The organism is Paenibacillus shirakamiensis, assembly GCF_017874255.1.
Classification (GTDB): Bacteria; Bacillota; Bacilli; order Paenibacillales; family Paenibacillaceae; genus Fontibacillus; species Fontibacillus shirakamiensis.
In genome coordinates this window covers 1,383,834-1,441,504 of sequence record NZ_JAGGLD010000001.1, presented here as the reverse complement: position 1 = coordinate 1,441,504, position 57,671 = coordinate 1,383,834, and the positions used below count along the sequence as shown (strand labels likewise).

The window sequence follows — 57,671 nt, the reverse complement described above, 5'->3', positions numbered from 1 at the left end:
CTGGATGTGTGCCTTTATATCTTTGTTTTTGGGCTTGATTTGGGCATTATTTCCTGTTTATGGGACAATGAAAAGAATGAATGAACCCTTTACAGTTTTCCTAGACCGCGCACTTACCCCCTGGGGAGCTTGGTTCATTAAGGGGCCTTTAATTCTCTTGCTCTTCTTTATAACCTGCAATACATTTTTTGATACGATCTCTTGGGCTACCTCTACCTATCTAGTGCATACCCCGTACTGGGCAATCACCATTGTGTTCATTCTGCTTGTCTTATATACCATCTTTTCGGGATTGCGGACCATTGCGTTTACCTCGGCCATCCTGCTTCCTTTTGTTATCGTCTTAGGTGATTTTGTCATGACTGCGAATCTACCACATAAGGATTACACCTACTTACTTCCAATGTTCGAAAATGGTGTTGAACCTGTCATTAAAGGAGGATTTCTCGCGGCCTGTTCAATGGGGGAACTCTATACGTTAGTGTTATTCCAGCATCATTTGAAGAGCCGATTCAAGCTTAAGCATGTGCTGATCATCGTGGTTCTGCTCGGACTGCTAACGCTTGGGCCACTGACTGGTGCAGTTACACAGTTCGGTCCTTTCGAGGCTGCTAAATTAAGGTACCCTGCCTTTTCCCAATGGAGACTCGTAGAGATTGGGAAATATATTGAACATGTCGATTTTTTTGCTATTTATCAATGGCTGAGTGGAGCCTTCATTCGGATAAGTCTATCGATGTATCTAATTATGGAGTTGCTGCCCTTCAAAAAGCCAGTGATAACCAAATCCACCATGGGTGGAATCGGTGTAATTATTGTTGTTTTGACGCAAATCGCTTGTGACCGTATGATCCTATATCGGCAATGGGTGAAACCCTTTTTCATATATTCTGGGGCACTTATACTGATTATTTCGCTTATTGTATGGATCGCTAGCATCATAATGCAAAGGAAGGAGGCGTTATCTCGTGCAGGTTCATAAGGTAGAGGATGAGGGAAATGAGATTCTTCACTTCAAACACATTTTAAAAGGCTGTCAAGATGTCGTCTTCTATGATCTGGAGATTCTAGACAAGGAAGGAGCGAAGATCCCCGTCAGCTTAATCTATTGCTTCGCTATGGTGGATACCGATAACCTTCGTCAGGCCTTTCTTCCTAAGCTCTTAAAAGAAGGAGCAGACTTACTTGAAAACGTAGAAGGAAACAGCAAAGAATGTGGCAATTTTATGCTAAAGGTTATTCCGCTTGAGAGCGAGAAAAGCCAAATCTTTCAGGCGTTGTTCTCAGGTAATGTCATCTTACTTATTAAGGGCTACAATTATGCCTATGTATGTGACCTTTCCAAACTTCCGATGCGTCAACCCGAAGAGTCGACCATGGAAGTTTCGTTGAAGGGCCCGCGAGATGGCTTTGTAGAAGACTTATGGACGAACATTACCTTAATTCGTAGAAGGTTGAAGACACCAGACCTTCAATGCGAAACGCTTGTATTAGGCAGGGAATCGCAGACGACGGTAACTTTTATGTACGTAGGGAGCATGGCAGATCACAATGTAATCGATAAAGCTAGGAAGAATCTTCAAGCTATCGATGTGGTCACCGTCGATTCAAGCACACAAATAGAATCGTTAATGTCAAGTCGTAAAGTGACCTTGGTTCCGCTGGTAGAACATACGGGACGCCCCGACTACGCAGCGGCTGCTCTAATGACAGGGAGGTTTGCAGTCGTAGTCGATGGGAATCCATCGGTTATAATGGGACCGGCAGATTTAGCTTTACTTATTAAATCTCCAGAAGATTTACATATGCCTTTCTTCTTCGTTACCTTAGAGCGACTGCTTAGATTTATTGGACTGTTCATTAGCGTATTTGCGCCAAGCTTTTGGGTGGCGCTCTGTGCCTTTCATCCCGATCAGATACCCTTTACCTTATTGGCGACGGTAACTATTTCGCGAATTGGTCTGCCTCTCTCAACGACGATGGAAATGTTCTTAATGCTGGGGATGTTTGAATTGTTTCGAGAGGCCGGGATCCGATTACCCAAAGCGGTAGGCCAGACGGTTACGGTCGTAGGCGGTCTGATTGTCGGAGATGCGGCAATTTCTGCGGGTCTCACTTCGCCAACCATGCTGGTAGTAGCAGCCGTCTCTGCCGTTGCGTCTTTTACACTGGTGAATCAGGTTTTGAATGGAAGCGTAAGTATACTTCGTATATATATGTTAGTATTTTCTGCCGTCCTAGGCATGCTGGGGTTCTTTTTGGGTCTGTTCTCAATTATCGTCTACCTTTGCTCCTTAGAATCCTATGGTCAATCTTATATGGCTCCCTTAAGTACGATGCAGTTCCGCCTATGGCCTAAATCCTTCATCCAGCTACCTTGGGGCAAGCGAAGAGGGAAGAAAGAGCGATACAATGAATAGACTCAAAAAAACGTGGCGGATCGTTATACTGATGATTACATTGACCGCGTTCCCTTTGTTATCCGGCTGCTGGGACTCTATTAATTTGCAGGATCAAGGGTACATCACAGCGCTAGGCATTGATTACCAACAAGGGAAGTATAAAATGTATGCTCAGATGGCTTCATTTGGTAGCGTAGCCAAGACCCAAAGCCCCACGAGCGAAGAGGATACAACATGGATCGGCACGGGAGAAGGTAGTACGGTTATCATGGCATACTCTGAGTTGATGCGAACTGCCCAATTTACGATCAGTCTGGATCATCTCAAAGCATTGGTGATCCATGAGCGAGCACTACCCAAAGTAAATGACATTCTGGATGGAGTGAACCGGCAGCGGGCTTCACGATATACTTCCTATGTATTTGGTACCAATACAGAATTGGAAAAGATATTAAATACCAGTACATTTTTTCAGCGATCCCCCTTACTCAGCGTCATTTATTTGCCGGATTTGCAATTTCGCCAGAATAGCTTTTTTCGTCCATTAAGTATGCAGCTTTTTGTTCAGGCTTTAGATGAACCAGGTTTTACAGCGCTGCTGCCTTCCTTAACCGTAGAGGACAAATCTTGGAAAAATTCCACTAAAAATTTAGTAGTTCAGAAGTTTGACGGGATTTATCTTTTTTCTGGTCGTAAGTTGCAGACCTATATGAACTACGATGAAGCCCAAGGTTTTCGCTGGATCGATCCCAAATTTGAACAATATATTATGGTCGTACAAGGCAGTAACAAGACTAAAGTAACTGTAGCGATTACTAAATCTCAAGCTAAGTATAAACTGCTTAGCGGAGGCGACCATCCCAGGTATGAACTGGTTATGAATTTGAAAGGACATACGGTTGAAGTGGATGGGTTAACAAATGCGGCAGCGATTGAGCGAGAAATGGAGAATAAAATACGTCAAGAGATGATGCGTACGTATAAGGCGGGGTGCGACAAAAAGACGGATATCTTCCTCATGAATGAACAACTGTATCGCTTTCATAACAAGCTTTGGAAGAAGCTGAAAAAGGAGAAATGGGTTCCTAACGAAGATTCTTTAGATCTTAAAGTTCATTTCCAATTAATTCATACGGGTAAATTCCAATTGAACTCCGTGAATCATGAGACAAATGCAACTGAATAAAATTATAAGTTATGTTATTAGAATTTCAATTAAGGAGAGATCCGTATACTGGGTATACGGATCTTATTCCGTGTATATATAGTAGGCGGAACAATATACGAAGTAAAGAGAAATCTAAAGAGGCAAGAGGCCTAAATCTAAGAGCTATTGATTACAATATAATAGGTCTCACGGGTAAGTAAGGACGAATAATAAGTACTATTTTCTTATTTTGAGTAGTAAATTGAAACGCTTGAAGGAATTTGCCCTTCTGTCCAGAATGTCTATTACTCGAGGAAGGAGGTATTGCACCCCAAAAGTTAAAGCGCTTAAACTTTTACACCAAAAAAGGAGGAATTCCATTGTATACTTCTCAAGCCCAAACCAAATCACCTGCTGTTCAATCAAAAAGGATTGTTGTTATCTGTAGTCTTCTTCTGGTGACCATGCTTAGTTCAGGGCTATCATCACAGAATAAAGCTTATGCCGCTTCTAACGTAGATTCGAGCAATACCTCTTCGTACTCTGATACTCAATTGCCGAACAACCAAGATTCCATTCAAGCTACCGCTACCTCAAGCCACGACGCTAATTTTTCGCCAGCTACCTTAGCATTCTTGAAAGCCCAGACCGGTCTTGATGGTGAGCAATGGGATAACATTATGATGCTTGTGAACAAACCCGAACAAGATTCATTGGACTGGACAAAATTCTATGGTTACTGCGAGAATATCGGCGATGATCGAGGATATACGATCGGTATTTTTGGAGCTACTACAGGAGGCTCTAATGATACAGGACCTGACGGGCCTGAACTCTTTAAAGAATATGATGCAGTAAGTGGGGCATCCAACCCTTCCGTTACCGGGGGACTCAAACGCATAGGCGTGAACGCTTCTATGAGTGGTTCGATTTTGAAGATTAAAGATAGTGATTCCGTATTCAAATCTAAAATTAAAGCCCTTCAAAATAATGCGAACTGGAGAGAAGCGATGTGGCATACATTCTACAATGTATACATTAAATACAGTGTAGATCAAGCCAAGAAGCGTGGATTCACTTCTGCCTTAACGATTGGATCTTTTGTGGATACAGCACTTAACCAAGGGGCAGATGGGGATTCGGGCAGCCTAGAAGGCGTATTGTCCAGATCAGGAAGCAGCAAGAATGAGAAAACATTCATGACGAGCTTCTACGCACAACGAACCAAGATTGTGGATACGAATGACTACAATCAAGCGCCCAATGGTAAAAATCGTGTGAAGCAGTGGAGCAATCTTCTCAATCAAGGGGAGACGGATTTGAAAAATGCGGATGCTGCAATCAAAAAAGTTACGGACTGGGAATTGAAGTAGTGATTCTGAACTTAGATTTGAATAGGCCTTCTCCTTCGGGAGAGGGCCTTTTTTTATAAGAATTTCCCTTGTTGTGATATTTTCTATAACGTGTAAAATGTAAAGGTATGTATGAGGCCTGTCACCCTTTAGTACAGGGAGAAATCGGAGGAGTAGACTATGGCTCAACCCTTAAAAGACATGTACAACGAGACATTTTTAATGGATGTTGGTAACAAAATAAATGGAGTATTCCCTTCATTTCTGACCCGCTCCTTTGTGGATTTCACGATGAGTGACGGTTGGGAAGACCTTGAATTGAAGGCAAGAATCCGTAGAATTACGGACGCGCTTGGCGCACATCTTCCGCAACATTATCCTGAGGCTCTGAAGTATCTTTTTCTAATCGATGAGCAGTGCGTAGGATTTCCGTATCTTTTTTTTCCTGATTTTGTAGAGAAATATGGTCAAGATGAACAGCATTGGGAATTGTCCATGGAAGCGCTAGAGCGATTTACGTGTAGGTCTTCTGCTGAATTTGCCGTTCGCCCCTTTATACTCAAAGATCCTGAGCGAATGATGACACAAATGACTCACTGGTCCTCCCATGATAATGAACATGTTCGTCGCTTGGCTAGCGAGGGATGCAGACCTCGGTTACCTTGGGGACAAGCTCTGCCTGTGTTTAAGCTCAATCCTGCACCTGTATTAGAATTGCTAACTCTGTTGAAAGAGGACCCCTCTCTTTATGTTCGTAAAAGCGTAGCCAACAATCTGAATGATATCGTCAAAGATCATCCAGATGAAGTGATTGCATTTGCACTGAAATGGAAGGGAACTCACCCATATACGGATTGGATTATACGTCATGGCTGCCGAACTCTGATTCGCAGAGCACATCCCTCTATCATGAAATTGTTTGGTTATACCGAATTCGATCACAAAGAGGACGTTATTGCTTCAGCCTCTCTGAGCATTACGCCGACCTCGCTTTGTATTGGGGAGAATTCAGAATTGAGTTATGAAGTCCAAGTTAATTCGGATGACGAGGTCAAATTACGCATTGAATATGGAATCGATTTCGTGAAATCGGGAGGCAAATTATCCAGAAAGCTGTTTCTTCTTTCTGATAAAACTGTTGCGGGGCAGACCTTGCTTCAAGGGAAGAGAACCCATCGCTGGGCTAACTTAACTACGCGTCGTCATTATGCAGGTATGCACCGAATCGTCTTGATGGTCAATGGACAGGAAGTAGCCTCGGATACGTTACAGGTGTCTGATCCAAAAGGATCGTCATCTCATATCATAGAATGAACGTAGAATTTCATAAATAATATCAGTGGATTACCACTGAGGCATAAGTAGGGGCTGAGGGCGTTGAGATTTAAAGATGTATTTTCTATTATAGGACCTGCGATGGTAGGACCATCCAGTTCGCATACAGCAGGCGCGGCCCGAATTGGTCGGGCAGCACGGCAGTTCATGGGCTGCGTTCCTAGTAAGGCAGAGATCATATTCTATGGTTCTTTTGCCGCGACTTATCAAGGACATGGGACGGATCGGGCTATCGTAGGAGGACTGCTTAATTACACTACCGATGATGTTCGATTGCCAAGCTCTATTGCTATTGCAGAGGAGCAAGGAATGGACATTACATTTACACAGGGAACGGGACTGTATCCTCACCCCAACACCGTTAGGCTTCGACTTACAGGTGAGCAGGCGGAGCAAAATGTGGATCTCATGGGCATTTCCATTGGTGGAGGCAATATTGAGATTGTAGAGATTAACGGATTTAGTATGAAACTTTCGGCGATGTATCCTTCCATTATCATTTCGCATATGGACTGGCTTGGTGTGTTAGCTAGTGTAACCGATGTCATTCGCAAATGCGAAGTGAACATAGGCCATATGTCGCTTGATCGCAAACAGCGGAGTGGGCGTGCGTTAACTGTGCTTGAATTAGATGGAATGGTGCAGCAGGATCTGTTGCTTAATCTGGAGGCGCTGCCTGCGGTCACTTCTGTAAAAGTAATTGATTTGAATACTACGTTTTAAATTAGACAAAGGGGAAAGATCATCATGAATTTTAGCACCTTAAGCGAACTCGCCTTACTATGTCAGCACAAGAACCTTACAATAGGGGAACTTATGTTAGAAGAGCAGAGTCTGGAATCTGGTCGTTCCAAAGAAATGGAATTCGCCAAGATGGCAGATTATTACGAAGTGATGAAAGAGGCTGTTCAGCGAGGCTTGACACAAAATACGACTTCACCAAGTGGTCTAACGGGACTGGATGCTCAGCGAGTAGGCGCTTATAATGCCTCTTACGAATCTAGTCTAGGCGGTCCTGCTGGGGACGCAATGACCTATGCGCTAGCTGTATCAGAAGTCAATGCCTCAATGGGCCGGATCATTGCTACGCCTACCGCCGGTTCTTGCGGAATAATTCCGGGGGTATTCATCAGTAGTCAGGAGCGCTTTGGCTGGGATGATCAAAAAATGGTCTACGGACTCTTTGCGGCCGGAGCCATCGGTTATGTCATAGCGAACAATAGCTTCGTATCTGGAGCCGAAGGGGGCTGCCAAGCTGAAGTGGGTTCAGCCATTGGTATGGCTGCTGGGGCTTTAACGGAACTTAGAGGTGGAAGTCCTGCTCAGGCCATTCATGCGGTAGGGTTAGCTCTCAAAAATTCACTTGGCCTCATCTGTGATCCCGTCGGTGGACTGGTCGAAATTCCTTGCATCGTCCGAAATGGATTTGGAGCCGTTACCGCGCTGGCTGCGGCAGATATGGCTATGGCGGGTGTGCGCAGCGTAATTCCTTCAGATGAAGTCATTCAAGTGATGTTGGAAGTCGGTTCGAGCATGCCTGAAGCGCACCGGGAGACCGCAGGCGGAGGGTTAGCTCAGACGAAGACCGGACGGGAAATCATGAAGAACTTGCGCGGAGAGTAAAATTGTACAAAGAGGACTGCCTTCAAAATTACGAAGGTAGTCCTCTTTGTATACAAAAATAAATATATGGGATGAAGACTTCATAAGATGTTACTATGCAGCCGTAAAGGGGTACAAAAGATAAATATAGATTTAGATTGTACTCTAATTTGAACTATGACGGAGAGGAAGATGAGACATATGCCTACGTATAAGCGTCTTCAAGAGCTTGAGCAGCGCCTGACGAAAGATCGTCACTTAGATTTATTCTTACAGACTAAGCATCTTTTAGATAGCCTGCAAGCTTACGAAGAAGAGCATCGAAAACTGGTTCATATTCAAGCTACGGATGGAGGCGTTAGACCGAATCGTGAAGTGGAAGTTGTATTTTATACAACGATTCGAGATTTCAAAGATCAACTGCTGGACAATTTAGAACAAACAGCAAACGATTTGGAACACAGATGGGAAAAAGGGTATAATAAGAATTTTGCTGATGGAGTGGAATAATATTCACACAAAGAACCGCGTTCCTTGCGGTTTTTTTGTGGTTATTTAATGAAGTTTAAGCTGTGCTATCCATTACTTTGCGACCTAAGGATTAAATATAGATACCATCTACAATGATCTATGAAATATAAATTACTCCGCTAATTAAGGTTATAAATTCTGATATGAGATAAACTATTGATAATAATGCTAGCAATGTAGTTGTATATACGCTTAGGAGGAATTACTCATATGAACACAAGAAAAATAGGCGAGTTAGAAGTATCTGCAATTGGCTTGGGCTGCATGGGCATGTCGCCCGATTACTATGGTGCCCGTGATGAAGCGGAATCTTTGAAAACCTTGTATTATGCGCTTGAACATGGCGTGAATTTTTGGGATACAGCTAATGTCTATGGGGGTGGGCATAACGAAAGACTTTTGGCAAAAGTGCTCAAAGATCATCGTAATGAAGTTACACTAGCGACGAAATTCGGGTTTGTACGCCGGGATGGGGCGCTTGCTGTGAATGGTTCTCGGGATTATGTGATCCAAAGCGCTGACGAAAGTTTGCAACGTCTGGGAGTAGACCATATTGATTTGTATTATTTACATCGGTTAGACGAATCCGTTCCTATTGAAGAGACGATAGGGGCTATGGCTGAATTAGTGAAGCAGGGAAAAGTTAGGCATTTGGGATTGTCTGAAGTGTCTGGAGATACTTTGCGAAAGGCGCATAAGGTTCATCCAATTGCTGCTGTGCAGTCGGAATATTCCTTGTGGAGTCGAGACATTGAGCATACTACGTTCGAAGCGTGCCGAGAACTAGGTATAGGGATCGTGCCATATAGCCCGCTAGGTCGGGGATTCCTTACAGGACACATAAAAAAATATGAGGATTTCTCCCCCACAGATTTCCGAAGAGATTTGCCTAGGTTTAAAGGGGAACATTTTCAAGCCAACCTTGATTTAGTAGCAAAAATAGAAAAGTTGGCAGCAGACCGGGGTGTGAAAGCGGCAACGCTAGCTTTAGCGTGGGTCCTTGCGCAAGGTAATGATATCGTTCCTATTCCAGGGACAACGAAGCGTGAACATCTGCAAGCGAACATAGACGCAGTAGATCTAAAGTTATCCGCCTCGGAGTTGGAAGAAATTAATGCAATTGGGCACAGAACGCAGGGGGATCGGTACGGTGAATTTGCTATGAGAATGACTAACCTATAAAATCAAACTACATCGATAGGAGTTGAAAAAAGAATCTAGCTAAAGAGCTGGGTTCTTTTTTTATGTGAAGAAAAGATTGAAGTCTATTTATTAATTGATATAATCGTATTATTAGGGAAAAATTTACTATTAATAAGGGGTTTTATTATGGAAATTAGTGGAACATTCTTCCTCTCCATCGTGTGTTCTGTGATTCTTTTCTTCATCTTAGGTCTTTGCATTCAGCCCATTAATCAGGATGGGGGGATGTTAGTAATTATTGGCATCATTCTCTCCATACAGTTATCTCTTATTACAGCTATATTGTTACATAGAAGATCAAAAACACAGACTTATGAAGAACATATAGAAGGATAATTTAAGATGGATTGTCTTAGTAGTACCAAACGTAACAGGGAAGCCGGTGCCGGCCTCCCTGTTTTTGTTCATGATTACATGAAGTTAAATGAAGTTAATGAAGTTAATGAAGTTATGTTAAGTTAAGAGTTCGTTCCTTGTACTTGCGTTGTAATCATCCACCTGACTCCAAATTTATCGACAATCTTACCAAATAAACCACCCCAGAATGCTGGCTCTAGAGCCTGATTCACGATTCCGTTGGCAGAAAGGTGATCAAAAGCATGCCTTGCTTCTTCTTCCGTAACGAATTCTAGGGCTAGCTCCAAGCTATTACCATGATTAAGAGGCTCCGATATAGAATCGGAGATCATGAACGTTACACCTGCGGCTATAAAATTTAAATTGATGACCTTATCTTTTATTTCACTAGGGGCATCCTTGGATACATCTCCCATTGTTGTCACTTGTACAATCTCTCCGCCCAATCCATCAACATAATACTGTGCTTGCGATCTGGAATCCTCCGAGAATAAATAAGGTGTAATTATTGCCACGAATAGATCATCCTTTCAAGTGTGATTACCTCTGATTGTATCATGATTACCCATGAATAATTTCTATTTTTTAGGACTAAATCCATTATATTTTCTTATTTTCTTTGAACTTTCTAAATCTGATGGCATGTTCGTGCGTGAACTCCATATATTTTGGGGTATATGAATATTAGCGTGAATTCAAAAAGTTCGGGAGGAAATACGATGCAATGGAAGGGTAGAAGAGAAAGTTCAAATGTGGAAGATCGTAGAGGCATGGGTGGAGGTGGCAAAACGTTAGTCGGGGGTGGCATCGGCGGGATTATTATTTTGCTGCTGTATACCTTGCTTGGCGGAAATGCAGGAGGATTAGACAATATACTGAATTCAGGTTCGGGTACGGATTCGTCCTACCAAGAGACAGCGGAGGATCAGGAGCTCTCTAAATTCGTTAAAGTTGTCTTGGCCGATACTGAAGATGTATGGTCCGACGTCTTCAAATCCAATGGATTGACTTATGAAGATCCAACACTAGTAATGTATAGTGGAAGTGTACAATCTGCCTGTGGGACCGCATCCTCATCGGTAGGGCCATTTTATTGTTCGGGGGACCGTAAGTTATACATAGATTTAAGTTTCTATAAAGAACTTCAGAACCGATTCAAAGCACCAGGTGATTTTGCGATGGCCTATGTAGTTGCTCACGAAGTAGGGCACCATGTGCAGACCTTGCTAGGCATTTCAGATCAGATGCAGTCCATGCGTCAAAAGCTTAGCGAGACGGAATTTAACAAGTATTCTGTTCGATTTGAATTGCAAGCGGATTACTTTGCTGGAGTATGGGCGAACCATGTTCAAGGGAAGAACTTGCTAGAAGCAGGTGATGTAGAAGAAGCGTTAACGGCTGCAAGTGCTGTTGGTGATGATAGTATTCAAAAACAAGCGCAGGGCTACGTAGTTCCTGAGAGTTTCACGCATGGTACATCTGCTCAGCGGAAGAATTGGTTTTCCAAAGGATTCCAGAGTGGTACGATTAAAGGTGGAGACACGTTTAACGCTACGAATTTGTAAATTTTCTAAGCAATTCCGTCATTTAAGGGCAGTTCCTCATGAAGAGGGCTGTCTTTTTCTTTTAAATTGCACTAGGAGGTGTAAGCATGTTCCGTTGGTTGAGAGCAAAAAGAAGACCATCTTTAGCTTGTCAGTATAAAGATTTAGCAAGTATCGGGATCACACTTAAAGAAAAATTCGAACTCTCACAAATTACGATGCTTCCTTCAATTGAATACAAAAAACTGCCCTACCTTCTTCTTTTAATGGACCTAGGAGGTGAATTTGTTTTAGAAAATAACAGTTTTGAATATCTTTCTCAGGATATTTGGTATTTTGACCAAGAGTGTATAGATGATCCGAATGATTATATTTCTATAGTAGAAAGAATTGTAGATCTAACCAAAAATGACCTAGAAATGCAGCAGTTACATATCTATGAGGAGCAGGGTAAGGTATGGATGACATTGAATGTGAACAGCAAAGCTTATAGATATGATTTTTATATGAATGATGATTGGGTAGATTTGGGTGTATTTAGATTTTTTTCAGACATATTAAAGGTAGAGGGGAGCCATCGCTGGTTCTTTTATTCAGATATTGATCCGCACCTATTAGTAGGAGCTTTTACGAATAATCAGTGGCATGCGCTTAATCAGCGACTAAATATCTTTATTCCATTTTAAAAGAATACTCACCATTAAAAGGCTATTGACAGAAGCAAGCATAGGTGTTAATTTAAAAACTATAATTCCTATTTGAATTGTAAGAATTAATTAATATAAATGGAATAGAAGAACCGACTGTATCAACAGAGGTGTTACGGATATATTTTCCCGTGATGCCTCTGTTTTTTGTGTCTTCTTATCCATGTTATATGTTGAATTAGCAACATCAGATCAACATTTACAAGTTCGTCACACAGGTCGACCATTCTGGTGGAGGCTTCCTACAGTCAAAGGGATGGGGAGTCTTTTTGGTGTTGTCATTTATATACAGAAGGGGGTTACAGCGTTGAATGAGCAAATTCAAACGGCACATTCACTACACGGATTCAGTCTGCTTACACGTATAGGTCTAGGCATGTTGTTTCCATTCATACTTATTACTACTTGGCAACTCTTAGTGCAAAGCGGATATATTTCACAGCTGTTATTCCCAACACCTTATGTAATTGCAGAATCCTTTCTAGATCTTATTTTATCGGGAGAATTATGGATTCAATTCAGAATAAGTCTTATCAGAGTTGTCTTGGGGTTTCTGCTAGGGGGAGGTGTTGGGTTAGCGCTAGGATTATTAGTGGGGATGTATCGTCCTACAGAAAAGCTACTCGATCCAACATTGCAAATGATTCGAATGATTCCGAGTTTGGCGGTTATTCCATTATTTATATTGTGGTTCGGTATAGGTGAGGAATCTAAGCTCCTGCTTATTGCAAAAACTGCTTTTTTTCCTATCTATATCAACACGTTCAATGGAATTCGCAATGTGGATAACAAATTGTTTGAGGTAACAAGAGTACTTGGTTTTACACGTAAGAAGCAACTAACCAAGTGCATCCTGCCTGCCGCGGTTCCCCATATGATGCTTGGAGTTCGTCTTTCCTTAGGTTTGTCTTGGCTTGGACTTGTCGTTGCAGAGCTGATAGCTTCTACCTCAGGTATCGGGTATATGATGTCTGACGCACGTCAGTTCGGAGATACGCCCGTAGTTTTTGTCGGCATTTTAATGTTTGCAGGGGCAGGGTTAAGTAGTGATTGGATTGTCCGCCTGGTAGAATATCGGTTACTGCGTTGGAAAGGTACCCGCTCAAGATAGAAAGGAGACCTATAGGGATGGATGATACAGCAAAATTGGTGACTATAACAGACAGACTAGAGTCTGAGATAAATGACAACCTTGTCAGCGAACCAGCCCCCAACTTTACTCTGAACCAACAGCATAGTAGAAGACGAACAAAATCAATTTTGTATAACTTAGGGGTGGGAGCTATCATCCCAGTTCTAACTTTAGTTCTTTGGCAAGTTGCTGGTTATCTTGGTTGGATCTCAGATGAATTTTTGCCCACTCCTATATCCATTGCTTCCACTTTTGCGAATCTAATAGGTTCGGGTGAACTCCTCCGCCACCTAGAAATTAGCATGGGTAGAGCTATGTTGGGATTTGTAATTGGAGGGGCACTTGGTCTGTTATGTGGAATATTGACCGGACTTTTTCGCAAGTTGGAGTATATATTTGATCCCAGTATTCAAGTGCTTAGGCTAGTTCCTCATCTTGCTATAGCTCCATTAATTATTTTATGGTTCGGATTTAGTGAAACCTCGAAGGTTGTCATCATACTAAGTGGCTCATTTTTCCCAATGTATGTTCAAGCTTTTATGGGAGTTCGACAGCTTGATCCTAAATTGTTCGAAGTCGGTAGTGTACTTGGATTTGGAGCTTTTGACAGACTACGTAGATTGATATTACCTGCTGCTTTGCCAAATATTTTGTTAGGTTTGCGGCTATCTCTTGCCGTAGCATGGATCGGTCTAGTCGTTGCAGAGGTTATTGGTTCGCAGTCGGGTATCGGTTTCCTTATTAATGAAGCAAAGCAAAATTCGAATACGGAAGTGATCTTTGTAGGGATTGTTGTATTTGCCATAGTAGGTGTTGTTATAGACTTCTTATACCGCTTCATTGAACATAGATGCTTGGCTTGGCGAGAGAGTTATAAGGGTTAGAAGAATGAAAGAAAAGGAGCTGGCATATGCACGCATTAGCTTACAAAGGATCCTTAGACTTAGCTGCCGATGTACTTATTATTGGGGGAGGACCTGCGGGTACGTGGGCAGCCCTGACCGCTTCAGCTAAAGGAGCCAAGGTGATTCTGGTCGATAAAGGGTACTGTGGCTCTAGCGGAGCCACAGCTCCTTCAGGTACAGGAGTATGGTATGTGAAGCCGGATCAGGAATTTCGAGATGAGGCCAAAGCTAGTCGCTTTAGATTAGGTGGCGAGCTAGCGGAACATTCGTGGATGGATAGAGTACTGCAGCAGACTTATGAGAATATGAACAGGCTGAGTATACTTGGATATCCTTTTCCGGTGAATGAACAGGGTCAGCCGCATCGACGGGGACTGCAAGGACCGGAATATATGAAATTAATGCGTAAGCTTATCAAGAAAGCTGGCGTGAAGATTTTGGATCATAGCCCGGCTCTTGAATTGTTAGCGGATGAGTATGGAGTGGCGGGTGCCACTGGCGTTCGCACTCAGACGGGAGAGCTGTGGAGTGTGCAGGCGGGTGCAGTAGTAATTGCAACGGGAGGTTGTGCATTCTTAAGCAATGCTCTTGGGTGTAACGTGCTAACTGGGGATGGATATTTATTCGCTGCAGAAGCGGGAGCCAGCTTATCTGGCATGGAATTTTCAAATGCGTATGCTATTAGCCCCACCTTCTCCTCAGTAACGAAAACAGCATATTATAGCTACGCTAATTTCTACTTTGAAGATGGAACGCTGATCGAGGGTGCTGGTTCAAAGCAAGGACGTACCGTTATAGCAAGACATCTACAAGAAGGTAGACAAGTATATGCGAGATTAGATAAGGCTTCAGAGGATCTAAGACCTCTTCTGAGAGTGGCACAGACCAATTTTTTTCTTCCCTTTGATCGGATGGGCATCGACCCATTCACGGATGCGTTTCCTATCACTTTAAGATTAGAAGGAACAGTCCGTGGCACAGGCGGAATTCATATTACCAATACTTCATGTGGAACGGAAGTTCCAGGTCTGTACGCAGCTGGGGACGCTGCTACTCGGGAGTTGATCTGCGGTGGCTTTACGGGCGGGGGCAGTCATAATGCTGCATGGGCTATGTCCTCAGGTTCCTTCGCAGGGGAAGGGCTGCACAATTCGCCCTAAGTCTCGGGAATAAAGCTATTCATCGTCATCCCGTAGGATTATCTACGTCGGTACTAACACAATCTACCTCTCACATAGCAGAGCGTACACACACTGCGGAGTATACTTCAGCCATTCAGGCAGAAGTAAAGCCTTTTCACATCAACTTATTTCGTACAGAGCTTGGATTAACCTCTTCACTTCATAGATTAGATGAGCTGTGGAAGGAACAACGAAATAATCATATAGAACGTTCGTCTGAGGGAGTTAAGGCAAGAGAAGCTATGGCAATGACAGCTACAGCACGCTGGATGTACAATGCCGCTCGCACCCGCACTGAATCAAGAGGAATGCATAAAAGAGAAGATTATCTCCAGACTGATTCTACGCAGCACCATCGTCTGGTCACTGGCGGACTAGATCAGATTTGGGTAAAGACACAGCACAGGGAGAAAGAAGGGATTTTATTATGATTGAGATCCTAAGTAGGAGCCGGTGCATTGAGTGCAATCAGTGTGTGAACGTCTGCCCTACCAATGTATTTGATCGAAATGTGGATGGAGTACCTAGTTTGGCTAGGCAAAGTGATTGTCAGACATGCTTCATGTGCGAGTTATACTGCCCTGTTGATGCGATATATGTAGATCCTGATCCAGAAAAATTGACGGGTGTTACTGAATTACACGTTCAGCAGCTGGGGCTTTTGGGAGGCTACCGCGAGAAAGTAGGTTGGGGGAAAGGGAGAGAGCCGGTTGCAAGTCATGATTTTATGTACCAGTTATCATTAAAAACTATTTTTTAACTACCTGAGAGGGTTGGATCTTTATTTGTTCGTCCAAGTAAAGGGGGAGATATTAAGTTGAACAGATTAAGCAAAGTAAATGATGACCAGTCAAAACCACATAACCATTTTTTCATGGGTATAGTACTTATTGGAATTGTAATGCTGATGCTTCAGGCTTGCAGCAATCAAGCGGGTTCTGATTCAGGGAGCAATAATAGTATAGTTCAAGCTGCAGGTAACACACCCAAGGTGCTGCACTATGGATTTATCGGGTCCAACAAGCTGAATTTGCCTGGAGGAGCGGAGGGGTGGGGCTTTTATAAGGGCATTATGCAAAGGGAGCTAAAAAAGCATGGCATAACGGAAGTGCAGCTCACCGGCTTCCCTAACGGTCCTGATCAAACCGAGTCACTAATTAGTGGACGATTGGATGTGGGAGTCTGGGGGATACCCCTGCTATCATTGCATATGCCTCCGGGGCTAAGACTCGTCTTATCTCTCAATCTTCTACCAATAGCATTGGCTATTTAATTGGTAAGAAAAAAGGACCAATCAGCATCAAGGATTTACAAGGAAAGACGATTGCGATTCAAAAAGGTTCATTCATGCATCGGTATGTAGTGGGTCTGCTGCAAGAAGAGGGAATTACAGATTATAAATTAGTTCATATGCTTATTCCTGATGCTACAGCAGCACTTGCAAGAGGAGACATTGATGCTACCACAAATTTAGGTGTACCTGCCCTCAAACTTATCGCACAAGGCTACCCTTATCTGGATGATGCATCGAAGCATCCGAGTCTGTTGGGAACAAGCGCTACCGTAGTATCTAAAGACTATCTTGCCAAATTCCCCGATTTCCCTGCGATATGGAATGCCGCACGAGAAAAAGCTTTAGCAGATCTAAAGCAACATCCTGATGAATATTATGCTTTTCTTGCAACGTTGGGTAACACTACATCTGAGTTAGCTAAAAAAGTAAATCCAATTAATGAAATTAAAGATACGGCCTTTTCCGAGGATGGGCTGAAACGGTTAGAAGGAACCAAAAATTTTCTTGTAAAAGAGAAATTAGCTAGAAGGGATTTTAATATTAAAGATTGGCAGCTAAAGTAAATGACCTGTGTATTAAAAGACTAGGCTGAGTCGTATTGGAATGCAGAGGAGGCAACCCATGTCACTAAATGAGAAACGCCTATGCGTAGATGTCCTAGTTCTTGGTGGAGGACCAGCAGGAGCTTGGTCGGCATGGAGTGCGGCTTCTCAAGGAGCTACTGTTCTATTAGCCGATAAAGGCTATCTTGGAACGAGTGGAGCAACGGCTCCAGGAGGTACAACGCTACTTGTCATTCCTCCTGTGGCACGCCTTCGAGAAGAAGCAGTTCAGCAACGATTAAGGGCAGGAGGATATTTATCAGAAAATGCATGGATTCACCGTGTCCTCGATCAGGTCGAGCAAAATCTTGAACAGATTGAACAGTGGGGATATCCTTTCCCTAAAGATCAGGATGGAACACCCCTTCGAACGCATCTACAGGGTCCAGAATATATGGCATTGATGCGCAAGGTAGTACGCAAAGCAGGAGTGAAGATCTGGGATCAGTCTCCAGCATTGGAACTGATCCATGATGAACATGGTGTTGCGGGAGCAAGAGGAATCGATCGTCTAAGCGGTAAAGAGTGGTTAGTGCAAGCCAATGCGGTAATCGTGGCTACAGGTGGATGTGCATTTCTCAGTAAAGGCTTGGGCTGCAATGTACTCACCGGGGAAGGATTGCTGATGTCTTCTGAAATAGGTGCTGAACTCTCCGGGATGGAATTTAGTCGTCAGTATGCTCCGAGTTTCGCAGATGGAACGGTAACGCGGGGGCGTATGCTAGCATGGTCAACCTTGTACGATGCTGAGGATCAGCCTTTACTACAGGGAGAACGTACTTTTTCGAGTATTCCTGAGCTCTTAATGAAAGGTCCAGTGTATGCCAAAATGGATCTGGCTAATACCGCTCATAAACGAGAGTTTTTACGCCGGGCCCATCCGATATTTTTTATGCCTTTAGAACGTGCAGGGATAGATCCGTTCGAGCAAAAGTTCCCTTTAACTCTGCGCTACGAAGGAACTATGCGGGGGACAGGTGGATTACGTCTTATGAATAAGGAATGTTCGACCACAGTGCCCGGACTATATGCTGCCGGTGATGCTGCATCGAGAGAAAAAGTGACCGGAGCAATTTCTGGAGGCGGTGCTTATAATGCTTCGTGGGCGATGTGCAGCGGAACTTGGGCAGGAGCAGGAGCCGCAAAATATGCGCTAGCACAGTCAAGCAGAGCAGACCAGCGGAAGCCGACCGCAGCAGGACAGTATGGGCTACCCGCGGGTGTAGAATCTACAGATACATTGGAGATTAGACCATTAATAAGTTCTATTCAAGCTGAGATTCTACCTTTGCACATTAATTATTTTCGAAGTATATCTGTCCTATCTTCTGCGCTTGAGCGATTGCATGCGCTAGTGCCGTACCTAAAAGCAACACCCCCTTCAACTGTGCAAGGTAAAGTGCAGACTAGGGAAGCAGCAGCTATGCTCATGGTAGGCAGGTGGATGTATACAGCCGCTTTAGCGCGCAAGGAAAGTCGGGGACTGCAACAATTGGCGGACTATCCAGAAATGGACCCGTATCAGACCCATCGTCTATTGGTATCGGGGATTGAGAAAATAAATATTCGTACAGAAAGTGTCCCTCATGCACATGAGCTATCTCTTCTGAGAGAGGAGAGGGCCATATGATTGAACTCATTAGTGCGGATCGCTGTGTTGGATGTAAGTTATGTGTGAAGGTATGCCCGACGAATGTGTTCGATATGGTGGATCGTCTTCCACTGATAGCTCGTAAGGAAGATTGTCAAACCTGCTTCATGTGCGAAGCTTATTGCCCTGTGGATGCATTATATGTCGCGCCTTATGCGGATCTTCATATTGAAGTCGATGAAAAGGAATTAATTCGTTCTGGCTTACTAGGAAGCTGGCGATTTGAAATAGGCTGGGGAACTCAGGAAAAAGCAACTATGGCAGAACGAGATACTACACCATTTTTTGAAGTATTCACTGCGCAACATCGCGGGAGTTAAAATAGTACCTGTACAGTCGGGTTTCCTCAGGGCATTTTGCCTATAGGGAAATCCTTTTTTTATGGCGTAAAATCAGAAGAAGTGCATCCTTTTATAATGAATCCTGATTGTTCCTATAAGATCATTCTAATTGACCCTATGAATTGGCTATGGTAGGTTCAAGAGAGTATAAAAATAATGTCGATAAAAATAATGGGAATTAAAATTAATGGGAATTAAAATTAATGCAGGCTAGGTGAGGTGGATATCGATGGAACTTCAAGTTACAAACAGTCCTTTTAATCAGGAGCAAGTTGAGTTGCTCAATCGTCTGCTACCAACCCTGGTGGACTCTCAGCGAATTTGGCTTGGGGGATATTTGGCAGCCATACAATATGCGGGGATCGGAACTAATCAGAATGCGGTGCTAAGTTCCACAGTTGCCGGAGATACAGCTCCAGCAGCATCGGCTATACCTGTAAGTCAGTCTTCTACACAATCCAAATCAGTAACCGTAGTGTTCGGATCCCAGACAGGGAATAGCGATGCTCTAGGCAAAAAAGTTGCAAAAAAATTAGAAGCTCAAGGCTTTGAAGTGACTGTATCCTCAATGGGAAGTTATAAAACAGGTAACTTGAAGAAAGTAGAGAACCTTCTGATTGTGGTGAGTACACAAGGAGAAGGGGAGCCGCCTGATAATGCGATTCCATTCTATGAATTTTTGTTCAGCAAACGTGCTCCGCAGTTACCTAATCTTCGTTATTCTGTACTCGGGCTAGGCGATACTTCCTATGAATTCTTCTGTCAGACAGGTAAAGATTTCGATAAGCGGCTAGAAGAATTGGGTGGTCATAGAATTGCAGATCGTGTCGATTGTGATGTTGATTTTGACGAAGCTGCTGGGGAATGGATAGAGAAAGTCTTGCTAGCGCTGGGTCAAGGTCAGGCAGACTTATTGTCTGAAGTGAAAGCCATAGATTCAGGTGCTTTAGCGAGTGAATCAGAATTTTCAAGAACGAATCCATTTCAAGCAGAAGTGTTACAAAATTTGAATCTCAATGGCCGAGGTTCCCAAAGAGAGACACGTCACGTGGAGCTATCTTTAGAAGGCTCTAACCTTCACTATCAACCTGGGGACAGCTTGGGAATTTATCCTGAGAATCATCCACGTCTAGTAGACGAACTCATTGAAGCTCTAGGTTGGAATGCACAAGAATTAGTACCTGTATCCAAAAGTGGAGATCAGCAACTTTTGCGTAACGCATTATTACGTCATTTTGAGATTACCGTACTCACCAAACCACTCCTCGCTCAGATTACAGAGCTTACGGGTAGTCCTTCCTTAGCTATATTACAGAGTGCGGGTCATGAACAAGAGCTGAGAGATTATTTAGCAGATCGGGATTTATTAGATTTAGTTGTCGACCATAGTCTAATTGGAGTTACAGCTCAACAATTGGTTCCTTTGCTTCGAAAAATTCCTGCAAGACTATACTCCATAGCCAGCAGTCTTCAATCCAATCCAGATGAGGTCCATATCACAGTAAGAACTGTTCGCTATGATCTTCAAGGGAGAGACCGCTATGGGGTGTGTTCTGTCCAATTAGCAGAACGTCTTGAATCAGGGGAGTCCATTCCTGTATATATACAACACAATCCGAATTTCAAATTACCTGAGGACCCGAATACCCCAATTATCATGATCGGACCGGGTACTGGGGTGGCTCCATTCCGTGCGTTCATAGGGGAAAGAGAAGAGACAGGGGCGCAAGGGAAGTCTTGGTTATTCTATGGCGATCAACACTTCTCTACAGATTTCCTCTATCAGACAGAATGGCAGCATTGGCTAAAAGAGGGTGCTTTAACCCGAATGGATGTTGCGTTCTCTAGAGATCGTGATCAAAAAGTGTATGTACAGCATCGGATGCTGGAAAAGGCAAAAGAATTATACCAATGGCTACAAGAAGGTGCTGCTTTGTATGTATGCGGGGATGAGAAGAAGATGGCCCATGACGTGCATGCTGCATTAGTTACGATTCTTGAACAAGAGGGTAATCTTAGTCCCGAAGCAGCAGCAGATTATTTGACTCAGTTGCAACAGCAAAAACGTTATCAGCGGGATGTCTATTAATCTGACCTGCTAAGGATTGGAGAGGAGAATAGTACAAATGAAAGAATATCCAAAGTATCCCCCACAGGATGCTCCACATAGTGATGTTGAGGAGATCAAACGTAGAAGTATGTATCTCCGAGGAAGTCTGTTAGAGACGTTGGCAGATCCTATTACGGGTTCCATCCCGGAAGATGATAACCGTCTAATGAAACATCATGGAAGTTATATGCAAGATGACCGTGATCTGCGGAATGAACGACACAAACAGAAGTTGGAGCCGGCTTATCAGTTCATGCTTCGAGTTAGAGCTGCGGGTGGTGTGGTCACGCCGGAGCAGTGGCTCATGATGGATGAAGTTGCACACAAGTATGCGAATGGAACTATTCGGTTGACAACACGCCAATCATTTCAACTTCACGGAGTTTTGAAGTGGGATCTGAAGAATACGATTCGTGCGGTAAACGATGCCTTACTAAGCACACTTGCTGCTTGCGGAGACGTGAATCGGAATGTCATGTGCAATCCCAATCCATTTCAATCCGAGATTCATGCGGAAGTATATCATTGGGCTAGCAAAGTTAGTGATCATCTGGATCCCAGAACCCGTGCTTATCATGAATTATGGCTTGATGGGGAGAAAATTATTGATAGCCGTGATAATGAGGAGCAAGAGCCTATCTATGGTCCAGTCTATCTGCCTCGTAAGTTCAAGATTGGTATAGCGGTTCCTCCTTCTAATGATGTGGATGTGTTCTCCCAAGATCTAGGATTTATTGCGATTGTTGAAGAGGGCCAATTGAAAGGATTCAATATCTCGGTTGGCGGCGGGATGGGGATGTCACATGGGGATTCCAAAACCTATCCACAAGTATCCAAAGTCATTGGATTCTGTACACCAGAGCAGCTCATTGATGTTGCTGAGAAAACGGTGACGATTCAGCGAGATTATGGAGATCGAGCTGTGCGCAAGCACGCCCGGTTCAAATATACGATTGATGACCGAGGATTGGACTGGTTCGTACAAGAGCTCACCGCACGACTTGGATGGAGCTTGGAGACTGCGCGACCATTTCATTTTGAAGACAATGGAGATCGGTATGGTTGGGTGAAGGGAAGTAATGGCAAGTGGCACTTTAATTTATTTGTTCAAAATGGACGAGTAAAAGATGAGGACAGCTATCTACTCATGACTGGGCTCAAAGAAATTGCCAAAATTCATACCGGAGATTTCCGATTAACTCCGAATCAAAATATCATTATCTCCAATGTGAGTCCTAACAAAAAGAAAAACATCGAGAATCTGATTAGACAATATGGCCTTACCGATGGGCAGCATTATTCAGCCCTTAGAAGAAGCTCCATGGCTTGCGTATCCTTCCCGACATGTGGCCTTGCTATGGCTGAATCCGAGCGTTATCTTCCGACGCTTCTAGACAAAATAGATCCTATGCTCAAAGAGGTAGGGCTTGAAGAAGAAAGTATCGTGATTCGGATGACCGGTTGTCCCAATGGCTGCGCTCGTCCCATGTTAGCCGAGATTGCTTTTATTGGTAAGGGACCTGGTAAATATAATATGTATTTAGGTGGAGGACATACAGGGAATCGTCTGAATAAGCTATACAAGGAGAATATCGGGGAATCCGAAATTCTTGGATCATTAAAACCGATGTTAGCGCAGTATGCGTCTGATCGGTTCACAAATGAGCACTTTGGCGATTTTGTGATTCGAGCAGGTCACATTCGCGAGACATTCGATGGACAGGATTTTCATGCTCAAGGATAAGGGAATAAATTAATAAAATGCCCTGAGGTTAGACCAACTTATCGATCTTTAACATGGAGGATCAGTTGGTTATGATTCTCAGGGCTTTTTCATATCTAAGTCATTAGGTACTGTTTAGTTTTTGGTTTGATGTTTTGCTCGATAGTGGAGTGGAGTCATGCCGAATTTGGCACGAAATACACGATGAAAATAAGAATAGCTGGAGAATCCGCATGTCTCAGCGATATTTTCTAAGGTAAGGGAACTATATTTCATCCGTTCTACGGCAGCGTTCAAGCGGATTTCAATGGCATATTGAATCATAGTTTTTCCATAATTGTCTTTGAAAAGCCGTACAGCTCTCGATAAGCTAAGTCCAGCATAGTCCGCAGCTTCCTCCAATTTGAAGGTGACGGTTGCATGTTCTTCTACAAAACGTTTGAGACGAAGAGAAGCGAAGACCTTGCGATTATTATGAGTATTTTCGATGATAGCTCGGTCCATGTAGAGACAGAGGCTTTTTAACATATAATCCATCAATTCTAGGTCCTCGCCCAAGGGGCCTCTTCGTTTTTCCAATAGAAGGTTCCTCCAAAGGCCAATTAATTTATCGTCTATACCGATTGCGTTTACCGAAGAGCGTTTTTTGCTATACCACCACTGATCAATCCAAGGTCCTTCACAAAATAAGTAATAATCCCCGCTAGACAGGCGACCACCATGCTCAGTTTCATTGTCCTCCACACTTAAGTGGTAATCATCTCCGGGCTTAAGTAACAATAGATCGCCACTGTGAAGCTGATAGGTATGACCTTGAAAAGAAGCGGTAGAAGAGCCTTCCGTCTGTAAGCGAAACAGGTAGTTGGTAAGTCCACTTTTATAACTGGATATGAAGGTTGTATCATGATAAGAATAGTCACAGATGAGTAAGGATGTATTCACAGGGAGGTTCCTCCGGTCAGATAGTATGACTCAGAAAGTGATCAGATAGTTCATGTTCTGAGAATATTGTGTATGTTCATAATCTATGGTTCCTAAGTATGATGGTATCAGATAGGGCAATAAAATACTCTTGAAAGTTGAGGTGCATGGACATGGATAAATTAGGTATTGGTGTTCAGTTGTATACATTGCGAAATGAGACGGAAACAGACTTTAAGGGAACGCTGCGCAAAGTGGCTGAATTAGGATATGAAGGTGTAGAATTCGCAGGATATGGAGATATTCCGGCCGAGGAAATGAAAGCGCTCTTAGATGAGCTTGGACTTAAAGGTTTTAGTAGCCATGTCCCATTACAGAATTTGAAGGATGACCTTCAAAAAGAAATGGATTATCTGAAAACGATAGGTGCAACGTACTTAGTCTGTCCATATCTGGCTCCGGAAGATCGCCCAGGTGGAAGCGCATGGAAAGAATTATTCGTTCTATTGCAGGCAATTGGGAAGGAAGCCAAAAAACAAGGGTTAATTTTCTGTTATCATAATCATGATTTTGAGTTCCAAGATGAAGTGGATGGCGCTTTTGCCTTTGATGCTATGTTTGCACTTACGTCGCCTGAGGCTGTTCAAGTTGAGATGGACGTCTGCTGGGTTCAGTATGCTGGACAAGATCCATTGGAGTACATTCAAAAATACGCAGGACGTCTTCCCTTGCTTCATCTGAAAGATTTCAGCACGGATCAAGAAGGGCAAATGGTTACGCTGGAGTTAGGCAAAGGGGTTGTCGATTTGCTGGCTGTAATGAATGCTGCGCAACAAGCAGGAGTAGAGTGGTTGATAGTAGAACAGGATTATTGTCAGATCTCTCCTCTGCAAAGTGTGGAAAACAGTTATAATTGGGTAAAAACTACAAGACCAACTTTTTAAATTCATTCATATTAAAGGAGTATTAAATCCATGACTAAAATTAAAGTTGCTGTAATTGGATGTGGTGCCATTGCTCAGCGCAGACACATTCCTGAGTATGCATCTAATCCCAATGTTGAACTCGTAGCCTTTGCCGATCCCGTTCCGGGACGTGCGCAAGAAGTGGCAGAGCAATATGGTGATATTCGTGCTTATACGAGTTACGAAGAACTATTTGCCAAGGAAAAGGTGGATGCAGTAAGTGTATGTACCCCAAATTATCTACATGCACCCGTAGCTATTGCAGCAGCAAATCGAGGCTTTCATGTACTAGTTGAGAAGCCGATGGCTACAACCGTGGAAGAATCTGAACAAATGATTGAAGCAGCCAAGAAAAATGGCGTGTACTTAATGGTGGGCCATAATCAGAGATTAATGCCTCCGCATGTGAAAGCCAAGGAAATTATGGACTCAGGACGGTTGGGTAAGGTATTAACCTTCCGTACAGCCTTCGGACATCCAGGTCCAGAATCATGGAGTGTGGATGGAAGAGATAGCTGGTTCTTCAATAAAGAAGAAGCTATGATGGGGGCTATGGGTGACCTAGGCGTACACAAATCAGATTTTATTCGCTACCTCCTTCAGGATGAAGTGGCTGAAGTTGCTGGCTTCATCGGTACGATTCATAAAGAGGGAACAGAAGTAGATGACAATGCCACCTGTATACTGCGCATGAAAAGTGGCGCAGTGGGTACGCTCGTAGCAAGCTGGACTCAATATCAAAGCGGAGACAACAGTACCGTACTCTGGTGTGAGAATGGGGTCATGAAGATTGGAACGATTGAAGGCAATGAAGTTATTGTCGAACTAAATAATGAGACGGTGGAGACTTATAAAGTGGGAGCCATGGCGACCAATGAGAAGCAAGTGCCGAGTGGTGTTATTGATGAATTCATAACATCCATTATCTCCAAGACGCCTCCTACGATTTCAGGTGAAGAAGGCTTGAAGTCTCTGAAAGTCATTCTTGCTGCATTTGAATCTCAGGAAACAGGACGTATTATAAAGCTATAGTAGGTATGGCGGTGTCTGAGACTACTCAGACATCGTTTTTTTGGTATATGATGTAATGTGAATACATGAAATAGAATATAGAAAGATACTCTAAGTAGGTTATTAGGGAGTCTTAGAATGGAAAGGAAGTTATACACCATGAGTTTTAGTAATGAAAAAGAAAAAATGCTACGAGGCGAACTATACAACGCAACAGACCCGGTGCTGATTCAGGAGCGTGACTATGCTCGGAAAATGACAAGATTATTCAACAGCTCAGATGAACAGCAATTGGACCAAAGATCAGCATGGATAAAGGAATTGTTCGGTTCAACAGGTGAAGCACTTTATATTGAGCCTAATTTTCGCTGTGATTACGGATATAATATTCATATAGGAGAGAATTTTTTCGCGAATTTTGACTGCACAATACTCGATGTATGCGAAGTACGTATTGGAGATAACTGCTTCTTAGCTCCCGGAGTTCATATTTATACAGCCACACATCCGATTCATCCGTATGAACGCATTGCAGGACCGGAATACGGTAAGCCTGTGAAAATAGGCGATAATGTATGGATTGGTGGACGGGCTGTAATTAATCCTGGGGTTAATATAGGGGATAATGTGGTCATCGCATCAGGTGCTGTAGTAACTAAGGATGTTCCTGAGAATACTATTGTTGGAGGCAATCCGGCGAGAATCATCCGTAACATAGAAGTATAAAGAGAAAGAGTAGAATTCGGTATTAGTGATTCAAGTGTCAGGCCGCGAGGGGGGCATCATGAATGCCTAAATAGATTAGCTCTTGGTTAGTAGGAGATACATTGTTCCCCCACGTCGGCTCTGATTAATGATCTATACATAATTTGTAAGCTAAAAGCAGAACTTAGGATTATTCAGGCACAATGATTTTAATATGGCTAGGTAAAACTTGCAGATGGATAGGGAGGGAGGTACCTTCTTCTCCGTCTACATTTGTAGCTACCTTCTCCGAGGAGGTCACTTTGACATCCCGTGCTGTGAAGTAGATAACTTCTTTATGGTTCTTTAGTTTGCCGAGCAATAAGGAGAAGCCTGCGGTGAGCGTGTGCACGAGATTAAGATCTTTGATAATAAAACAATGGAGCAGTCCATCATCAACAGCAGCTTGTGGAGCAAGCTTCTCAAATCCACCTACAGAATTTGTTAGGGCTGCTATGAACAATGGAGATTGTCCTTCCCACGTTTTCCCGTCGTACGTAATATGCATCGTATGAATGGACTTACTGGTGAGTTCTTTCATTCCATCTTTTATATAAGCGAGCGCTCCAAATTTAGATTTATCGTCGGATGACACGTTGGAGAGGGTCTCTGCTAAAGAGCCTGCGGCTACTACGTTGGCGAAGAGCTGGTCATTCAGTTGCCCAATATCTACAGATTTCGTATGCGTTGATGCTATATTTCGAACGGCCTCCCCAGGATCTAAAGGAATATGTAAAGCACGAGCGAAATCGTTGACAGTTCCTAAAGGAATGATACCAAGCAGCGGCCGATGTTCCTGATGATGCATCCCATTGATTGTCTCATGTAGGGTGCCATCTCCTCCTATGGATACAACGAGATCATACCGATCACGACAAGCAGCTGCACAGAAATGTGTCGCATCCAATTCCTTCGCGGTCTCATTTACAATTACTTTATACTGTTGTTCATGAAGTACATTCTCTAAGTGCTGAAGATGCTGCCTTGCTTCTTCTTTACCGGACGAAGGATTCATAATAATCATAGCTTGCTTCATACACGCATTCATCTCCATATGGATATAATTAACTCACCGGAAGGTAACTTACGATCCCGAATGGTTAATTAGTATTACCCATACCTAGCCATATTGACGTTCGTGACGAGATTCTATGAAAAGAAAAGGTTAGCACGAAGCGCATGTATTTGTTCCTATTATAAAGGGGGAGACAGTATATTGAATCAACCTATGCATGAGATGATGCAGTTTGAAACTGCGGCTGAGTTGCGAGCGGCGCTTGCCGAAATAACGAAATGGGAGAAAGAGCAGAACAAATTAATGGTCTGGGATCGTCTGGCCCGCTTACCTTTCAAATTGCTGGATAAGATCACGCCAAGAATTATACATGAAAAGATTGGGCATTTGCTGGACGAGCTGGGAGGATATATTCAAAATGGAGGAAAGTACCTCGTAGCTGACCGCAAAGTTAGCAGAATGCTAGCCAAGGATAGCTTAGCTAATGGTGGATATGAGCAGGGACCCTATTCTCTAGCGATTATGAATCAAGTGGCCTTAGGTTTAGCTCATAATCGACGAAATGTGGCAACCTTGCAAGGAGCAACGACCGGATTCGGGGGCGTATTTACACTTGCGGCTGATATCCCTGCTATTCTTGGATTATCCTTGAAAGTCATCCAAGAAATCGCCCTTTGCTATGGATATGATCCAACAGAGAAGATTGAACGTATTTTTACAGTTAAAGTAATGCAGTTCGCTTCGTCTGATATTGTAGGTAAGCGAGCGATTTTAGAGGAGCTCAACCTCAGAGTAGGGGACGGGGCAGATATCACGGCTGGCGCTTCTACGGCTATGTCCAATATCCAAGGCTGGCGCGAAGTAATTACAGTCTACCGCGATAACTGGGGATGGAAAAAACTGCTGCAGACGGTACCTGTTGCAGGTATGTTTTTCGGCGCTTATACGAATCGTAAAGCCTTAGAGGAAGTTGCAGAGGCTGCTCGAATGTTATATCGCAAACGAAGAATCCTTACCCGATTACGAGAAATCGAAGAACGAGTGTAAAGCATTCAAAGCAAAAAGGCTACTTTAATGTAGCCTTTTTGCTTTGAATGCTAAAATCTAACGGCTGTATTGCTTAATAATAAGATTTCGCTCTTGCTTGCTTCTGATCGAATTAAGTTATAATGGAATAAGATGGATGAAATGAAAAAGAGAATACATCGGATACATTTGAAATTGTAATCAATTATTTTAATAAGTAGGTAGAGGAGAGATCCTGTGAGAATGCTAACAAGGAAAAGGATAGGTTTACTAGTTGCTTGCTTTTTGTGTGCAGGTTGTTCCTCTAATCATAGTACTTCGGCACCTTCGGTAGATGCTCCCAAACCGATACTGCTTGAGCAGTCATCCAGTGGCTTACCTACCCGAGTTATAGAGAGGTCAGATTCTTCATTAGTAGATATAGTTCATGAGCAGTTGAAGAATATGACCTTAGAAGAAAAATTGGGAGAGATGATGATCGCTGGAATGGAAGGAACCACGGCGAATGCTGCAACGAAAAAAATGATTAAAGAGCAACACGTGGGTGGAGTTATTTTTTATAAAAATAATGTCTCGACACCACAAGGTTTAGCGAGTTATGTGAACCAGTTGAAGGCTTGGAACCAAGGCAATGCTGCTCCCCTTTTTATCTCTGTGGATGAAGAGGGAGGGAGGGTAAGTCGGCTACCTGGGCTTTATAAATTTCCGAATGCCGTAGATATTGGTGCGAAGGATAATTTAGAATACGCTCAACAAATGGGGCAATATTTAGGTGAAGCTTCACAAGTTTTGGGGATGAATGTGGATTATGCTCCCGTGTTAGATATCAACAGCAATCCGGATAACCCGGTTATTGGCGTGAGATCTTATGGAGCGAAGCCCGACATTGTATCGAGAATGGGCATTGCCGTTATGAAGGGTATCCAGTCCAAAGGAACAATCTCTGTAGTCAAACATTTTCCAGGACATGGGGATACCGCGGTGGATTCACATCTAGCCCTACCTGTGGTCTCAAAAACTTTGGCCCAGCTTAAATCTTTTGAATGGTTGCCCTTTGAAGAAGCGATTCATCAAGGAGCGGATGCGGTGATGGTGGCGCATATTCTTTTTCCCAAAATCGATAATAAATACCCTGCCTCTTTGTCCAAGACCATTATGACCGATCAATTACGCCGAACCTTAAGATTTAAAGGGGTCATTATTACGGATGATTTGACGATGGGTGCCATTGCAGAGAATTATGGAATTGGGGAAGCAGCCGTTAAAGCAGTAGCATCAGGTGCGGATATGGTGATGGTCGCTCATGGATATGATAATGTCGATGTTGTCTTTCAAATGCTGCGTAATAGTGTCAAAAACGGACAAATTTCTCCAAAACGAATTGATGAAAGTGTTACTCGAATTCTAACACTCAAACAAAAATATAATTTGGCTGATTCTACATTAGTGAAAGCTCCCAATCTGAATGAATTAAATAAAAAAATTCGTAATGCAGTCTCTATACATCAATGAGTAGGAATTTTGGAGAGCATCTCTAGAACGGCACTTGAGGTGCTATTTTACATAGATCAAGTTATAACAAAAGGAAAAATATAGAATTTATCTTTATGCTAATTATAGAAAAAAAGCGGAGGAGGGAATTCTATTAAAAGCAAAAAACTCTATATTGTTGCAATAATAGGGGTTTTTCTAATGGTGGGATGTAGCGATGAGCGTACAAAGCCAAGTGAAATGCTAACATTCTTTGCAACTAAAAATGAGGCTGTTCAATCATTTATAAAGCAAAGTGAAATGGCCCAGATCACCCTTGTGGAATTCATATTAAAGGATGGTCATCAGCTTACTATTATCAAAAATCCGGGACCCAAATATGCTGTAGGGGAGATTGTGCGTAAAGGTCAACTTATATCTATATCTAAAACTTCGGCTTGGGTTCAAGCTTCGGGGTTTGCAGTGGAGAACCAATTTTTAGATGGAGGATTATATACACTCAGTTTGTCGACAGATTCCGCTAATGGCCCGAATACTTATGTTAAAGAATTAGGAGCTTACGTTACTATTCAGCAAGGTACTCATTTGGATCATATGCCTTTGAGGAATGATATAATATCTTCTTCTGTGGTCATCAGTCAATAATCAACTTATTAAGTAATGGAGTGGAGTGAAGATGATTAAATTATTGTTTATTTGCAGCCGCAATCAATGGAGGAGTCTTACCGCAGAGAATATATTCAAACACTATGTAGGATTTGATGTACAGTCAGCTGGAACAGAAGATAGAGCTAGAATTAAAGTGAATGCCGGTCATATCGGATGGGCTGATTTTATTTTTGTAATGGAAAAAAAGCATCAACGTAGACTTAGCGAGAAATTTGCTCTAGAACTTCAGGATAAACGAATCATTCGACTAGATATTCCAGATGAATATCGATTTATGGATGAAGAACTGATTGAACTCTTGAAAAGTAGAATCTCTGAAACCATTGAATTACCGGATTAACTAGAATATATAGTGAAAACATGGAGGTTTATTTTGAATCAACAGGAGAACATTATAACGCTAGCAGAACAATTTGTGAGACAGGCATTACAGTCCGATTATACCGGACACGATTGGTGGCATATCGACAGAGTTCGCAAGTTGACGCTTGAGCTCGCTACCCTTGAGCAGGCCGATCCCTTTGTGTGTGAATTAGCTGCACTACTTCATGATATAGCGGATGAAAAGCTGAATGAATCCAAGCAGCAAGGGCTCGATCGAGTAAGAGATTGGCTGAGAATCCATGTAAGTTCTATGGAGATTTTGGAACATGTCATGCTAATAGTTGCGACCATGTCCTATAATGGGGGAGTCAATCCACGCATGGAGACGATCGAAGGTAAAGTAGTGCAGGATGCAGATCGACTTGATGCAATGGGGGCCATCGGTATAGCTAGAGCATTCACTTACGGTGGAGCCAAAGGAAGAGCCATGCATGATCCCCAGAAGGTCATTGCCTCGGATGTAGTGGATTATCGTGCGAATGACCAGACAACGCTTGCTCATTTTTATATCAAACTGCTTAAGTTAAAAGATTTAATGAATACCACGTATGCTAAAGAATTGGCGGAGCAGAGGCATATATTCATGGAGCAATTTTTACAACAATTTTATGGAGAATGGGAAGGAAAAAGATAACTACTCATGTTCCTAATTTTCTACAAAAAGTGCAGAGAAAATTATGAAATTTAATAAAATCAGATAAAATGACATTTCTCATCATTTTTTTCTATTTTCATTCTCTTCTCATTAAAGTCTGAATTTCATAAACATAATCACGTATTTCTGGTATATTAGTGAGTAGTCTTTTTAAAATGGTAGCTTCACAGCAGGAGGAATACAGTTGGCAAAATCTAAAGTACCTAAACGCCCCACAAGGGATGAATTTGTAATGGAAGAAATTGGGAATCAAATTACAGAAGCTTATCAGGAGAAATCAGAAATTCTACTCACGATGTGGGGACGAGAAGAATTGCTGCGAGGACAAATTGTGCATCTGGATTCTAGAACCGGTAAGGTGCATGTTCAGCAATCTGAGACTTTAATTAAAGTTCCGTTTATGGATATTATGGGACTGGATTACCCAAGAGATTAGAGAATAGCAAGTTGCAAAAGATGTTTCTCTCATATCATGATGAAGTCTATAAATGAGACGGGTCAGTATGAGATTAACATCTTTTTTATTTTAAAAAAACAGAGAATAAAGGGGGAATTGGATATATCTTGAAGACTCAAACTCCATATCCTGTATAGGACCTGACCAATTGTATACGCTTTATTTAAGAATTGGTATGGTCTACCCATTCTAAATTGGTTGTTTTAATCTTAGACTATTAAAGTTATACTCTACCAAGACATGTGAGAACAAATGAGCTATAACCTCATACAAACTGACATTTCGACTTTGTATTTAGATTACTAATGTTGCCCATTAACTAGTTGGGAGGGTAATTATGGTACAAGGATTGTTCATCCAATTGGATAAGAAATCAACAATCCCATTGAATCGACAAATTTATGAACAGATTCAGAAGTTAATCGTATCTGGAACATTGCAAAAACATGAAGCATTACCCCCAACCAGGCAGTTATCAGAACAGCTTGAAATTTCAAGATCCGTAGTAATTCAAGCCTATGAACAATTACAGGCTGAAGGGTATCTGATTATGAAAAAAGGATCAGGAACTTTTGTCGCGGACAATACGGCATTTCACCCGCTTTCCTCCGTTTCACCTGAGCTTGATGTAAATCTTAAGACACTAGATTCAACACTTAGCTTACCTGCATTATCCTTACCTACTAATTACAACAACCCCCCAGAAGAAAGTACAGAAGCAAGTAGCTCGATCCCTTTTGATTTCCGACACGGCGTACCTGCATGGGATGTATTCCCGATGGATGTATGGCAAAAGTCACTGGTTCGAACCTGTAGAAAATCAACCCCAGCACTTTTGGGATATGGTCCAGCTGAAGGATCCATGAACTTGCGTAGAGAGATTGCTAGACTTCTTCGGTCCAGTAGATCCATTCCCGTTACGGCGGATCAAATTGTGATGACCACCGGTGCTACCCAAGCTTTGGATATTCTAGCAAGATTATTAATTAGGCCAGGAGATCAGGTGGTAGTTGAAGATCCTGCGCATAGTATTTTGAGTGAGATCTTTGGATATTCTGGCGCTCGCGTCATTTCTGTACCTGTGGATCGTGAAGGATTATCTGTGAACCATATTTATTCGCAAATGAAGAAGCAGAACACGAGCTCCAACTTAGGTCAGACTAAGCTCATTTATGTCACACCTTCGCATCAGTTCCCTTTAGGGGTAACCATGTCTCTTGAACGGCGACATGAGCTGATTCGTTGGGCAGAACGAGAAGATGCTTATATTATTGAGGACGATTATGACAGTGAGTATCGTTACGAAGGATACAAGCTTTCCGCTTTGGCGGGACTCGGTGCATCGGAACGTATTATTTATGTAGGCAGTTTCAGCAAGATATTGTTTCCAGCCTTACGTATCGGTTATGCGGTTCTTCCGCGGCCATTAGTCCAACCATTTCTATCGATTAAGAGAATTGCAGATCGTATGAGCCCTTCATTTGAACAGGAAGCGTTAGCAGATTTTATCTCCAACGGTCAATATGCCAAACACGTGAATCAAATGGGCAAATTGTACGCTGCACGAAGAGCCAGACTTGTCCGATCTCTAAAGCATCAATTTGGTAGAAAAGTAAAAATATTTGGAGATCAAGCTGGATTACATCTATTGCTAGAGGTGGATTGCGATGCTAGCGAACACGTTATTGCGAGCCGCTCGTTGAATTATGGAGTGAAAGTGTATCCTGCGGGAGTTTATTTTACACATACTAAGCGGGACAAGCCTACCTTTATACTAGGCTACTCCAATCTATCTGAAGAACAAATTGATGAAGGTATTCAAAAATTTGCTCAAGCTGTTACAGATTGTGTAAGTCGTAACATATTTTCTGCCTAGCCAGGAGGTGCAAGTAGATTGCTGAAAGAAGCCCTTACACAGATGCTCGCGAAACAATCTCTATCTGAATCAGAAGCTGCATTTTGTATGGAATATATTCTTTCGGAGACCGCAGATCCCATTCAAGTCGCTGCTTTTCTGGGCATTGCTGAGATCAAGGGCACGGAGAAAGAAGAATTGCTGGGTTATCTGAAGGCCATGTGGTCGAAGATGCGCGCGATGGAGTCTGTAGAAAATGTGGTGGATATTTGCGGAACGGGTGGAGATATGCTGGGTTCATTTAATATATCGACAGCCGCCGCTCTTGTCGTGAGTGCAGCAGGGGCTAAGGTAGCTAAATGTGGGAATCGTTCTTCAAGCAGTTCGTGCGGAAGTGCGGATCTGCTGGAGGCGGCTGGAATTCGAATTGACTTACCAAGTGAACAAGTGAAATCGTCACTTGCTGAACATGGATTCGCTTTTCTTTTCACTCCCCATTACCATCCGTCTGTAAGCTCGTGGGGCCCGCATCGCCGAAGTCTAGGATTTCGCACCATCTTCAACTTAATGGGTCCACTCGGCAATCCTTTACAGCCAACGCGCCGACTTATGGGGGTCTCTAATGCTTTATTAGCTCCTTTATATGCCGAGATTCTAGCGTCAATTCAGACGGATCATGCCTTAGTGGCACACGGAATGGATGGGATGGATGAAATTTCACTATGCGCACCTACAGTCCTATATGAAATTAAGGGGGGCTCAGTAAGTCAGACGCTTTGGGAGCCAGATTCTATTGGTTTAACTTATGTAGATATACACGATCTGAAAGGAGGGACCGTTCAGCAAAATAAAGAAATACTACACCAGTTGTTTGAGGGAAGCAAGCGGATTGATGCCATTCGCAAAGTGACCTGTGTAAATGCAGGAGCAGCTCTGATGATCTCGGGCTATGTCGACACGATTCGAGAAGGATATTGGTTAGCGGAAGAGACGATTGCTTCAGGAAAAGCTGGTGACAAGCTGCATGCTTTGGTGCAAAGCAGCAACATGATATATGAGGAGGCCCAAAATTATGTTCATGCTAAATGAAATTGTTGAGCACAAGCGCTTAGAGGTAGAGGAGAAAAAAAGAAACTCGCCCTTATCTGATCTTCAAGGCAAATTAAGAGATGCACGTCCAGTGAGAGACTTCTATTCAGCATTAAAGGCGCCAGGTATTTCATTAATTGCTGAGATTAAGAAGAAATCACCTTCTAAGGGTGAGTTCCCGAATCGTCTAGCAGCAGCTGAGCTTGCAAGATTGTATTCACAGAATGGAGCTCGGGCGATTTCTGTACTTGCGGATGAAAAATATTTTGGGGGAGGGGCACATGTTGTAGAACGTGTCGCCAACGATCCCAGTGTTCATATTCCTGTCATGTACAAGGAGTTTATTATCGATCCTTATCAGATCTATGAAGCGCGTTCCATCGGGGCTGATGCGGTACTTTTAATCGTACGAAGCATTGGAGATACTTCACTTCTTACGGAGATGATCGCTACAGCACAGGATCTCGGGATGGATGCATTGGTGGAGTGCTTTACTGCTGAAGAAGCTGCTGAGGCTGTGATTGCCAAGGCAAGAATCATCGGGATTAACAATCGGGATTTACAGAGTTTTGATGTTGATCTGAGAAGATCTGAGGATATTCGCTCTATCATTCCAGACACGGCTCTTACCGTAAGTGAGAGTGGTCTAGCTACGGCAGCGGATGCTGTAGAAGCAGAACGTAGAGGATTCGATGCTATCTTGGTAGGAGAAGCCTTGCTCAAGTCGAACGATATTACTCAACAAGTTCGTGCATTTGCTGGTCTTGAAGTTTCACAACATCTCAAATCATAAGAGGAGGCAATTAAGGATATGAGCGTGGAATTAAAAGCACAAGTGGAAGGTTTCTTTGGTCAATATGGTGGAGCTTATGTGGCGGAGACGCTAATTCGGAATTTGGAAGAGTTGAACCGAGAATACGCAAGAATTAAAGATGAGCCGGATTTCAGAAAAGAAATCGCAGATCTTCTCAAAAATTTCGTAGGTAGACCCACACCGATCACGGCTTTGCATCGCCTAACAGCAAGTCATGCGGGAGCCAAACTGTATCTGAAACGTGAAGATTTAACGCATACAGGGGCGCATAAAATTAACAATGCACTAGCTCAAGCCATTCTTGCCAAGCGTATGGGTAAGACCCGTATTGTAGCAGAGACAGGGGCAGGTCAACATGGCGTGGCCGTGGCAACTGCTTGTAGCTTATTGGGTCTGACATGTGTTGTATACATGGGAGCGGTAGACGCAGAACGCCAAGCCCCGAATGTCCAGCGTATGAATTTATTAGGCGCAGAACTTCATTTAGTCCACGCGGGTCAGAAGACACTAAAGGATGCAATTAGTGAAGCGATTCGGGATTGGATTACGAATGTGGAAGATACACATTATTTGCTCGGCTCCGCAGTAGGACCTTCTCCTTTTCCCGACATGGTCAGAGATTTTCAATCCATCATCGGAGATGAAGCTCGGGCACAGATTCTAGAAGCTGAAGGACGTTTGCCTGATTATGTCATTGCCTGTGTAGGTGGAGGAAGTAATGCTATTGGCATGTTTAATGCATTTTTAGCTGACCCAGAAGTGAAGCTCGTAGGAGTACAAGCTGCTGGCGAGGGACTGGAATCAGGCAAGCATGCTTCACCTCTATTAAAAGGCACATTGGGTATCATCCAAGGAAGTCTGACCTACATGTTGCAGGATGCGGATGGACAAATTTTGGAGACCCATAGCATTGCTCCAGGGCTAGATTATCCAGGTGCGGGTCCACAACATAGTCATCTGAAAGATACCGGCCGTGTGGAATACACATCCATTAACGATAAAGAAGCGCTGTTAGCATTTGAAGAGCTGTGCCGTAAAGAGGGGATTCTACCAGCACTTGAATCTTCGCATGCAGTAGCATATGCCCTCAAATTACTAGATACATTGCCTTCTGATGCTCTAGTGCTTGTTAATTTATCAGGTCGCGGAGATAAAGATCTAAGTCAGGCTATAGCCGCACTGAAAGACATTAAGCAATCGGAGGTGCTCGTATGAACCGTATAGATGCTGTATTTGCAGAACTTCGAGAAAAAGGTGAATCGGCTCTTATTCCATATATTCCAGTAGGATATCCTACTGTTGAAGGTTCCGCGTCTCTCATTCAAGCGATTGCGGAAGCAGGGGCAGATATTATCGAACTGGGTGTACCCTATGCTGATGCCTTAGCTGACGGTCCTACAATTCAAGAAGCAAGTCTTCAGGCCGTCACGAACGGTGTGAATCTGAAAGCGTGTATTTCTATGGTGCAGGAGCTCAGAAGTAGAGGTCTACAGACACCGATCGTCTTCATGGGTTATTGCAACTCTTTTCTTGCTTACGGCTTAGAAGCCTTAGCAGAAGATGCGAAGCAAGCAGGGGTGGACGGTTTTATCATTCCAGATTTACCTTCTACTATGGCCAAACCATATGTAGAGATTTTTGAATCCAAAGGACTTAAAAATATTTTTTTCTTAGCTCCGACCACAAGTAAAGAACGGGAAGCTGCCGTTGTAGATCAAGGCCAAGGTTTTCTATATTGTATCTCGGTAACTGGAGTTACTGGTGAGCGAAAATCTTTGCCAGAGGAACTCCCTGCTTTCGTAAAGCAGGCTCGAAGTGTAACGAATCTGCCGTTGGCAGTAGGGTTTGGTATTTCCAATGAGCATCATGTACGCGAAGTTAGTGAATATGCAGACGGCGCTATCGTAGGTAGCGCACTAATCAATGTGATCAGACAAGCTGCTCCTGAGAACGTGGAGAATGAAGTACGTCATTTTATTCAGAAGTTAAAACAGGCTACCCGTAAAGAAGTGGCTCCGATCTAACTTTATTCATAAAGGAGATAGCTATGGTTAGAGTGAAAATTTGCGGATTGACAACAAAGGAAGCGGCGTGGGCGGCTGTAGAAGCTGGAGCGGATGCGATTGGGTTTGTCTTTGCCGAAGGGAAACGAAAGATTAGTCCCTATGCTGCGAAAGAAATCATTAGATCTATTCCTCCTTACGTTACAACAACGGGTGTATTTGTAAATACAGAACTTGGGGAGATGAATCAAATTGCTGAATTCTGTCAATTAGACATGGTTCAGCTCCATGGCAAAGAAACCCCTCATTACTGTAGCAAAAGTATACGCCCTGTAGTCAAAACGCTGCATATGGGCGGACTTGATCTTCAGCCTGAAGATGCATTAATTATGTATCAAAATGTGGTTCGTGCTTTTCTTCTGGACACCTTTGTACAAGGTAGTACAGGAGGAACAGGACAAAGCTTTGCTTGGAGTGAAGTAAAGAAGCTGCAAAGTCCACATCCCTTGATTCTCGCTGGTGGGCTTCACCCTGAGAACATAGTTCGTGCACTTGAAGAGACTAGATTATCCGCTGTAGATGTAAGTAGCGGAGTGGAGACTCAAGGCATCAAAGATCCATTAAAAATGAACGACTTCGTGAAAGCGGCAAGATTTCAACACGTTACAGCGGGGGGTTGACTTAAGAAGGAAGAAGGAGGTTCGTTCATGCTTCAATCTTTGATCATTGGATTTGGAAGAGCGGGGAAAGGTCTCCATTATCATTGCCTCCGTAAAGCTTATCAGATGGGAAGCCACAGAGCGCTGTTCAATCCTCATGTGGGAGTCGTAGATCCGAATTTTGCGAATCTTGGTTCTAGTCAACCGAACTTAACAGGCTTCTCAAGTCTGGGAGATGTTGAGGGATTTGAGCCTGATAATACCGTGGTTCACATATGCACCCCTCCAGAACTTCATACGGAAGCTCTGCGAGAAGTTGTGAAATATGGCTATCGCAAAATTGTTATGGAAAAGCCTCTTACGACCACTGAGAGTGAACTCGATGTGATTCGGGAAATTCAACATTATTATGGGTGTGAGATCCTTGTAGTAGCGAATTGGCTGTCTAGTTCATTAACGCGGAAAATTCATACACTTATTCAGTCAGGCGTGTACGGCCCCCTTCGCTACTTGACAGCAGAACAAAATAAATCTAGATTATCTCGCACTTTAGCGAATCCAAGCCATCATAATGCATTTGATGTAGAGATTCCACATTTAGTGGCGTTGGCCTTGTTCCTCGGAGGAACGAGTGCCGAAGTGGTAGCATCTGAAGTCAAAGATATGTTCATTGGTGAACACGTTATTCCTAAGATGGGCATGGCCAAAATCACCCTGTATCAAGAGCATGGTGTGATATCCAGACTTAGTTCAAATTTGGCTACCCCTATTCGCAAGCGTAGAATTCAGTTGAATTTCGATAGTCATGTTCTCTGCGGATATTATCCTTCGGCACAAGACGACAGTCATGCTTGGTTAGAAATCTGTGATGGAAATGGTCATTTATTAGAAGAGCATATTATGCACGATGATCCCCTTTCTGCTGTATTCATTGAGTATTATCAATACTTTGCAGGAATCGGAGAAAAACCTGTAAGTGATCTGGAATTCAATGCCAACGTAGTCCGGGTGATATGTCAGGCCAAAGAAACATGTGGCTTGCTAACCCCAGCGTTATCTCCAGAACTTGGAGCCTATAATATGGTGAATATGGGGTGAGCGAATGAGTGTAGCTTTTTTTTCGGGGGCTAAATCTTTTAAAGAACAGTGGCCTTTGATCTCACAACGATTGGATCAAGTCATTGACGAAGGTAGATTTACGAATGGACCTGCCGTTCAAGAATTGGAGAAAGCTTTGGAAGTGTTCACAGGGGCTAAGCACTGTATAGCTGTAGGAAATGCCACGGATGCCCTAATTATTATGCTGCGTGCTGCGGGAATTGGTGTAGGGGACGAAGTAATTGTTCCTTGTTATTCTTTTTTTGCCTCGGCTTCTAGCATAGCACTGGTAGGCGCTACACCTGTATTCTGTGATATCGATGCGGCCACGTATATGATCGATGTGAATCAGATTGAAGAGAAAATTACACCTCGCACTCGGGCCATTATGCCCGTTCATTTGTTCACTCAGTTAGCAGATATGACAGCCATTCATAAGATCGCGCAGAAGCATGAGCTGCTTGTTCTAGAAGATAGCGCGGAAGCTATTAGCATGTTCCATGATGGCCAACATGCGGGTCTCATTGGTGATGCGGGAGTAATCTCCTTCTTCCCCACCAAGACGTTAGGGGCGATAGGTGACGCTGGATTGGTACTTACAAATAATGATGATATCGCTAAGCAAGCTCGACAGCTCCGTATTCACGGTCAGGAAGAATCCGTTCCTTACATCCATCAAATTGTAGGGTTCAACAGTAAGATGGATGATGTTCAAGCTTCGATCTTGCTAGTTCGGCTTCAGTTCTTACAAAAAGAGATTGCACGACGCGCTTACCTAGCTGCCTCCTACGATGCAGAACTGCGAGATATTCCTCAAGTTCAAACTCCCGTAATTCGGGAACGTGGCGATGAGTCTGCAAATGCAGTCTATTATGTATATCTTATAGAGACTGAAGACCGGGATGGATTGGTCGATTATTTGACACAGCAGGGGATTGGAACGGAAGTCTATTATCCTCATCCCCTTCATACACAACCTTGCTTCAAGCACCTAGGTTATAAGCAAGGCGATATGCCTCATGCAGAGCGTGCATCAAGCCGAGCCGTTGGATTGCCAATGTATCCCGATGTTACAGATGAACAATTAGCAGAAGTATGCGGACATATACGCCAGTATTTCCAGAAGGGGGAGCAGTGATGACTATCCCATTCTTCAATTATGCAGCAAGGTATGCAGAAGATCGTCAGAAAATTAAGGATATTGTATATGAAGTGGGCACATCAGATAACTTCATTCTCAAAGAGCGTGTAGCCGAATTTGAACAAGCTATACGTAGTTACACGGGTGCACAGCATGTGATTGCGGTAGCCAATGGAACGACGGCATTAACGATCCTTTTAAAAGCTATGGGCGTGGGACCAGGAGTGGATGTATTGACCCCTGCTTTCTCTTTCATCTCTACCGCTAGTACGATTGTACTTCTGGGAGCAAATCCAATCTTTGTAGATGTTAATCCACTTACAGGAATGCTGGACCCTGAAGATCTGGAAAGGAAAATTACACCTAGCAGTAAAGTGGTCATCCCCACCCATTTATTCTCGGTTATGGCCGATATGAAATCGATTCGCGAGATAGCGGATAGATATGGGCTTCGAGTGTTAGAAGACAGTGCAGTCTCATTAGGGGCAATCCAAGATGGACAACAAGCGGGCCGACTTGGCGATGCGGGTCTATATTCTTTCTTCCCAGCCAAACCGCTTGGAGGTATTGGAGACGGGGCCGTCATTGTGACGGACGATGATGAACTTGCCCGGATTAGCCGAATGCTTCGTAATCATGGGCAAGATGGTATCACTCGTTTCTATCATCATTTCGTAGGATATAACCATCGTATGGATGAAGTAGTAGCTGCTTATCTGACGCATAAATTGTCACGGTTCGATGATCTTCTGCATCGCCGCCGACAGATTGCTGCCCAGTATAATGCTGCACTTCATGCTCTATCTCCTGATGTATATGTAGTCACTGAGAACCATGATAGTCGTGCTTATTACACTTACGTAATGCAAGCGGAACGTAGAGATGAATTGCAGTTATATCTTAAGGAGCAGGGGATAGAAACACAGATTTATTATCCGTCTGTACTACCATTGCAACCTGCATTTGCTGGTATAGGCCATGAGGCAGGAGATTTCCCACATGGGGAGACTTTTACTCAAAAATCGATTGCTCTACCGTTATATGCAGAAATGCCGGATGAGCATGTCCAACAGGTTATTGCTGCTGTATCAGACTTTTATGCCAAGGTGAAACTTCATGTCTAGGTCCTCTGGGTGGATTGTCTCCGGTCTTAGTGATGAAGCAGGTGCAGACTTAGATGTTCAGATTCGTGCGCACGAGGAACTAGGATGGAACGAAATTGAAATTCGGTCTGTGTATGGACAAGCCATGGCAGATTGGGATCACGCTAGATTTGAGGATGTGCGAAATCGTCTTGAACAGGCGTCTTTACATGTTACGGCTATTGCTTCGCGCATTGCTAATTGGGAAAGGCCGATTACCCACCCATTTGAGAAGGATCTGGAAGAACTAAGAATTCTTGCGGATCGAATGAACAAACTGGGTGCGAAATATGTAAGGATCATGTCTTATCCTAATGATGGTTTGCCTGATATGGAATGGAGACAGCGAGTACTGGATCGCATGCATCAATTGACCGAACTTGCTGAAGCGGCCAACATTACGTTGCTTCATGAGAATTGTTCAGGTTGGGCAGGAAGTCATCCCGGTCATGCTTTAGAACTTGTTGAGCAAGTGAATAGTCCACACTTTCGACTGCTCTTCGATACAGGTAATGGCATTGCTTATGGTTATGATACGTTTGAATACCTCAAAAAGGTATGGCGGTACGTGTCGCATGTCCACATTAAAGATGGCATCCGTAAGACAGGATTTGAAGAATACACCCTACCTGGTGAAGGAGATTCCAGAGTTAGAGATTGTCTGATCTGGTTATCTGACCACAACTATAGTGGAATTATATCCATCGAGCCACATCTGCACCTGATTCCACATCTACATCAAAGTTCAGGTTCGGAAGAAGCTAAGGAAGCTTATGTAGCTTACGGACAGAAGATGGAAAGATTGCTTCGAGAAATCTATGTCGAGACCACATGAGATCTTTGGAAGTGGGCAGATGAGAAAGGGGTGAATATCTCTTGAAGACATTGTTTACCTCAGCGCATTCGGACTTATTAATAAAGTTAATTCAAATAAATACGATCTCTCCCATGGAAACAGGACTTATATCCGAAATCGCCAAAGCTCAGGAGTTATATGCAGCTTTTGCGCTAGAAACATTGGGATGTGAAATTGCTTACTATGCTGCACCTCAACCTGAACAACTGGATCAACAAGGGATGCCGCTAAATGTGACGGAGCGAGCTGCTGAAATGGGAGATATGTTTTGGTCCTCACAGCCTAATTTAGTTTTGCGTATTGGACCACCCAGATCACCCGAGCAGACACTGATGTTCAACTTCCATATGGATACAGTAGACGGTGACTTACCAGTAATTTGGGATGGACAGAAATTCATGGGCCGTGGTGCTGTGGATATGAAGGGTCCGGGCGTAGCTCTACTTGCTGGGATACAAGCTGCTATTGAAGCTGAGCCAGATCTTTTTAACAATTATACCTTGCTTATCCAATGTGTATCTGGTGAAGAAGGTGGTGCGATGGGCGTCTACGGCAGTAAATTACTGGCTGAAGAAGGGTGGATTGGAGATCTGAATCTGTTCGCAGAACCTTCAGATGGAGTTTTCTTTGACCAATCTACTAGTGCGATGACAGCGCGTATTGATGTAATGGGACAAGATGCCACAGACGATGCACCCCATATGGGGCACAATGCCACACTGCTTCTCAGTTATCTGGCGGAACGAATGTTTGCCAAGGTAGCCCCCGCTATAGAGGAGGCCGGAGGTAAGATGTGCCTGTCAGGGATTCACACAGGACATATGCACAATAAAGTATATGGATCTGGGCGACTCCTTATGAATTTTGCTTATCCTTCAAATGAATGCGGATATCTAATCAAAGAGCTTGTAGATAGCGTAATACCAGAACTGATAGCTCAGTTCACGGAGCAATACCGTAACGTGGCTTTTGCTAGATCTACTGCAGCATCAGCGTCAGAGATTTGCACGTTAACTTGGGTGAAGCAGGGCTTGCCGGTATTAAATAATCGTCATTCGGGTTATGAGAGTCTTTTATCTTCGTTAGGGTGGGTACGCAATCCAGAAAGCCATCTCCACCAAGCCTTCACCTGTGATGCGATGTGGGCTCAACGTTCAGGGAATTACACAGTGGTCTTTGGACCGGGGGGCCTTGGAACTCATGGTGCACATGCGGAGGATGAATATATTTCATTGGCAGAATTGGAAGAGTACGCAGTGCGTATTCGAGATTTACTGCTAGCAATTAGCAAACATAAGACCTATAAGAGTGGATGGGATGTGGTTCAAGAATATGTCTAAACCTAACAACAACCCGCAAGTACAGATTGTAAAACAAGAGTTGTTTCAATTTGTGACCGACATTTTCAGTGCATGTGGCGTGGATGCCAAGAGCAGCCAACTGGCGGCTCAGGTGCTGTGTTATGCAGATGAGAATGGATTCGATACGCATGGCGTAACAAATCTTGAGCGAATCTATGTAGCCCGTCTGCAAGATGGAAGGGTGAATGCCAAAGCAGAGCAGAAAATCGTTGCAGAATCTCCTGCTACGGCAGTGATTGATGCCAATCATGGGCTGGGTTTGTCCGCTGGTGTGAGAGCCATGGAGCTTGCCATTGAAAAGGCTAAAATATCAGGGATTGGCTGTGTTGTTGTCCGAAATTCTTCGCACTTCGGAAGTGCTGGTTACTATACGGGACAAGCTTTGGAAGCCGGGATGATAGGCATTGCGATGACGAATCTAGGTTCTCAGACTATCGCTCGTCCTCTGAATGGCAAGGTGAATATGATAGGAACGAACCCGATTGCTATCAGCGCTCCAGCAGAACACCTGCCTCCGTTTGTGTTAGATATGAGTACGACTGTAGTAGCCACGGGTAAAATCCGAGCTGCCGAACGCAGAGGAGAGAGAATCCCAGAAGGATGGTTGATTGATGATGAAGGCCGTCCAGTCACAGATCCTGCGGCTTTTGATCAGGGTACAGGTCATTTGCAAATGCTAGGAGGCTCTCTGGCTACCGGGGGGGCGAAAGGGTATGGGTTAGGGCTTGTCGTTGATATTCTATGTGGCGTGTTATCTGGAGCAAATGTTGGACCAGATCCGAAGCTTCTTCAACCCGATAAGGAGCATACAGGGGTGGAAGATCAGAATATTGGTCACTTTTTTCTAGCCATCCAAGTGGATGCTTTCCGTCCCGAAGGTGAATTTACGTCCCATATGGATCAGATGCTTCAGACTTTACTGGACTGTCCTCCCGTTTCGAAAGATAAAAAAGTAGTCTACCCAGGATATTTGGAGGCTACGGGCCGGGAGCATACCCATACCGTGGCAATAGATCTTGCAGTGTACGAACAGTTAACACGTTTAGGATCTAAGTTTGATGTTGCAGTTCCCCAGAGTAAGGAAGAAATACAGGCGAGATAAAAATAAAAATTCATTTCAAATCGGAGGGAATTTATGAAATTTCGCGTTGGTATTATAGGGATGGGTGTCATTTCCAAATTTTATGTGCATGCACTACAGAACAAGCTCGATAATCCTGTGTTAACGGCTGTCTGTGATTTAAGTGAGCAACGGTTAGCTCCATTTCGGGAACAAGGCATTCCTGCTTACCAAGATTACAATGAGCTATTAGACCGTGCAGATATCGATGGTGTCATTATCAATGTACCGAACGATAAGCACTTTGAGATTTGCCGTGATGCTTTATTGAAAGGCAAGCATGTATGTTGTGAGAAACCGATGACCATGAATATGGAAGAAGCAGATGAACTGGTGCGGATTGCAACTACCGTTAATCGCACGATGTTCACAGCATTCCACCGCAGATATAATGTTCACTTTGAGAAGGCGTTACGTCAAATAGCTGAAGAGGATGAAATTATTAAAGTAACCGCAACGTATCTTGAAAAAATTGAAGAGCATGCAGGTGATGATCAGTGGTACCTACAGCCTGAGCGTTGTGGAGGAGGATGTATCGCGGACAATGGTCCCAATGTCTATGATACGTTAGCCTTTTTCTTAGGCAAACTTGAGGTTATCTCCGCGGACATTACTCGCAACGAACATCACTTAGACATGGAGGCACATGTGGAATTGGTTACTCAATCTGGCGCCCCGGTCTCGGTACATTTGGACTGGGCTTATCCACATGGCGAGAAGAAGGACGTGACGATCTATCTTAAGAGCGGACAGGTTCTCTATGCAGACATGTTGGAGGGCTTCACAGAATTCAAAGCTTCTTTGTACCATGAATATGAAGAAATTACGCTTGATTTTTTAGCTAAAGCAGAAACTAACACATGCCACGGTGAGGATGGAAGAGATGCTGTAAGGCTGGTTAGAGACACGTATTTAGCGGAGCCGGTTACTTTATGATTCACCCGGTCAAACGGAAAGTGGAAGGAACGTTTGTCGCTCTTCTTTTTCACAAACAAGAAGAGCGGGGGATGCAGCTCATCGAATTCGAGACGCGATGCGTCAAGCAGGGCGAAATTCATGAGATTGTAACAACCACTCACTTTGATGCTATTGCAGGAGACCGCATTGATCGCGTCGGTTTCTTAGGTTTTGCTGAGATACAGTGTGGAGGCGTTATTGGAAAGGGCGATCCGGTCATGATACAGAATCAGGTGATCGGACGCGTGCTTGGTTTTGATGATTGTCATTTTCCCAACCATTACAACATCTTGATTTCTACGGTAGAAACCTGCACTGCTCATGATTTGAAGCTGGAAGTTGAGTCGACCTTAACCTTTGGTGAAGGTTAGTCTAAGGATTCAGGCACAGGAGGAAATTTATGTATAGCGTAATCACAATGAGTCCTAAGGTAGAACAAGATTTACAAGGCGTTAAAGTCTTTGGGGTTCATCTTGAACTTACACCTAAGAAGTTAGAGTCCTTGGTAGACTATCAATCCGAGTGGGATGAGATTCATGCAACTTGGCGGGGGAAGTCTAAAGCTGAGGTGGCTGCAGAAGCCATGATGGCTGCGTATCAGCAATTTTATCAGCATATTGGCATTAATCCGAAGAAATATCCCCCTTCCGTGCAGAACTTAATTCAGCGTTTTTTCATTAAGGAAGAGCTACCGAGGCTCCCATTGATTCATCCGATTGTTGATGCTGTTAACGTTGCAGCACTGCAACATTTGATTCCTCTAGGAATTTTTGATGCTGAGTGTGTAACGGGCGATATTCACTTAACGATCACAGAAGGTGGAGAGGCATTCCAAGGATTAGGTGAAGCGGAACCTGAGGCATTGCCTGAAGGACTTCTGGTCCTCTCGGACGAGGTGAAGACCCTGTCTAGATTTTGTTATCGAGATAGTGAAGTACAAAAAGTGACGGATAGTACCCATGAGGTGTGGTTACTAGGTTGTCAAGTGCCAGGTGTCACAGAAGAGCAGGTCATCGAATCCTTAAATGCAGCCCTTTCTTTATTGAAGCGTGGTTACGAGACGCATCTCATCACGGTAGATTAAAGAGGGAGGATATCTATGCAAAAAGAAGACGCACAACCCTCCCTAATCCGGCGCTATGATCTGGCCATATGGATTCGGATTCTAGGCAATGCACTCAACGCCATGACGACATTCATTATTCGACCCTTTCTAGCAATATATCTATACGATAAGTTAGGTGGGTCTCTAGTAAGCGCGATGTTAGTCATTGGGCTTCAACCTTTTGCTGCGATGCTTACCGGAATATTTGGTAGTGGCTTAAGTGACCGATTTGGACGTAAACCTCTGATGCTTTCAGCTTTGGTCATTCAAATTATAGGTCTCATTGCTTATACAATGGCAGATAGTGTAATTAGTTTTGCAGCTATTACAGCTGTAATGGGAATAGGATCGGCTTTGTTCGCTCCTGCGGCTAACGCCATGATCTCTGATGTTGTTGCTCCAAAGCAACAGACGGAGGTGTTTGCTTTATTGCATACAGCTTCGAATGTGGGAACGGCTTTCGGGCCCGTAATTGGTCTACTCCTATTCCAGTGGAATAGCATGCTTGTATTCATTGTGAATGCTACAATTCTGTTTGCCTATATGGTATTAGTGTGGTTCAAAGTACCGGAATCGGTTCAGCGTATTGTAGAGCCTATTCTAGAGCCGATTCAAACCATAGTTCGATCCAAGGAGCGATGGTTAGATCACAAAGCATTATATGCTTTAACGATACTAGCCATGCCTGTCGGTATGATCTATGCACTGGTCATCTCTATGCTACCTTTTCATCTGTCCGATCACTTTTTAAAATCTGCGGATATCTTGGCATCATTAATGACGTTTAATGGAATTATGGTGATTTTATTTCAGCTTTGGTTAACCAAGTTGACGCAAAGGCAGTTAGCTTATCGAATTATCGGTCTTTCTTATGTACTTTACGCTTCGGTAGCTTTTGGATACGGATTTTCAAGGTACATCGCTGCATTATTCATTTTTGAACTAATCTTTTCAATAGGAGAAATGCTGATTGGACCCCAGCTGCAGAAGGCTGTCTCTGATCTTGCACCAGAAGGGAAGCGGGGATTTTACTTCTCCATTTTCGGTCTTCATTTGCAGTTACCTTTGGCCTTTGGACCTGTACTTGGTGGACTGATCTACACCACATGGAAGGGTACGGTTATGTTCACACTCTTAGGAATATTGTTCCTTGTGTCGGGTGCTGCTCAAGTCTTGTTAATTCGCTATTTGCGGAAGCGGCAGGCACTAGGGCTGGCAGTTCATTCCAGAAAAGAGGAAAGTTTTTCCACCTAACTCCATATACAAGAGTAGCGCTCTGAGATAAAATAACGCAGACAAGAGCGATACGTGAATAAGGGGTGGAGTATGAACATGAAAGACACCGTGAAGGCTTACATAGCTATGTCTATAGCGATGACCACTGTGGGCAGTTCAATCGTAGTAGGGAAATGGGTCACTCAAGTGTTCCCAGTATTTCTGGCCTCATTATTAAGATTTGGGTTGGCTTCCCTTGTATTAATCATCATTCTTCTCATAAAAGAAGGCGTGCCGAAGTTAACCCGTAAGGAGATCGTCCTCCTTTTTTTTCAAGCCCTGACGGGTGTCTTCTTATTTAATATTTGTCTATTAATTGGCCTCCAAAAAACACCTGCCACAGAGAGTGGAATTATTACGAGTACTACTCCTATGGTGATCTCCGTGCTCTCATTATTTTTTTTCAAAGAAAAAATATCTTGGCGCTCATGGGTGGGTGTTATCATGGCGGTGCTAGGAATAGCGGTCATACATGTCATGGGTCAGGCTCCTGCATCGGAAGGTGTGGGTGGCTTCTCTTTAATAGGGTATGGGCTGCTATGCGCAGCGGTAATTAGTGAAGCTCTCTTTACGCTAATTGGTAAAAGTCTCACAGACCGCTTATCGCCCCTTGCCATTACGACATTTGTAACGATATGGGGTTGTCTGTTATTCATTCCTCTAGGAGTGTATCAGGCGATATCTTATGATTTCTATCACCCTGCATTTACGGATTGGCTTTGTATTGCTTATTTAGCCATTGTAGTGACGGTCATTGGATTTGCACTTTGGTATTTTGGTATCTCTTCTGTAGCTACTAGCACATCTGCCTCTTTTACAGGGATTATCGCCGTCTCGGCTCTTGTATTATCTAACCTATTGCTACATGAACCGATGGGATGGAATCATATCATTGGTATGCTTATAGTGGTGGGTGCCATCATCTTCTCTGCTCAGTCGGAACGACGTTCAACTCAAGACTCTTCACCAGATAGCGAACAATTATCGTTATAATTCACCAATATATGGAGGAATAATTATGAACGAGTCTAAAGTCATTGTGGTGATTCACCGGTTTGGAGATTATATTTTGGGAGGATTTGTGAATTATGCACAAGTCATTGATCATAGTCAGCATCAGGTCATCTATCTAGTAAATGCTAGAGGTCATGAAGATATCCGTGCCTACCATAATCAGGCGGCGCGTATTTTCGAAATTGCTGATCTAGAAGACTATGCCTCCTTAGAATCTGCGGTACAGTCTACAGTACAGGAATTTGGACAAATTAATCTAATTATCGCCATGTCAGAGTATGATCTTATTCATGCAGCTATGCTTAGAACTCAGTTTAATATTCAGGGAACTTCTGAAGAAAGAGTCGCCTTGTATCGCGATAAGATTGTCATGAAGAAACGCATTCATTCGGATGGACTTCGAATCCCTCATTTCTTGGACTATCAAAATGCAGATGAAGCCATTACATTCGCAGAGAAAGTCGGCTATCCACTTATTCTTAAACCAAGGTTAGGCGCGGCTAGTCAAGGTGTGAAGAAAGTATTGAATCGTTCTGAACTTGAAGAGGCACTAGCAGTTATTGAAGCAGCAAATGAATCTGACGGATATCAATGCGAGGAATTCATTGAAGGTCATATATTTCATATTGATGGGCTAATTCAGCATGGAGAGCTTCAGTTCATAGCTATCTCCCAATATGTCAATGGTTGCTTTGCTTTCTCTCAGGGCATACCCAATGGATCATTCATAGTAACGGATCGGTTGCCTTTAAAGAATCGGTTGACGCGGTTCACAGAAGAAGTTCTCCATTCATTGGAACTTCGGAATGGTTGCTTCCACTTAGAGGTTATTGATCGGAACGATTCGGAGGCTGTGTTCCTAGAGATTGGAGCGCGCATGGGTGGAGCAGAAACGCCGTTCCTTACACTAGAACTATTCGGGGTAAATCTATGCGAAGAGTGGATTAAGATTGATCTTGGAACGTTTGAGCCTTTCAACATACCGGAGACTGGCATTCATGGGGGATTATTGCAAATTCCTGAACCTCGCGTTGTGCCTGCAGAAGTCGTACACGTCAAGAGTATTATAAATGAAATTCCAGAGATCTTTGATGAGCAAATCCCAGCCATTGGCGAAATTATGGATGGAAATGGCTCCTATTATCATATTAGCGGTAGATATATGTTCCGGGGCAACAGCGAGGCTGAAGTAGAAGAAGCGATTCATAAAGCGATAGATTTGTTCCATATCGAGACAAAACCCCTAGAACCTTCGACAGTATAGCAAGCGACAAATTATTATGCACTTATCCCCTATTTTATAATGAAGGAGAGACCGTCATATGAAAAATATTTTGCTTGTTAGTGATTTGGGTGGTTTTCCTCCATCATTAGAGTCCTTATCCGCGATTGCGAATGTATTCGTATATATTCCGCGTCCTAGTGCTGTAACCAATCGTTATATGGCAACAATCAATCGCTATGCTTCTGGAATCGTGAAGGAGATCACTGCGTCTACCCCTGATGGTTATGATCATCCGGACTGGGTAACATTCACAGGTGCGGAAGCATACACCCTTACAGAAGAGGAAATTGTTAGCGAGATCATAAGATATGCCAAGGGTTTCGAGGTGGAAGCGATTATTTTTGGAGGAGCGGAAAATATGGTGTTGTCCGTGGCTAAAGCTGCAGAAGCGCTGGACTTCCGTTCTGCCGGAATTGATGCCGCTCGAAATGCACGTAATAAGTACACAATGCGTGAGAAATTTCGTCAGGCTGGAGTCCCTTCACCTGATTTTAGAGCTATTTATTCTGAAGAGGATATGCTTTCTGCAGTACAAGCGCTTGGGTATCCGCTGGTTCTTAAGCCTACCTATCTGGCCTGCTCTATTGGTGTGACTTTAATAGACGGAAGCCGTAATCCTATAGAAGTATTCCGTGAAGTTCAGCAAGATATTCTCGATAATACGGGGGATTCTTTACTATTCAATGAAGAATGCTTATTCCTCGTCGAGGAATATATGGAAGGATGTAATGAAGACTGGTATGCAGATCCACTGTATGCAGACTATGTATCGGTAGAAGGAATGATGGTGAACGGGGAGTATCGACCGGTAGCGATTACGGACAAGACCCCTATGTTATCTTCCTTCACGGAAACTTCTCATATCGTTCCAAGTATCCTGGATGAAGAGGCGCAGCTTATTATTGTAGATGCTTGTCGTAGAGCCAACGAAAGTCTGGGACTGCAGAACTGCCCTACCCATACAGAAGTTAAATTGATGAAAGATCGTAGAGTCGGAATTATAGAGACAGCCGCCCGTTTTGGTGGATGGAATATTATCCCGCAGATTAATGACGTATACGGTCTGGATTTAACGCAGGCTTGGGCAGAAGTTCTGTTGTATGGAGATTCCGCCAAACTTCCGGTATCTTTGCTTCAGCGGTCCGATATTTCACGTTGCAACATGAGAATCTACTTAGAAGACAATCCTTTGGATGCGTCTTTGCACTATCAATATGCAGGTTACGAACCTATCGATCATTTCATTGAACATGGTGCTTCAGTCCATGCAGAGTTAGAGATTCCAAAGGGTACATTAGTTAGCAGCAACCCTCATTTGAATGCCATGAGCTTTGTCTCCACACTTGATCTCAGAGGGCCACAGGCCAGAGATTTGGCTCAATCTGTTCGCAACATTCGGCAGGGAGTACGACTTCAGGTCTCGGAAGTAGAGTCTGAGAAGGTAGAAGTGAATGTATAATACAGGTAGTGCATGATCGATATAGTCAAATTGACATTTCAAATTTAAAGTATTATAATAGTTTTATGAATGTTGAACTACAGTCAGGCTAACAAGAATGTGATGCCATGAATTGTATGTTTATAGGGTTTCTTGGACAGGTTATATACGGTCTGGAACCCTTTCTTTTTGAGCAGTAATTAAAGAGTTTTAAAACTATTTAATAATTAACGATAGAATGTGTCCTTAGTTGGTTAATAAAAGATACAACTCGTTAATTACCAGTCAAACTTAGATGAAACGGAGTCGATGATTAATGAGTAACACATATGCGAATAAACAGGTTCTTTTGGCTTCTAGACCTGTAGGGATGCCAACAGAGCAAAACTTTGAATTTAAGGATATTCCAGTTGAACCCGTACAATCAGGTCAAGTGGTCGTTAGGACTCACTATTTATCCGTAGACCCTTATATGCGTGGAAGAATGAGCGATGCTAAGTCGTATATCACGCCTTTTGCCCTGAACGAAGTTATCGCTGGTGGAATTGTTGGCGAAGTTGTGGAATCTAAAGACGACAGCCTTAGTGTAGGAGATAAAGTCATTGGGATGTTGGGATGGCAGTTATATAATACCGTGGACGCTAAGCTTGTACGAAAAATCGATGACTCAATAGCACCTATATCTGCATACTTGAGTGTTCTAGGTTTAACTGGCCTTACCGCTTATTTCGGCTTGCTAGACATTGGACAACCCCAAGAAGGCGAGGCTGTAGTAGTATCCGGCGCCGCAGGTTCGGTAGGGATGTTAGTAGGACAGATTGCTAAGATTAAGGGCGCCCGCGTAGTGGGCATTGCGGGTTCAGATGAAAAATGTAATTATTTGACTAAGGAACTAGGTTTCGATGCAGCGCTTAACTATAAAACTACGAAGGACCTTCGTACATCATTAGAGCAAGCTTGTCCACAAGGCGTAGATGTGTATTTTGATAATGTGGGCGGTTCAATCTCGGATGCGGTCATGAGTTTGCTTAATGATCATGCACGAATTCCGTTATGTGGCGCCATTTCATCGTATAACAGCACAGATGGAGATGTAGGCCCACGAATTCAGTCCAAATTAATTAAGACGCGTTCACGCATTCAAGGGTTCGTGCTGAGCGATTATGCAGCCCGTCAAGGTGAAGGTCTTCAACAATTAGGCACATGGTTATCTGAAGGTAAGTTGAAATATGAAGAAACCATTGTGGATGGTTTTGAGAATGTCATCGATGCATTCCTACAATTGTTCCAAGGAACAAATCTCGGCAAAATGCTAGTTCGAGTTCATAAAGCATAACAAAGTTTAGGACGCCAACAAATATGTATCCAATGTAGATCGAAGATTGTTGGATCGGGGTTAAAATACGAGTGTAGGAGAATGAATAATGGAAAACTACGAAAGTTTAGTGCAAAAACAACGTGCATTTTACCGTACCGGTCAAACCAAAGATATTCATTTTCGATTGAATACTTTAAATAAATTGCAACAAGCTATTCAACAAGAAGAAAAGGAGATCCTTGCAGCTCTTCGCAAGGATCTTAACAAATCGGAAAAAGAAGCTTACTCGTCCGAGATTCGAATCGTACTGGAAGAGATCAAATTCACATTAGATAACTTAGAGGCTTGGGCGCTTCCAAAAGAGGTGGAGACGCCAGATTCGCTAGGTGTTGCAACAAGTGTAATTTATCCTGAGCCTTACGGCTTGACGTTAATTATAGCTCCATGGAATTATCCCGTTCAACTGGCATTAGCTCCACTTGTGGGTGCAATTGCGGGTGGGAACTGTGCGATCTTGAAGCCATCTGAGTTCACGCCGACTACAGCAGCGATATTAACCAAACTTATCAAAGAGAACTTCCCTGAAGAATATCTTACCGTTGTAGAAGGTGAGGTAGAGACAAGTACAGCTCTACTCAAAGAAAAGTTCGATTACATCTTCTTTACAGGAAGCACACCCGTCGGCAAAGTAGTGATGGAAGCGGCGTCTAAGCATCTGACTCCACTTACGCTGGAGCTTGGTGGCAAGAGTCCATGTATTGTCCATAGTGATGCAGATCTAAAAGGTGCAGCGAAAAGCATCGCTAGAGGTAAATTCCTCAATGCGGGTCAAACGTGCGTAGCTCCGGATTACTTGTTAGTACACAGCAGTATTAAAGATCAATTGTTGAATGAATTGAAAAGTGCAGTAACTGCGCTATACGGAGAAGACATTGCTAAGAATGCAGATTACCCAAGAATCGTTACAGAAAAGCAGTTCAACCGTTTGAGTGCTTTTCTAAGCGAGGGTACTACATTCTTCGGGGGTAGAACGGATGTATCTCGTCTGTTCATCGAACCTACGATTCTAGATCATATTACTTGGGATGATGTAGTCATGAAAGATGAGATCTTTGGTCCAATTCTGCCTGTGATTGTCTATGATGAATTGTCTGATATTGTAGACACCATCACTTCCCGTCCAAAACCATTGGCTTTATATATCTTCTCTAATGATGTTGAAGTTCAGAATCAACTTATTGGACAGATTTCATTTGGTGGTGGCTGTATTAATGAGACCTTAGCTCATCTAACTTCTCCTTACTTGCCATTTGGCGGCGTAGGCGAAAGTGGGATGGGGTCATATCATGGTCAAAAGAGCTTTGAGACATTTTCCCATGCCAAAAGTATTTTGAAACGTACGTTTAAATAATCTGGTCTCATCCTTATAACTTCTACACTAGAGATGGCTAATGCCATCTCTTTTTTGTTTATCTCCTATAAAAGACCATTTTTAAGGAATTATGCAAAAATACTTGTAAAAACTGGCTCTATCGTTTTTACTAGTAAAGAATACCTATGTATATTACACAATTTGACATGGTTCGAGCATATTCGCTGAAACCGAGACAGATCAACTGAGATGAGGAGAGAGCACGTGATTACGAGAGTAGGATTTAGAAGACTCATGATTGTCTATATACTTGTTATGGGTCTTCTTTTGGTGTTTCTGAACACAATTTATTATTACACCATGAAAAATGCTCTGCTTGATGGGCAAAAGCAAACCATCGACATTATGACATCTAACGTAAAATCCTCACTAGAAATCACACAAAAGGGAGAGATTCTCTTCGAGGAGGCATTATCTGAAAAACTTCAGTTAGCTGCTATTGCAGCGCAGAACATGCTACCTCCTAAGCTAGAAGATGTCACGAATGAACAACTTGCTAAGGTTCGCGACCAACTGGGCATAGAAGATCTCACCTTATTCAAATATTTGAAAAAAGAAAATAATTTTGTGGGTGCGAAGTCCAGTGATCAGAAAGAAATTGGCTTGACTACAGAGACTTGGGGTAAAGGTAAGTGGAATATAGTCTTCAAAGAACTGATGGAGAAGCATGAGGCTACACCTATCCCTAATTTTGGGGAAAATCTACCTCATTTTTGGGCAGGTCCCTTTGATACATCCAGCGCAGATCCCACCAAAGTTAGCAAATGGGGATATTACAATGATGGAACAACTGACTATTTGATTGATCCTTATATTTCGGAAAATATTATTAATCGTTTTCACCAGACAGCGGGTGTTCAGTTCAATATAGCAGAGCAAATGAAAACCAATCCCATTGTGCTGGAGATTGGTATTCTCAATGATAAGATTTTGCAAGGGGAATGGACGGCGCCGATCAAATCCAATCCCGAATGGCATTCGGAGCGTAAGCTTCTGTACGGAACATATAACTATACCTCGCCACAAGATCTCTCACTAGCTAAAGAAGCTTTTATGACAATGAAAAAAGTGCATCAAGTGATGGTCATTCATGGGAAGTCTGTACTTAGAACGTATTCCCCTATTACTTTACAGGATAATGTGAACAAGGGTTTTAATCGAATGTTAATTATTGTGACTTCGGATATGGACAAACTTTCTTCAGATTTGCTACATAAGGAGATCAGGATTTCCATCGTTGCTCTAATTATATTAATCTTGGGTGGGCTGATGATTATAGCTGTAGGTAGGTATATTAAGAATCAAGGGAAAGTCGTCGATGATGTCCAGACGATGTATGTCCAAAATATCGATAGCTTATATACAACGGTAAAAGAATATCGGCATGATTTTATCAATCATATTTTCGCCCTTTCTGGACTTGCCCGTATCAAAAAATATGATGAGATGGAGTCTTATCTTCATACGCTATCTCAAGTTAGTGGCGTGTTAAAGGAGATCATTGATATCCCCATACCTGCATTTAATGGTTTAATTCAAGCTAAAGCTGCCCAAGCACTAGAAAGAGATATTCATTTTAATTATGATTTCAAGGGATTCGAGCAGTTAAACCTTGAGATGATGAAAATTACAGATCTCGTTCGAATCGCTGGGAATTTGCTTGACAATGCATTCTACGCTGTACAAGAATGCGATAAAGGTGAACGTACCGTATCCATTACAGCTAAGGTAGAGCAGAGGACGCTTACTTTACGAGTGATGAACAATGGTGATCCCATCTCTAACGAGCTTTGTGAACGCATATTCGAACAAGGATTTACGACCAAGCCTCGTACGAAGAACAGTGGTCTAGGTCTTTCTATTGTCAAAAAAATTATTGAAGAATATAACGGTCACATTCAGGTGGAAAGCCACGAAGAGTTGACCTCGTTCCAAATCGACATTCCTTTATCACAAAAGGAGATTCTCCTTGGTATCGCTTAAAACATAGGCGGTAGCTTAAGATGAACTAAAATAATTTTTTTTGATCCTCGTCTTCTAAGAAGAAGAGGATTTTTTATTATAAATTGATTTGACAATTTAATATTTAAACTATATAAATATAATATTATATAATTAAATTCGGATAAGGAGAAATAAACGAAACATGGAGCATTTAACACCGCAACGCAAGGTTTCAATTATGATCGCAATTATGGCAGCCATGTTCTTCGCGGCTATCAATCAGACGATCACAAGTACAGCTATGCCTA

General features: G+C 43.1%; 56 protein-coding genes and 1 pseudogene (2 of these 57 cut by a window edge). 54 read left to right on the top strand and 3 right to left on the bottom strand.

Translation table 11 applies throughout. The annotated features are described in order from the left end of the window. The 10 genes from J2Z69_RS06475 to J2Z69_RS06430 all read left to right on the top strand — a co-directional run. A protein-coding gene (locus tag J2Z69_RS06475) for an endospore germination permease (RefSeq protein WP_209860221.1) crosses the window boundary here: on the top strand, positions 1-982 show its 3' portion. The gene continues 119 nt to the left of window position 1, outside the view; 982 of the gene's 1,101 nt are visible here — the last part of the coding sequence; the start codon falls outside the window, past its left edge; it ends in the stop codon at positions 980-982. Further along, a complete protein-coding gene (locus J2Z69_RS06470; protein ID WP_209860219.1) occupies positions 969-2,420 on the top strand; it encodes a spore germination protein in 1,452 nt (483 codons plus the stop codon). Before J2Z69_RS06475 ends, J2Z69_RS06470 begins: the two co-directional genes overlap by 14 nt. Then, a complete protein-coding gene (locus tag J2Z69_RS06465) occupies positions 2,413-3,588 on the top strand; it encodes a Ger(x)C family spore germination protein (protein WP_209860217.1) in 1,176 nt (391 codons plus the stop codon). Before J2Z69_RS06470 ends, J2Z69_RS06465 begins: the two co-directional genes overlap by 8 nt. Positions 3,589-3,929: 341 nt before the next feature. Next, the gene (locus J2Z69_RS06460; protein ID WP_245338972.1) at positions 3,930-4,922 is read left to right on the top strand and encodes a chitosanase; all 993 of its coding nucleotides are present in this window, start codon (positions 3,930-3,932) and stop codon (positions 4,920-4,922) included. Positions 4,923-5,081: 159 nt separating this feature from the next. After that, a complete protein-coding gene (locus tag J2Z69_RS06455) occupies positions 5,082-6,215 on the top strand; it encodes a DNA alkylation repair protein (protein WP_209860215.1) in 1,134 nt (377 codons plus the stop codon). A 63-nt stretch (positions 6,216-6,278) separates the two neighbouring features. Beyond that, the gene (sdaAB, locus tag J2Z69_RS06450) at positions 6,279-6,959 is read left to right on the top strand and encodes an L-serine ammonia-lyase, iron-sulfur-dependent subunit beta (RefSeq protein ID WP_209860213.1); all 681 of its coding nucleotides are present in this window, start codon (positions 6,279-6,281) and stop codon (positions 6,957-6,959) included. 24 nt (positions 6,960-6,983) lie between these two features. Further along, the gene (gene sdaAA, locus J2Z69_RS06445; RefSeq protein ID WP_209860211.1) at positions 6,984-7,859 is read left to right on the top strand and encodes an L-serine ammonia-lyase, iron-sulfur-dependent, subunit alpha; all 876 of its coding nucleotides are present in this window, start codon (positions 6,984-6,986) and stop codon (positions 7,857-7,859) included. Between the two features lie 180 nt (positions 7,860-8,039). Further along, positions 8,040-8,348, top strand: coding sequence for a hypothetical protein (locus J2Z69_RS06440; protein ID WP_209860209.1), 309 nt, complete (start codon positions 8,040-8,042; stop codon positions 8,346-8,348). Between the two features lie 231 nt (positions 8,349-8,579). Next, complete coding sequence (locus J2Z69_RS06435) at positions 8,580-9,551, top strand: aldo/keto reductase (protein WP_209860207.1); 972 nt, start codon at positions 8,580-8,582, stop codon at positions 9,549-9,551. 147 nt (positions 9,552-9,698) lie between these two features. Beyond that, positions 9,699-9,908, top strand: a complete 210-nt coding sequence (locus J2Z69_RS06430) for a hypothetical protein (RefSeq protein ID WP_209860205.1) — start codon at positions 9,699-9,701, stop codon at positions 9,906-9,908. A 122-nt stretch (positions 9,909-10,030) separates the two neighbouring features. Here the strand turns inward: J2Z69_RS06430 and J2Z69_RS06425 are convergent, their stop codons facing one another. Beyond that, positions 10,031-10,444 (bottom strand): VOC family protein, encoded by a 414-nt coding sequence (locus J2Z69_RS06425; protein WP_209860203.1) that lies wholly within the window; start codon positions 10,442-10,444, stop codon positions 10,031-10,033. Between the two features lie 204 nt (positions 10,445-10,648). Here J2Z69_RS06425 and ypfJ point away from each other — a divergent pair, with 204 nt between their 5' ends. From ypfJ to cysI, 12 genes and pseudogenes are all read left to right on the top strand, one after another. After that, entirely contained in the window at positions 10,649-11,494 is an 846-nt protein-coding gene (ypfJ, locus tag J2Z69_RS06420; protein WP_209860201.1) for a KPN_02809 family neutral zinc metallopeptidase, read from the top strand. An 86-nt stretch (positions 11,495-11,580) separates the two neighbouring features. Next, positions 11,581-12,159, top strand: a complete 579-nt coding sequence (locus J2Z69_RS06415; RefSeq protein WP_209860199.1) for a hypothetical protein — start codon at positions 11,581-11,583, stop codon at positions 12,157-12,159. A 397-nt stretch (positions 12,160-12,556) separates the two neighbouring features. Next, positions 12,557-13,291 (top strand): ABC transporter permease, encoded by a 735-nt coding sequence (locus J2Z69_RS06410; RefSeq protein ID WP_245339080.1) that lies wholly within the window; start codon positions 12,557-12,559, stop codon positions 13,289-13,291. A gap of 17 nt (positions 13,292-13,308) precedes the next feature. Then, positions 13,309-14,196, top strand: coding sequence for an ABC transporter permease (locus tag J2Z69_RS06405; RefSeq protein WP_209860197.1), 888 nt, complete (start codon positions 13,309-13,311; stop codon positions 14,194-14,196). Positions 14,197-14,222: 26 nt separating this feature from the next. Continuing rightward, positions 14,223-15,829 (top strand): annotated as a pseudogene (locus tag J2Z69_RS06400) (FAD-dependent oxidoreductase). Next, positions 15,826-16,158, top strand: coding sequence for a 4Fe-4S dicluster domain-containing protein (locus J2Z69_RS06395; protein ID WP_209860196.1), 333 nt, complete (start codon positions 15,826-15,828; stop codon positions 16,156-16,158). The pseudogene J2Z69_RS06400 and the gene J2Z69_RS06395 overlap by 4 nt, the downstream one beginning before the upstream one ends. Positions 16,159-16,215: 57 nt before the next feature. Then, positions 16,216-16,671 (top strand): substrate-binding domain-containing protein, encoded by a 456-nt coding sequence (locus J2Z69_RS19145; RefSeq protein WP_245338971.1) that lies wholly within the window; start codon positions 16,216-16,218, stop codon positions 16,669-16,671. Next, positions 16,566-17,255 carry an ABC transporter substrate-binding protein gene (locus J2Z69_RS06390; protein ID WP_342591565.1) on the top strand — a complete coding sequence of 230 codons (690 nt, stop codon included), beginning with the start codon at positions 16,566-16,568 and terminating at the stop codon, positions 17,253-17,255. Before J2Z69_RS19145 ends, J2Z69_RS06390 begins: the two co-directional genes overlap by 106 nt. Positions 17,256-17,313: 58 nt before the next feature. Next, positions 17,314-18,924 (top strand): FAD-dependent oxidoreductase, encoded by a 1,611-nt coding sequence (locus J2Z69_RS06385; RefSeq protein WP_245338970.1) that lies wholly within the window; start codon positions 17,314-17,316, stop codon positions 18,922-18,924. Further along, positions 18,921-19,265, top strand: coding sequence for a 4Fe-4S binding protein (locus J2Z69_RS06380; RefSeq protein WP_209860192.1), 345 nt, complete (start codon positions 18,921-18,923; stop codon positions 19,263-19,265). Before J2Z69_RS06385 ends, J2Z69_RS06380 begins: the two co-directional genes overlap by 4 nt. Positions 19,266-19,515: 250 nt before the next feature. Beyond that, positions 19,516-21,375 carry an assimilatory sulfite reductase (NADPH) flavoprotein subunit gene (locus J2Z69_RS06375; protein WP_209860176.1) on the top strand — a complete coding sequence of 620 codons (1,860 nt, stop codon included), beginning with the start codon at positions 19,516-19,518 and terminating at the stop codon, positions 21,373-21,375. Positions 21,376-21,412: 37 nt separating this feature from the next. Further along, positions 21,413-23,140, top strand: a complete 1,728-nt coding sequence (gene cysI, locus J2Z69_RS06370; RefSeq protein ID WP_209860174.1) for an assimilatory sulfite reductase (NADPH) hemoprotein subunit — start codon at positions 21,413-21,415, stop codon at positions 23,138-23,140. 114 nt (positions 23,141-23,254) lie between these two features. On the opposite strand, the gene J2Z69_RS06365 is transcribed toward cysI, so the two are convergent. Beyond that, positions 23,255-24,061, bottom strand: coding sequence for a helix-turn-helix domain-containing protein (locus J2Z69_RS06365; protein WP_209860172.1), 807 nt, complete (start codon positions 24,059-24,061; stop codon positions 23,255-23,257). A gap of 152 nt (positions 24,062-24,213) precedes the next feature. On the opposite strand from J2Z69_RS06365, the gene J2Z69_RS06360 reads away from it, so the two are divergent. From J2Z69_RS06360 to J2Z69_RS06350, 3 genes are all read left to right on the top strand, one after another. Then, positions 24,214-24,984: a sugar phosphate isomerase/epimerase family protein gene (locus J2Z69_RS06360; protein WP_209860171.1), complete on the top strand. Its 771-nt coding sequence runs from the start codon at positions 24,214-24,216 to the stop codon at positions 24,982-24,984. 30 nt (positions 24,985-25,014) lie between these two features. Beyond that, the gene (locus J2Z69_RS06355) at positions 25,015-26,037 is read left to right on the top strand and encodes a Gfo/Idh/MocA family protein (protein ID WP_209860169.1); all 1,023 of its coding nucleotides are present in this window, start codon (positions 25,015-25,017) and stop codon (positions 26,035-26,037) included. 138 nt (positions 26,038-26,175) lie between these two features. Further along, the gene (locus tag J2Z69_RS06350; RefSeq protein WP_209860167.1) at positions 26,176-26,742 is read left to right on the top strand and encodes a maltose acetyltransferase domain-containing protein; all 567 of its coding nucleotides are present in this window, start codon (positions 26,176-26,178) and stop codon (positions 26,740-26,742) included. A 169-nt stretch (positions 26,743-26,911) separates the two neighbouring features. Here the strand turns inward: J2Z69_RS06350 and J2Z69_RS06345 are convergent, their stop codons facing one another. Beyond that, the gene (locus J2Z69_RS06345; RefSeq protein ID WP_209860166.1) at positions 26,912-27,796 is read right to left on the bottom strand and encodes a diacylglycerol/lipid kinase family protein; all 885 of its coding nucleotides are present in this window, start codon (positions 27,794-27,796) and stop codon (positions 26,912-26,914) included. 201 nt (positions 27,797-27,997) lie between these two features. On the opposite strand from J2Z69_RS06345, the gene J2Z69_RS06340 reads away from it, so the two are divergent. The 29 genes from J2Z69_RS06340 to J2Z69_RS06200 form a co-directional block, all read left to right on the top strand. Next, positions 27,998-28,822 carry an EcsC family protein gene (locus J2Z69_RS06340; RefSeq protein WP_245339078.1) on the top strand — a complete coding sequence of 275 codons (825 nt, stop codon included), beginning with the start codon at positions 27,998-28,000 and terminating at the stop codon, positions 28,820-28,822. Between the two features lie 222 nt (positions 28,823-29,044). Beyond that, positions 29,045-30,313, top strand: a complete 1,269-nt coding sequence (gene nagZ, locus J2Z69_RS06335; RefSeq protein WP_209860558.1) for a beta-N-acetylhexosaminidase — start codon at positions 29,045-29,047, stop codon at positions 30,311-30,313. A gap of 180 nt (positions 30,314-30,493) precedes the next feature. Further along, the gene (locus J2Z69_RS06330; protein ID WP_209860164.1) at positions 30,494-30,937 is read left to right on the top strand and encodes a hypothetical protein; all 444 of its coding nucleotides are present in this window, start codon (positions 30,494-30,496) and stop codon (positions 30,935-30,937) included. 31 nt (positions 30,938-30,968) lie between these two features. Then, on the top strand, positions 30,969-31,301 hold the full coding sequence (locus tag J2Z69_RS06325; RefSeq protein ID WP_245338969.1) for a low molecular weight protein tyrosine phosphatase family protein: 333 nt from the start codon (positions 30,969-30,971) through the stop codon (positions 31,299-31,301). A 30-nt stretch (positions 31,302-31,331) separates the two neighbouring features. Further along, positions 31,332-31,979, top strand: coding sequence for an HD domain-containing protein (locus J2Z69_RS06320; RefSeq protein WP_209860554.1), 648 nt, complete (start codon positions 31,332-31,334; stop codon positions 31,977-31,979). A gap of 205 nt (positions 31,980-32,184) precedes the next feature. After that, positions 32,185-32,436 (top strand): YolD-like family protein, encoded by a 252-nt coding sequence (locus tag J2Z69_RS06315; protein WP_209860162.1) that lies wholly within the window; start codon positions 32,185-32,187, stop codon positions 32,434-32,436. Between the two features lie 358 nt (positions 32,437-32,794). Beyond that, on the top strand, positions 32,795-34,333 hold the full coding sequence (gene pdxR / locus J2Z69_RS06310; protein ID WP_209860160.1) for a MocR-like pyridoxine biosynthesis transcription factor PdxR: 1,539 nt from the start codon (positions 32,795-32,797) through the stop codon (positions 34,331-34,333). A gap of 18 nt (positions 34,334-34,351) precedes the next feature. Further along, positions 34,352-35,401 (top strand): anthranilate phosphoribosyltransferase, encoded by a 1,050-nt coding sequence (gene trpD, locus J2Z69_RS06305; RefSeq protein WP_209860158.1) that lies wholly within the window; start codon positions 34,352-34,354, stop codon positions 35,399-35,401. Continuing rightward, on the top strand, positions 35,385-36,194 hold the full coding sequence (gene trpC / locus J2Z69_RS06300; RefSeq protein WP_209860156.1) for an indole-3-glycerol phosphate synthase TrpC: 810 nt from the start codon (positions 35,385-35,387) through the stop codon (positions 36,192-36,194). The genes trpD and trpC overlap by 17 nt, the downstream gene beginning before the upstream one ends. A gap of 18 nt (positions 36,195-36,212) precedes the next feature. After that, positions 36,213-37,430, top strand: a complete 1,218-nt coding sequence (trpB, locus tag J2Z69_RS06295; RefSeq protein WP_209860154.1) for a tryptophan synthase subunit beta — start codon at positions 36,213-36,215, stop codon at positions 37,428-37,430. Next, positions 37,427-38,239, top strand: a complete 813-nt coding sequence (trpA, locus tag J2Z69_RS06290; RefSeq protein WP_209860152.1) for a tryptophan synthase subunit alpha — start codon at positions 37,427-37,429, stop codon at positions 38,237-38,239. The genes trpB and trpA overlap by 4 nt, the downstream gene beginning before the upstream one ends. 23 nt (positions 38,240-38,262) lie before the next feature. Further along, on the top strand, positions 38,263-38,898 hold the full coding sequence (locus J2Z69_RS06285; RefSeq protein WP_209860150.1) for a phosphoribosylanthranilate isomerase: 636 nt from the start codon (positions 38,263-38,265) through the stop codon (positions 38,896-38,898). Between the two features lie 27 nt (positions 38,899-38,925). Beyond that, on the top strand, positions 38,926-39,975 hold the full coding sequence (locus J2Z69_RS06280; protein WP_209860148.1) for a Gfo/Idh/MocA family oxidoreductase: 1,050 nt from the start codon (positions 38,926-38,928) through the stop codon (positions 39,973-39,975). Positions 39,976-39,979: 4 nt separating this feature from the next. Then, positions 39,980-41,113: a DegT/DnrJ/EryC1/StrS family aminotransferase gene (locus tag J2Z69_RS06275; RefSeq protein WP_209860139.1), complete on the top strand. Its 1,134-nt coding sequence runs from the start codon at positions 39,980-39,982 to the stop codon at positions 41,111-41,113. Continuing rightward, positions 41,113-42,240, top strand: coding sequence for a DegT/DnrJ/EryC1/StrS family aminotransferase (locus tag J2Z69_RS06270; RefSeq protein WP_209860137.1), 1,128 nt, complete (start codon positions 41,113-41,115; stop codon positions 42,238-42,240). Before J2Z69_RS06275 ends, J2Z69_RS06270 begins: the two co-directional genes overlap by 1 nt. After that, positions 42,233-43,093 carry a sugar phosphate isomerase/epimerase family protein gene (locus J2Z69_RS06265; protein WP_209860135.1) on the top strand — a complete coding sequence of 287 codons (861 nt, stop codon included), beginning with the start codon at positions 42,233-42,235 and terminating at the stop codon, positions 43,091-43,093. Before J2Z69_RS06270 ends, J2Z69_RS06265 begins: the two co-directional genes overlap by 8 nt. Before the next feature lie 41 nt (positions 43,094-43,134). Next, positions 43,135-44,454 (top strand): M20 family metallopeptidase, encoded by a 1,320-nt coding sequence (locus J2Z69_RS06260; RefSeq protein ID WP_209860133.1) that lies wholly within the window; start codon positions 43,135-43,137, stop codon positions 44,452-44,454. Beyond that, a complete protein-coding gene (locus J2Z69_RS06255; RefSeq protein ID WP_209860132.1) occupies positions 44,447-45,577 on the top strand; it encodes an Ldh family oxidoreductase in 1,131 nt (376 codons plus the stop codon). Before J2Z69_RS06260 ends, J2Z69_RS06255 begins: the two co-directional genes overlap by 8 nt. A gap of 33 nt (positions 45,578-45,610) precedes the next feature. Further along, entirely contained in the window at positions 45,611-46,531 is a 921-nt protein-coding gene (locus J2Z69_RS06250) for a Gfo/Idh/MocA family protein (RefSeq protein WP_209860130.1), read from the top strand. Next, a complete protein-coding gene (locus tag J2Z69_RS06245) occupies positions 46,528-46,923 on the top strand; it encodes a DUF6917 domain-containing protein (RefSeq protein ID WP_209860128.1) in 396 nt (131 codons plus the stop codon). Before J2Z69_RS06250 ends, J2Z69_RS06245 begins: the two co-directional genes overlap by 4 nt. A 29-nt stretch (positions 46,924-46,952) precedes the next feature. Further along, positions 46,953-47,636, top strand: coding sequence for a B3/B4 domain-containing protein (locus J2Z69_RS06240; protein WP_209860126.1), 684 nt, complete (start codon positions 46,953-46,955; stop codon positions 47,634-47,636). 15 nt (positions 47,637-47,651) lie between these two features. Beyond that, on the top strand, positions 47,652-48,911 hold the full coding sequence (locus J2Z69_RS06235) for an MDR family MFS transporter (protein ID WP_209860124.1): 1,260 nt from the start codon (positions 47,652-47,654) through the stop codon (positions 48,909-48,911). A gap of 78 nt (positions 48,912-48,989) precedes the next feature. Continuing rightward, entirely contained in the window at positions 48,990-49,925 is a 936-nt protein-coding gene (locus J2Z69_RS06230; RefSeq protein WP_209860122.1) for a DMT family transporter, read from the top strand. Positions 49,926-49,950: 25 nt separating this feature from the next. Beyond that, positions 49,951-51,210, top strand: coding sequence for an ATP-grasp domain-containing protein (locus J2Z69_RS06225; protein WP_209860120.1), 1,260 nt, complete (start codon positions 49,951-49,953; stop codon positions 51,208-51,210). Between the two features lie 58 nt (positions 51,211-51,268). After that, positions 51,269-52,690: an ATP-grasp domain-containing protein gene (locus tag J2Z69_RS06220; protein ID WP_209860118.1), complete on the top strand. Its 1,422-nt coding sequence runs from the start codon at positions 51,269-51,271 to the stop codon at positions 52,688-52,690. 295 nt (positions 52,691-52,985) lie between these two features. Then, the gene (locus tag J2Z69_RS06215; protein ID WP_209860116.1) at positions 52,986-54,005 is read left to right on the top strand and encodes an NADP-dependent oxidoreductase; all 1,020 of its coding nucleotides are present in this window, start codon (positions 52,986-52,988) and stop codon (positions 54,003-54,005) included. 88 nt (positions 54,006-54,093) lie between these two features. Further along, positions 54,094-55,398, top strand: a complete 1,305-nt coding sequence (locus tag J2Z69_RS06210) for an aldehyde dehydrogenase (protein ID WP_209860114.1) — start codon at positions 54,094-54,096, stop codon at positions 55,396-55,398. A 225-nt stretch (positions 55,399-55,623) separates the two neighbouring features. Continuing rightward, entirely contained in the window at positions 55,624-57,402 is a 1,779-nt protein-coding gene (locus tag J2Z69_RS19405; RefSeq protein ID WP_209860112.1) for a sensor histidine kinase, read from the top strand. A 163-nt stretch (positions 57,403-57,565) separates the two neighbouring features. Continuing rightward, positions 57,566-57,671, top strand: partial view of an MDR family MFS transporter gene (locus J2Z69_RS06200; protein ID WP_209860110.1) — the 5' end (the start) only. Its footprint extends 1,511 nt past the window's final position; only the first 106 of its 1,617 coding nucleotides appear in the window; the start codon lies at positions 57,566-57,568; the stop codon falls past the right edge of the window.

Bases quoted from the DNA above. Each gene is read 5' to 3' on its own strand.
- J2Z69_RS06465 (WP_209860217.1), top strand. From the start codon at position 2,413: ATGAATAGACTCAAAAAAACGTGGCGGATCGTTATACTGATGATTACA.
- J2Z69_RS06455 (WP_209860215.1), top strand. From the start codon at position 5,082: ATGGCTCAACCCTTAAAAGACATGTACAACGAGACATTTTTAATGGAT.
- sdaAA (WP_209860211.1), top strand. From the start codon at position 6,984: ATGAATTTTAGCACCTTAAGCGAACTCGCCTTACTATGTCAGCACAAG.
- J2Z69_RS06440 (WP_209860209.1), top strand. From the start codon at position 8,040: ATGCCTACGTATAAGCGTCTTCAAGAGCTTGAGCAGCGCCTGACGAAA.
- J2Z69_RS06435 (WP_209860207.1), top strand. From the start codon at position 8,580: ATGAACACAAGAAAAATAGGCGAGTTAGAAGTATCTGCAATTGGCTTG.
- J2Z69_RS06430 (WP_209860205.1), top strand. From the start codon at position 9,699: ATGGAAATTAGTGGAACATTCTTCCTCTCCATCGTGTGTTCTGTGATT.
- ypfJ (WP_209860201.1), top strand. From the start codon at position 10,649: ATGCAATGGAAGGGTAGAAGAGAAAGTTCAAATGTGGAAGATCGTAGA.
- J2Z69_RS06415 (WP_209860199.1), top strand. From the start codon at position 11,581: ATGTTCCGTTGGTTGAGAGCAAAAAGAAGACCATCTTTAGCTTGTCAG.
- J2Z69_RS06410 (WP_245339080.1), top strand. From the start codon at position 12,557: ATGTTGTTTCCATTCATACTTATTACTACTTGGCAACTCTTAGTGCAA.
- J2Z69_RS06405 (WP_209860197.1), top strand. From the start codon at position 13,309: ATGGATGATACAGCAAAATTGGTGACTATAACAGACAGACTAGAGTCT.
- J2Z69_RS06395 (WP_209860196.1), top strand. From the start codon at position 15,826: ATGATTGAGATCCTAAGTAGGAGCCGGTGCATTGAGTGCAATCAGTGT.
- J2Z69_RS06385 (WP_245338970.1), top strand. From the start codon at position 17,314: ATGTCACTAAATGAGAAACGCCTATGCGTAGATGTCCTAGTTCTTGGT.
- J2Z69_RS06380 (WP_209860192.1), top strand. From the start codon at position 18,921: ATGATTGAACTCATTAGTGCGGATCGCTGTGTTGGATGTAAGTTATGT.
- J2Z69_RS06375 (WP_209860176.1), top strand. From the start codon at position 19,516: ATGGAACTTCAAGTTACAAACAGTCCTTTTAATCAGGAGCAAGTTGAG.
- cysI (WP_209860174.1), top strand. From the start codon at position 21,413: ATGAAAGAATATCCAAAGTATCCCCCACAGGATGCTCCACATAGTGAT.
- J2Z69_RS06360 (WP_209860171.1), top strand. From the start codon at position 24,214: ATGGATAAATTAGGTATTGGTGTTCAGTTGTATACATTGCGAAATGAG.
- J2Z69_RS06355 (WP_209860169.1), top strand. From the start codon at position 25,015: ATGACTAAAATTAAAGTTGCTGTAATTGGATGTGGTGCCATTGCTCAG.
- J2Z69_RS06350 (WP_209860167.1), top strand. From the start codon at position 26,176: ATGAGTTTTAGTAATGAAAAAGAAAAAATGCTACGAGGCGAACTATAC.
- J2Z69_RS06345 (WP_209860166.1), bottom strand. From the start codon at position 27,796: ATGAAGCAAGCTATGATTATTATGAATCCTTCGTCCGGTAAAGAAGAA.
- J2Z69_RS06340 (WP_245339078.1), top strand. From the start codon at position 27,998: ATGATGCAGTTTGAAACTGCGGCTGAGTTGCGAGCGGCGCTTGCCGAA.
- nagZ (WP_209860558.1), top strand. From the start codon at position 29,045: ATGCTAACAAGGAAAAGGATAGGTTTACTAGTTGCTTGCTTTTTGTGT.
- J2Z69_RS06330 (WP_209860164.1), top strand. From the start codon at position 30,494: ATGGTGGGATGTAGCGATGAGCGTACAAAGCCAAGTGAAATGCTAACA.
- J2Z69_RS06325 (WP_245338969.1), top strand. From the start codon at position 30,969: ATGATTAAATTATTGTTTATTTGCAGCCGCAATCAATGGAGGAGTCTT.
- pdxR (WP_209860160.1), top strand. From the start codon at position 32,795: ATGGTACAAGGATTGTTCATCCAATTGGATAAGAAATCAACAATCCCA.
- trpC (WP_209860156.1), top strand. From the start codon at position 35,385: ATGTTCATGCTAAATGAAATTGTTGAGCACAAGCGCTTAGAGGTAGAG.
- trpB (WP_209860154.1), top strand. From the start codon at position 36,213: ATGAGCGTGGAATTAAAAGCACAAGTGGAAGGTTTCTTTGGTCAATAT.
- trpA (WP_209860152.1), top strand. From the start codon at position 37,427: ATGAACCGTATAGATGCTGTATTTGCAGAACTTCGAGAAAAAGGTGAA.
- J2Z69_RS06285 (WP_209860150.1), top strand. From the start codon at position 38,263: ATGGTTAGAGTGAAAATTTGCGGATTGACAACAAAGGAAGCGGCGTGG.
- J2Z69_RS06280 (WP_209860148.1), top strand. From the start codon at position 38,926: ATGCTTCAATCTTTGATCATTGGATTTGGAAGAGCGGGGAAAGGTCTC.
- J2Z69_RS06275 (WP_209860139.1), top strand. From the start codon at position 39,980: ATGAGTGTAGCTTTTTTTTCGGGGGCTAAATCTTTTAAAGAACAGTGG.
- J2Z69_RS06270 (WP_209860137.1), top strand. From the start codon at position 41,113: ATGACTATCCCATTCTTCAATTATGCAGCAAGGTATGCAGAAGATCGT.
- J2Z69_RS06265 (WP_209860135.1), top strand. From the start codon at position 42,233: ATGTCTAGGTCCTCTGGGTGGATTGTCTCCGGTCTTAGTGATGAAGCA.
- J2Z69_RS06255 (WP_209860132.1), top strand. From the start codon at position 44,447: ATGTCTAAACCTAACAACAACCCGCAAGTACAGATTGTAAAACAAGAG.
- J2Z69_RS06250 (WP_209860130.1), top strand. From the start codon at position 45,611: ATGAAATTTCGCGTTGGTATTATAGGGATGGGTGTCATTTCCAAATTT.
- J2Z69_RS06245 (WP_209860128.1), top strand. From the start codon at position 46,528: ATGATTCACCCGGTCAAACGGAAAGTGGAAGGAACGTTTGTCGCTCTT.
- J2Z69_RS06240 (WP_209860126.1), top strand. From the start codon at position 46,953: ATGTATAGCGTAATCACAATGAGTCCTAAGGTAGAACAAGATTTACAA.
- J2Z69_RS06235 (WP_209860124.1), top strand. From the start codon at position 47,652: ATGCAAAAAGAAGACGCACAACCCTCCCTAATCCGGCGCTATGATCTG.
- J2Z69_RS06230 (WP_209860122.1), top strand. From the start codon at position 48,990: ATGAAAGACACCGTGAAGGCTTACATAGCTATGTCTATAGCGATGACC.
- J2Z69_RS06225 (WP_209860120.1), top strand. From the start codon at position 49,951: ATGAACGAGTCTAAAGTCATTGTGGTGATTCACCGGTTTGGAGATTAT.
- J2Z69_RS06220 (WP_209860118.1), top strand. From the start codon at position 51,269: ATGAAAAATATTTTGCTTGTTAGTGATTTGGGTGGTTTTCCTCCATCA.
- J2Z69_RS06215 (WP_209860116.1), top strand. From the start codon at position 52,986: ATGAGTAACACATATGCGAATAAACAGGTTCTTTTGGCTTCTAGACCT.
- J2Z69_RS06210 (WP_209860114.1), top strand. From the start codon at position 54,094: ATGGAAAACTACGAAAGTTTAGTGCAAAAACAACGTGCATTTTACCGT.